Raw genomic sequence first — 57137 nt, 5'->3', positions numbered from 1 at the left:
GAAGCGTGAGCGTCATCACGTTCATGGAGGAGCCGGAAGGGGTGCCTATGCCGCCTATGAGGCTTGCCAGAGGCAGACCGAGCATGAGCGTACGGCCGAAATTGCTTTCACCGGGAACGCATCCGTTCTTCTCAAGCAGCATCAGTCCTACGGGATACATCATGGCGATGGCCGGAATATCGGCAAGCACCATGGATATGATGGTTGTAACAAGCATAAGATAAAAGGAAAGCTTGCGGGGATTGCCCTTCGACTTCATCGTGGTCCAGAGTACGATGCGCTGGCACAGACCGGAGTTCTGAAAAGCAATGGCATTGCAGAACATGGCAAACACGAAGAAAATCGACGGATCGGCGAAGTTGGCCATGACCTTGGGCAGTTTGACCAGTCCAAGAGGAACGGTGAGTACCGTGAAGAGCACGGAAGCCAAGGCCAGCGGAAGCAGATCCAGACTCCACGTGAGCACGGCGCACACCATGAGGGCCATGGCCTTCTGCGCCGTGGGTTTGAGTTCATCCCCCACGGGAATGTTGGACAGCACCAGATAAAGGCAGATAATCCCCAGGATGCACAACCATTTTTTCGTATTCTGCGACATGACGTATCTCCTCGGAAGAACTACAGATTGAACAGCGCTCTGGCGTTGTCGCGGCCTATCTTCACACGAACGTCCTCGGGAATTTCCGCGTTGTCGAACCATGTGGAGGCATCTTCCACGGTTTCAAAAGGATAGTCGGTGGAAAACATGACGCGCTCCACACCCATTTCGGCAATGGTATTGATGAGCGCGGGCGTGCTGCAGAAACCGCTGGTGGTTACGTACACGTTTCTTTTCAGATATTCCTGAATCGTGAGCTTGAAGGGGCGCGGCCGCGGGTCGCGGTTCAGCCTGTTCTGGGTGCGCCAGGAATGGAAGGGAACGCATTCGCCAAGATGTCCCACGATGAGCTTGAGCTTCGGATACTCGTCGAAAATGCCCGAACAGAGCAGACGCAGCATGTGCGTGGCCGTTTCCACGGTAAAGGCCCAGGCGGCAGCCATGAGCCAGGGATGCCCGTCATAGATTTTCCGTTGATCATTCATGGGATTTCTCGGATGCAGATAAAAGGGCACGTCCAGTTCCTGCATTTTGGCCCAGAAGGGCCGGTAACGCTTGTCATCAAGATACACGGCCGTATCCGGAGAACCGATCTGGGAGTAGCCGTTGACGAGAGTACCCTTGAATCCGTAATCCTTGACGCAGCGTTCCATCTCATCAATGGCAGCGTCGGGATCCTGCATGGGCAGGGCCGCAAAGCCGCGGAAACGGTCGGGGCGCCGGGCTATGCATTCCGCCAGATGATCGTTGCAGCGCCGGGCCAGATCCACGGCTTCCCGGGCGTTGTAGGTTTCCTGTATGGCCGGAGAATTCAGGGACAGAATCATGAGATCCATCCCGTACTTGTCCATTTCGGCCACGCGCATGTTTAAAATATCGAGCAGCTTCTTCTTTCTCTCTTCGGCGTTCTTCAGACCCGCGGGAATGTGTCCCACCGTTTCCTCAACGGCAAAGTGTTCTTCCAGACCTATCTTGCCCAGCATGGCAGTCCTCCCCATGAAATGTTCAGTTGGAAAAAGCGTTCATCCTGGCGGCGGAAGGCTCACAGCCCCCAGCGCTCGCGCCAGTTCGTATGCACGGTGCCGTTTTCCTGCCAGACCTGCAGGAACTTGTTGCTCAGAAGCGGATTGGTGAACGTGTAGTCCGAGCGCAGATGCATTCCGCGGCTTTCCTTGCGTTCCCGCGCCGCGTGCATGATGATCTCGCCGTTGTCCATGAGGTCGAGCGCCTCTACGGCGCGTATGAGCTCATGCGCGTTGCGGACGCTTACGGAGGCTATGGATTCCTTGCGCAGATCGCCCAGATACTTCAGACCGGCCTTGAGCAGATTTTCCGAACGCACGTTGTAGGGACCGGCAGCGGCATAGGAGGCCATGATCTGCTGAAGACCGAGATTGGCTTCCTTCCAGGTGCCGCCGTTCTTTCTTTCCATAAGGCTGCTGTAAAGCTCCGCCCGTTCCTGCACCCAGGCCGAGTGCTCCACTTCCCGGAAACTGCCCTGCTGCACCGTGGAGGCGGCGTGATTGCCGCAGATCCAGCCGTAAACGGCGGCGCCGGAAATATCCGAACGGAAGTTGCCCACCATGTCGCCCGTGCCGTAGAGACCGGGAATGGAAGTTTCACCGTTGATGTCCACCTCGAGTCCGCGGCCGATGAGATGCGGTTCGTACTGCATGAATTCAAACGCGTGCTTCGTCACGTCGAGGCCGGAACGCTTCATGTAGTCCACAACGGTGGTCAGGCCTTCGCTGATCATGCCCTGCTTCATGAAGTCCAGATCGTCCTGGCTTATGCCCGTGCAGTCGATGTAGGCGGGGCCGGTGCCGTTGCGCAACACGTCGGTATAGGCCGTGTTCCACACGTCGCAGGTAATGTCGCCTATGTAGCGGGTGGCCTGTTCCACAAAGGGGCCGAGCAGTCTGCCGTCGGGATAGCGGTACACGCCTATCCAGGTGGACTTGCCTGCGCGGGCAAAAAACTTGGGTCCGGCATGCCTGTTGGGCATTTCCATGTTGACCATCTTTGCGCCCACGCGCCACGCCTGCGCCTGAGCCGCCCCCGTGCAGGCCGGACAGAACGCCGTGTTGAACGGACTGCCCGGAGTGCCGGCTGCGGGATACAGTCTGTTTGCCGTGCCCGTGGCCAGAATGACCTTTTTGGCGCGGATCAGGCGGAATGCGGGTTCCTCACTGCTGACATCGAGCGCCAGCGCGCCGGCTATTTCTCCGTCTGCGGTAATGAGTTCCACCACGGGAGTGTGATTGAGAATCTTCGCGCCCGCCTTTTTGGCCTGCGCCGTAAGAATCTGCTTCTGATTGTGACCGTCGTATTTCAACCATATCCTAGGGCGGCCCGGGAAGGCGTGTCCCATGAATTCATAATCCGGCCCGAAGGGACGCATGTTTATGCCCCACTCCAGCCACCTGTCGGCCATGGCTATGGATTCCTGCAGAAAACGAAGCGTCAGCTTGGGATCGTGAAAACCACCTATCTGACTCTGAAAGGTTTCCTGCAGAATGGGCATGATGTCGTTGCCGTGAGCCTTGGGATAATAGCAGAGGAAGTGATCGTTGCCCGTGGCGCCAGAGCCGGAACGTCTGGAGTCGGACTTTTCCGCCACCAGCGTATCCGCTCCGAAGCGGGCCGAAGCTATGGCCGCGCAAAGACCGCCTATGCCGCCGCCAACGATGAGCACATCCGTCGTTATCGTATCTTTAAAACCTATCATAACTTTCTCCTGAGTCCTAACTTTATGAAAGTATGGTCTCTGCAAAAAGCGTCACCACATGAATGTCGATCAATATTTCCACATATCATGACGCCATGTTATTCTTCATAATGCAGATTATCTGTGAAGACTGTCTGCATCGATATGAAGCATCATGTAATTGATGGGAAGCCTCAGCTCTATGGCTTTTTGAGGACAGTCAAGAACACAAGCATTGCAGTGCCAGCACTCCTCAGGATAGGCCACGATGGGAGTTTGTCCTTTGGAATAGGTAAAAATATTCAAGGGACATATGCTTGCGCACATGCCACAGTGAGAACACTGTTCCGCGTTGATGATGGGAGGCATACGTTTCTCCTGATGCTGCTTGTTGAATGCGTGCCTTGTGGCCGCGTTACTTGCGCTTTAAAGAGCAAAAAGTATGCCAAATTTTTTTTATTTGCAATTTCAATATATTATTGTTTTTTATCCGTTTGACTAATCTTGTCGCGTTAAAAATATTCAAGTATTGTCATTAAAAATTAATAGTAAAAATTGACATTTTCCGCACAGCCGAACAAAAAAAACAACGACGGAACGAATGAAGCGCATCGTCGGCATACGAGCGGAACGACTTTCAAAAACATGCGGGACATCATGGACAAAAAGCATCTGTTCGAATCAACCGTTGCCGCAGAATCGTGCGTAGCCATGTACAGAACCAGCGGTCTGCGCAACCTGCTGCTGTTTCTTCTGGACCTGCTGCAGCAGTATCTGCCCGTGGCGCGCATAAACGCACTTTACTGCACCATAAATGCCGACGTCATAGTCACCATGTCGGATACGAACAAAATCAACGTCTCCAATAAATTTGCTGTGGCCGGTCATCTACCGCCACTCATTCTGCGGGAACGCATCACCGAAGATATTCTTCTGGGCGACATCAAGTCCGTCATATCGAAAGATGAAAAAATAGACCCGACATTCGAGTACGACATGCCTTATCTTTTCCATAACTCCATGTTGCGCATTCCCATTTTTCAGTCGACCTCGTCCGTGTTTCTCATGTGTCTGTGGTCCAAGGAAAACAATGCGTTCGGGCCGGACGATCTTGAAGGCATTCGCCAGCTTCTCTCTCCTCTTGCCGAAGAGCTGAAAATAAACCTCTCCGGCATAGATCTCGACGACCGGAAGGCGCAGAAACGTGTGGAAGAAAGCGGCAGGGAAAAAGTAACGCAGTGTCCGGGACTGCATAACGTCAAGCTGCGGGTAGAAGCCGTGGCTGATGTGGATACCACCGTGCTCATTCTCGGCGAGACGGGTGTCGGCAAAGAAGCCGTGGCCGACATGATTCATGAACTGTCGCAGAGAAAAGACGGCCCCTTCATTAAGGTGAACTGTGGAGCTATTCCTCCGAGCCTTGTGGACAGCGAGCTTTTCGGCCATGAAAAAGGCTCCTTCACCGGAGCTCTGACCTCTCGTGCGGGGTACTTTGAAATGGCCGGGGGCGGCACGCTTTTTCTCGACGAAATAGGCGAGATGCCGAAGTCTGCTCAGGTACGCCTGCTCAGAGTGCTGACGGACGGAACCATACGCCGCGTGGGCGGTACGCGCGCTTTTCCGGTAAACGTGCGCATCATTGCGGCTACGCAGGAAAATCTCATGGACAAGCTGGATACAGGGCGTTTCCGGCGCGATCTGTGGTATCGACTTTCCGCCTATCCCATCATCGTGCCGCCGCTGCGCAGGAGACTCAGCGACATTCCCGTGCTTTTAAACTACATTCTCATGAAAAAAAGCAAGAAACTCGGTCTGGCTTTCGTGCCCGAGGCGGACGAGGGGGAATTGAACGCCCTGTGTCGCTACGACTGGCCCGGCAACGTGAGGGAACTGGAAAACGTTGTGGAGAGAGCCCTGCTCATAAGCAGGGCGCAGCGAAAGAAAACGCTTCACTTCGACCTTGCCCCGTGGACGGCTCGTACGTTGTCTCCGAAAATGCAGACCGCAGGACAGTCGTCGCAGGTCGAAAAAGCGGACTGGCCTTCACTTCGGGAACATGAAGACGACTATATCGCCGATGTGATACGGCACTGCAATGGCAAGCTTTCCGGCGCGGGCGGCGCAACGGATATTTTGAAAATTCAGTACAACACCTTGAAATCACGTATGAGAAAAATGAACTTTTCTTTGTCCGACACCAAGGACTGACTTTTCCGGCAACATTGCGGCAAGGCGGAACGCCAGGATAGTCCCGCACATTTCTTTATTATATTGATTATAAATCACTTTTATCCTGCACATCGTGAATTTATGCGACACTTACATAGTCATTTCGTATAGGCTAGATGTCGTTCTTTGGCCATAAAAAACACCTTTTCGAAGTAGACGAGAGCTTGAAACGCTCTGTCTTATCGAAAAGGTGTTTTTCAGGTAACTTTTTTGTGGTTCAGCCACCAAGCGGGAGAGTTTCTGCTTCGGTAGCCATTACTCCATCAGCCGCCTGAAGGCATTAAAACGACATGAGCGCGAAAGCGTCCAAGACGTTTTTCTGGGCTATTAAAAAGACACGGTTACGGGCTTTACTTTTGCGAGATCCTTTTCATACGTGAAGCTTGACAGGAAGAACGCCAGAGCAGAAATCATGTAGCTTCCAGTGATAAACAGCATGCTGGTCTCAAGAGAGAACATGTCGGAAAGCACTCCGGTGAGAAGAGCACCGAAACCATTACCAAGTGCATTCTGAACCAGCACAATCAGGCTGGTAGCAGTTGCCCTCTGCTGAGGCTGCGACAGGTTAAGAACCAGAGCATAGCCGAGGGTGATGACAGAGGCAGTGAACAATGTATGGAATGCAAGCAGGGCAATCTGACCGGCACTTCCGGGGACGATCATACCGAACGCCAGAGCCGTCATGCCGAAGCCGAGGAGCAGAGTAAGTGCCTGCACCCGAAGAGCATAAGGGGTACCTTTCTTGAACAGGTAGTCAAGAATGGGACCGCCGATCAGAGTGGAAAAAGCTGGGTGTGTCTGCAAACCATCTTCGTGAAAATAGGGAATCCAGGTTAGGTAAGGTTTTCATCGTGTTACGACAGGGAAATGTGCTACTATGACATCCCTGAAGACCTCTGGCTCAGACTTGAGCCTATACTGCCGACAGAAGGTTCTCCTCGTGGAGGACGACCGACTGGTGACGTCAGAAACTTTCTCAATGCTGTACATTGGATGCTGTGAACCGGATCTCCATGGCGAGCTTTGTCAAAGAAATATGGTTCATGGAAAAAAGAGGATATCTGACTGCTATCCTTGAGCTTCTTACCTTACAGGCTGATATGAACTACATCATGATTGATGGGACATACGTTCATGCTCATAGACATAGTGCCGGAGCTCGACATACCGCTGGACACAATCATGCTCTCGGCCGAAGTCGTGGCGGTTTTACCTCCAAAATTCATGCGGTGGTGGATGCTCTCGGTAAGTCTATTGCAGCCTCCCGAAAACTCTACCTATCGTCTCAGCCTGACGGACGAAATCTGTCTGAAGACAGGCTATGCTTTCAACTTGCCAATCCTTGATGGTCAGGCTATAAAAAGATGGTCTGAGTAGCCTGAGGCTGTTCATGTTTTGTCGTTATCTTTCTATTTACATTGTGCGGACAAAGGTGCGGACATGAAAGAAAAAGAATTCTTACTATTAAAAATAACATCTTGATATAATTACATAAAATATTATCCTTAGAATAATAAATTTTCCTTTTTCATGAAAATGTCCCGAAGCGTTTTGCCCCGGCTCTGCTTTTTGGGGCAGGGCCGGGAAAGAGTGGGAAACACTGCGGCAACCCTTGCGCCGGGCGGCCGTTCTGTCAACAGCTTTGTCCCGCCGGGGAAATATCTCCGGTGCCGTGCGTCAGCGGAGCACTTCCTCTTCCTTCAGTCCGCCCCGGGCGAAAAGGTCTCCGGCAAGCTGATAGTCGGCCACGGTCCGTTCGAGCCGGGCGCGTTTTTCCTCCTCGTCGAGAGGTCCGCCCAGACCTTCGGCGCTGCTCCATGCCAGGACGGAACTTTCGCGCACGGGTTCAAGGGTGACGAGTCCGCCTTCCTCAAGTCTGCCGAGTATCTGATAGGTGCTTATCCAGGCGCGGCCTTCTCCGGGACGCAGGGAAAGAATGCTTCTGCCGAAAAAGCCCGAACGGTAGCTCCAGCCCAGCAGGTCGAACAGCGTGGGGGCAATATCCGCCTGGCTGCACAGGGTGTTCACCTTCCGGGGAGCGATGCGGCCGGGGGCGTAGATCATGGCCGGAATGAGGTAGCGCTCCGGCGGAAGGTCGGTATGTCCCGCTGCGCCGGAGGTGTGGTCGCCCGAGATGACGAACACCGTGTTGCTGAACCAGGGCCGTTTCGAGGCTTCCCGGAAAAAGGCCCCGATGGCGTAGTCGGTATAGGCCACGGCTCCCGCCCTGCCCGTGCCGGAAGGAATGGATACCCTGCCTTCCGGGTAGGTGAAGGGGCGGTGGTTGGAGGTGGTGAGCACGAACTGATGAAAGGGGCGCCCCGTGCGGAAGCTTTCGTCGGCCTCGCGCAGGCAGGCGCGGAAAAGGTCTTCGTCGCACACGCCCCAGGCGTTGGTGAAGGTGATGTCTTCATTTTTCATGGAGGCGCGGTCCACGATGCGGAAGCCGTTGCCCGAGAAGAAGGCGTTCATGTTGTCGAAGTAGCCGAAGCCTCCGTAGAGAAAGGCGGTGTCGTAGCCCTGCGCGCGAAAGACGGAACCTGTGGAAAAAAGCCCTTCGCAGCCCGGCCTCCGCACGATGGAGGAACCGGGCGTGGGCGGCAGGGAAAGGGTGAGCGCCTCGATGCCGCGCACCGTGCGCGTGCCCGTGGCCCGGAGGTTGGAGAAAAAGAGGCTTTCCTCCACCAGGCGGTTCAGGTTGGGCGTGTTTTCTCCCAGAAGGTCGCTGCCGAGGCTTTCCACCACTATCTGCACGACGTTGGGCTTCCATGCCGGGCGGGAAGAGGAAATGTCGCGCCGTACCGTACCGGCATCGTCAATGAAGCGCGCGCCGGGTTCTGCGGTTTCTTCGCGCACCAGCCGGGCGGCCCTGCCCTCATCCAGCACGGGGTAGAATTCGCGGTAATCGAGGCTGTTGTGCCGGTAGGCGGAAAAGAGCGACCACACGCCGTTGGCGGCAAGTTCCCGCTGCACTCTGTCGGGGGAGGAAGCGGGCGTGTGGAAGAAGGCCGCGCATACCAGGGCAAGGTATGCCGCGGCAAGCCATGCGGGCCGGGGGGCGGAGAGGTGCGCCTTCTTTGCCGTTCCGCGCATGGCCCATACGGCAAACATCGCGCCGCAGGCGGCCACGGCGGAGAGCAGAGGAATCACGGGGTAGGATTCTTTGATGTTCTTCAGCACCTCCGTGGTGTAGATGAGGTAATCCACGGCGATGAAGTTGAAGCGGCTGGAAAATTCCTCCCAGAACAGCGTTTCGGCCACCGCGCCGAAAAGAAAGGCGCAGGCGTACAGCCAGAAGACGAACGCGGCGGCAGCGCGGCCCGCCCTGCCGGTGAAGAGATTTTTCTTCAGCAGCACGAGCGCCATGAGGGGCATGGTGAGCAGCACATAGGGGAAGATGTCGTTGAAGGCGCCCTTCAGGTACAGCATGACCAGCGTCCCAAGGGGGAAGGATGCGTCGAGAGTGCGGTGCGCCATGAAAATAAGCGCGGTTCTCACCGCGGCGTTGACGAGCAGCCAGAGAAGCAGCAGCGAACCGAGATAGCGGCCCCGTACGCTCATGCCGAGGGGACGGAAAAATCGTATGCGGGAAAACATGAAAATCTCCTGCGGGTTGCAATATGGGAAAAGTATAGAATCGGTGCATGAAAAAGGGGATAACTGCCGGTGTAACAAAGCGTAACGGCAAAAAAACACACCTTCTCGTTCAGAAAATGGTACGAGTGAAGGGAATGGATATTCCGTTTTTCATGAAAATAAGGAAGAATATAAAGCAAAGGTAACGTAGTGTAACTGATTTTATGCGTTTTATGTGAGTTTTGTGATAAAAGTTATACAGGGAATTTTTGTATAATATGTAACGAAGCGTAACAGCGCCTCCGGCCGCGTTGCCGCCGCCGTTTCCGGGTGTTACAGGAAAGGGAAAGAGTATTTCGTGTTGAAGGAAGGCGTGTGCGCCGCCGTGCGCGTCTGCCGTTTTGCTGCGGAACCTTTTCCGGGGGAACGCCTCCTTCTCTTTATTTTATATAAGGATGCGTCATGTTTCAGATGCTGATTATCGACGACGACAAGGAGCTGTGCCAGCTTCTGGAGGATTATTTCCGGCCGGAGCACATCGCCTGCCGCTTCGCCCACGACGGGCAGAGCGGTCTTGCCGCCATTCTTGAGGAAAAACCGGACATGGTCATTCTCGACGTCATGCTGCCGGAAAAGAACGGCTTTGAAGTGCTCCGCGCCGTCCGCAGGGACGCCCGGCTCTCGCGGCTTCCCGTGATCATGCTTACGGCGCGCGGCGATTTTTCCGACAGAGTGCGCGGGCTGGACGCCGGGGCGGACGACTATCTGCCCAAGCCCTTCAATCCCCGGGAGCTGCTTTCCCGCGTGCGGGCGGTGATGCGGCGCGCCCAGCCTTCCGCCGGGGAGGCCGGGGGCGACATACGGCTGGATGAAGGCGCCATGAAGGCGTGGAAGGGCGAGGAGGAGATTTCCCTGAGCGGTCAGGAATACCGCGTGCTGCGCGCGCTGCTTTCCTCGCCGGGCAGGGTGATTTCCCGCGATGCGCTGAGCCTTGCGGTATTCGGCCGCGAAGCCGTGCCCATGGAGCGGGGGCTCGACATGCAGATAAGCCGCGTGCGCCGCAAGCTGGGGCCGTATCCCGACGGTTCGGAACGCATACGCAGCATACGCGGCGTGGGGTACATGTACGCCATCCGGGGGGAGGAACATTCATGAAAAAGGCGTGGGGAAGGCTGGCCGCATTCTGGGATTCTCTGCCGCTGTTCCGCAAGATATACATCTGCGGCATCCTGTTCATCGGTTCCTTCGCCATACTCGGCGAATTCGGGGAATACGCGGCAAGCGATCTGCTGCAAAGCGGCGGAAACTCCTTCTCCTCCGCGCAGGAAATCTGCCTCTGGGTCGTTTTTACCTTCATTGTGGCCGCGCTGGAAGCCTATGTGCTCATCAGCGTGCTCAAGAACATCATGGGGCACTTCACCTCGGTGATACACCGGCTTTCCGGGGGAGACCTTTCGGCGCGCGTTTCGCCGGACATGGCGAACAGAAAGGATGAACTCGGGCTTCTGGCCCGGGCCTTCAACAGCATGGCCGAACAGCGGGAAAAGGAAAGGGTGAGGGAGAAGGCGCTCATTGCCGATGTGTCCCACGAACTGCGTTCGCCGCTCACGCGCCTTTCCGTTACGGTGGAGCTTCTGCGGAGGGAGAACGTTTCCCCCCGTCTGCTGGACAGGCTCTGCCTGGAAACGGAGCGCATGGATGCGCTCATCGAAAGTATGCTCGCCTATTCGCGCATGGAGGCGAGGCTGTGCTTTTCCTCCTTTGATCTGGCCGCTCTGGTGCGCGACGTGGCGGAGGATGTGCGCTTTGAAGGGAGTGTGCGCGGTTGCGAGGTGGAGGAGTTTCTTCCCGAGCGACTGCCCTTTGCGGGCGATGCGGACATGCTCCGCCATGCCGTGGAAAACGTGCTGCGCAATGCGCTGCGCTACACCCCGGACGACGGGCGCATCGTCATACGCCTCACCTCGCGCAGGCAGCGCTGCCTGCTGGTGGTGGAAGACCGGGGACCGGGCGTGCCGGAAGAGGCGCTGGAGAGGATATTCCGGCCCTTTTTCCGGGTGGACGCCTCGCGCCGCAGAGAAAGCGGCGGCACCGGCATGGGGCTTTCCCTCGCGGAACGCGCCGCCCATGCCCACGGCGGCAGAATATGGGCGGAAAACAGGGAGGGCGGAGGCCTTGCCGTGAACATGGAACTGCCCCTGAAGGTAAGGCGGGAAGGGGAGTGACTTGGCCTGCGGGCCTGACCGCGCCGCCTGGAATTTTTCCGGGAAGGGTGACGGCTGCTCCGGCGGGAGAGTTTTTTCCGCACGGGGAACGCCTTTCGTTGCGCCGCGGTCCCGGCAGGGGAAAAGGCGGAAGGTTCCCGCCGTCTTCTTGAAAGGGAGCGGCGTGTCGGTTATTCTGAAAAATGCCGCGCGGGCGTTTTGCCGCGCCCTTTATCAGGAAAGTATGAGGAGGCTGTGCATGAGCAAGGTGACGCTTGTTTATTTTTCCCCCACGGGCAACACGGAAAAGAGTCTGAAGGCCATGGCCCGCGGCCTGAGAGCGGAGGCCGACGTCGTGGACGTCACGACCGACGCTTCGACCGACATCGTCCGTTTCCGCGAGAACGACAGGGTGATCTTCGGCGCTCCCGTGTACGTCGGCCGCATTCCCACGGTGGCGCGGGAGAGGCTTGCCCGTTTCCGCGGGGTGCAGACCCCGTGCATCGTCACGGTAACCTACGGCAACCGTCATTATGACGACGCCCTTCTGGAACTTGCCGACATGGCGAGGGAACAGGGCTTCGTGGTGGTGGGAGCCGCGGCGCTGGTGGGCCGCCATACCTTCGGCGAAATTCAGGCAGACCGGCCTGACGGGGACGACCTTGCCGCCGACGGCGAGTTTGCGGCGCGCGCCTTTTCTCTGACAAGGGAAGTGAAGGATATCCCCGGCAACCGGCCCTACCGCGAAGGCGGGGGCGGGGGCAAGTTCCGTCCGCTCACCTCGGAAGAGTGCGTGCACTGCGGGCTGTGCGTGAAGCTCTGCCCCGTACATGCCATTGCGGACGACTACGAAACCGTGGCCGACACCTGTCTTTCCTGCTTCCGCTGCATACGCCGCTGCCCCAAGGGCGCGAAAAACATGGATACGGAAGCCTACCGCGGCTTTGCCTCCGCTTTCAGCGAAAAGCTGAAGGCACGGCGTGAAAACGAATATTACTGCTGACCGACTCCGTGCCTTCCGGCACAGGCAGAAAAAGGCCCCGAAAGGGGCTTTTTTCATGGCGGCCTGGCCGTTGCCTGCGTTTGCGTTTTTGCCTTCGTTCAGACAAGGTCCTCCCGGCGGGCCTGTGCTTTTTTTGCGTATTCCGTGGGCGTTTCGCCCTTTTCCAGTTCCTTTTCTAGCTCTTCGAGAATGCAGCGCAACAGTTTCGTCACGCTGAAGGGCGTTTTCGTTTCCGCATACAGCGAGGAGGCTATGCCCTCCAGCTCCGGGGGAATGGCGGAAGAGGGCACGTTGACGTTGACGCCTATGCCCACCACGGACCACTGAAGTTCCGTATTGTGAAACATGCTTTCCGCCAGTATGCCCACCACCTTGCGGTCATGGAGAAAAAGGTCGTTGGGCGCGCGCTGTTCCAGGCGTATGCCGCAGCCCTTCTCCACCGCGCGGGCGCAGGCCTCCATGGCGAGAAGGGGCAGAAGCGCCAGCTTTTCCGGCGGCAGATGCGGCTTCGTCAGCACGGAGAAGGAAAGGCTCCCCGGCAGGCAGAACCAGCGGCTTCCCTTGCTGCCCCGGCCCTCGTTCTGGCGGCGTGCCACCACCACAAGGCCTTCCTCCGCTCCGGCAAGCGCCTGCTGCGCGGCCACCTGATTGGTGGACCCCGTTTCCTTGAGCCATATCCATTCCTTTTTGCCGAGTATGCGGGTGCGTAGCCCCTCGCGCACGTCGTCCCCGGCCCAGGGGTCGGCGCGGGAAATGAGCCGGTAGCCCCGGCGCGGTACGGATTCGATGATGTTGCCTTCCCCGCGCAGGGAGTTGACGTGCTTGCTCACCGCCGCCCGGCTGATGCGGAAATCGCGGGAAAGCGCCTCCCCCGATATCCATTCCTCCCCTCCGCCCCGGGCAAGACTGTCCAGAATGCGGTTCCGCATGGGCATTTCCTCTCGCATCATCGCTGCTCCGTCCTGTGACTCTTCTTAAATGTCAACCTCAAATGTCAATGTTTAAGGTTGACATATTCTTTGCATCCGGTACAGACTGTGTCATCCTTTTTCATTAAACATCAGGGGCATCATGGACAGTCTGCTTGAAACCATACTCCGTCGTCTTCCCGGCGCGGGCAAGGCTCCGCTGCTTTCCCGCAGCGAGGCCGAGGCCTTCGTTTCCCTTCCTTCTTCCTCCACGGCGGACATGCTGGCCGTGGCCGGGGCGGTGCGCGCCATGTGCGCGCCGGACTTCTTCAACTGCGGCATCGTCAACGCCAAGTCGGGCCGCTGCCCGGAGAACTGCGCCTTCTGCGCCCAGTCAGCACATCATGAAACCGGTTCCGCTGTCTATCCTTTTGTGGGACAGGAAACGCTGCTGCAAAGGGCGGCCGAAGCCGCATCCCACGGCACGAAGCGCTTCAGCATCGTGGTAAGCGGCACCATGCTGGGCGAAGCCGACGTGGAACCTCTGTGTCGGGCGGTGGAGAGCATCATCAGGGAAACGGGCATGGCGGTATGCGGTTCGCTGGGGCTGCTCACGCCGGAACGCGCCCGCATGTACCGCGAAGCGGGCATGACCCGCTACCATCACAATCTGGAAACGGCGCGGAGCTTTTTCCCCCATATCTGCACCACGCACGAGTACGACGAGGATGTATCGAGCCTTGCGGCCGCACGCGGAGCGGGTATGGAGGTATGTTCCGGCGGCATCATGGGCCTTGGAGAAAGCCGGGCGCAGCGCGTGGAACTGGCCTGCACTCTGGCGGAACTGGACGTGGATTCCATTCCCATCAACTTTCTGAACGCCATCAAAGGCACGCGGCTTGAAAACATGCCCCGTCTCTCGCCGGAAGAGGCCCTGCGGAGCATCGCGCTTTTCCGTATCATGCATCCTGCAAAGGATATTCTCATTGCGGGCGGCCGTGCCCATGTGCTCGGCGAATGGCAGAGCTGGCTGTACGCGGCCGGGGCCAACGGCATGATGACGGGCGACTACCTCACCACGCCGGGCGCGTCCTTTGAAGCCGATCTTGCCATGATGCGCACCCTGGGAGTGGCCTGATGCGCGCCTTTTTCCTTACCGGCACGGATACCGACGCCGGCAAGACGGCGGTGACGGCGGGCCTTCTGGCCGCCTTTGCCCGCCTGGGAGTGAAGGCCTTTGCCGTCAAGCCCGTACAGACGGGCTGCACGGAGGAAAACGGCGTTTCCGTCGCGCCGGACGTGGCCTCCTGGCGCAGCGCCGGAGGGGAGGGCGAGGCCCTGTTTTCCTTCCGCGTGCCCTGTTCTCCGCACCTTGCTGCGAGCCTTGAGAAGAAAAGGCTCGATGCCTCCGCCGTGGCGGAGGCCTGCCGCGCGCATATTCTGCCGGGCAGGGTGACGCTTTTCGAGGGAGCGGGCGGGCTTTACGTTCCCCTGAACGGGGAAGAGTACATGCTCGACCTCATGCGGAAGCTCCGCCTGCCCGTGCTGCTGGTGGTGGCCAACCGCCTGGGCTGCCTGAACCATGCGCTTCTTTCGCTGGACGCGCTGGATCATGCGGGGCTCGATGTGGCGGGCATGGTGCTCTGCCGCACCACGCCTCCCGCCCATGCGGATGCGGGCACGTCGCAGGATGCGGAGGAGCTTATTCTCGGCGACAACGCCGTACGCCTTGCCGAGGAGGGGAAAAAGCGCGGCGTGCCCCTTCTGGCCGATATTCCCTACATGGAATCCTTTTCCCTTGCCGATACCCGGGCCGTGGACACGCTTGCCGCCACGCTGGAAGACGCGGCGCGCCTTCTGGCGGAAGACAAGGAGGAGGCCGCAGCCCGTGCGGCGCTTCTGGATTTCGACAGGGGGCATCTCTGGCATCCCTATACCTCGGCCGTGCGTCCCCTGCCTGCGCTGGAGGTGAAGGGTGCTTCCGGCGCACGGCTTGTTCTTGCCGACGACAGGGAACTTGTGGACGGCATGTCCTCCTGGTGGTGCCGTGTGCACGGCTACGGCAACATGCGCCTCGTGCGGGCGATTCAGCGGCAGGCCGCGCGGCTTTCCCACGTCATGTTCGGGGGTCTTACCCATGAACTGGCGGTGGAGCTGGGCCGCCGCCTGCTCCGCCTTCTTCCGCCGGGCATGGAACACATCTTTCTGGCCGATTCCGGTTCCGTGGCCGTGGAAGTGGCCATGAAAATGGCCGTGCAGTTCCATAAGGCCGCAGGCAGCGAGGGAAGGTTCCGCTTTGCGGCCCTGCGCGGGGCCTATCACGGCGACACGCTGGGAGCCATGTCGCTCTGTGATCCGGTCACGGGTATGCATTCGCTCTTTTCCGGCATACTGCCGAAACAGCTTTTCGTGGAACGCCCCTCCTGCCGGTTCGACGCACCGTATGATCCCCGCGCCTTCGACCCCATGGAGCGCGCTCTCCGTTCCCATGCGGGAGAACTGGCCGCCGTGGTGGTGGAACCGGTGGTGCAGGGAGCCGGAGGCATGTGGTTCTACCACCCCTCCTATCTGCGCGACCTGCGCGCCCTGTGCAACGAGCTCGGCATCCTTCTCATTGCGGACGAAATAGCCACGGGTTTCGGCCGTACGGGAAAAATGTTCGCCTGCGAATGGGCGGGCATATCGCCCGACATCATCTGCGTGGGCAAGGCGCTCACCGGCGGCATGATGACCCTTTCGGCCGTGGCGGCCACGGCCCGCGTGGCGCAGGTGATTTCCGGGGCGGACCCGGTGCGCGGCGGGGGCGTGTTCATGCACGGGCCTACCTTCATGGGCAATCCTCTGGCCTGCGCCGTGGCCTGCGCGAGCCTCGACGAACTGTGCGCCTCGCCCTGGCAGGCGCGCGTTTCGACCCTGGAAAAGCGCCTTGCGCGCGGGCTTGAACCGTGCCGTTCCCTGCCCGGCGTTGCCGATGTGCGCGTACTCGGCGCCATCGGCGTGATGGAAAGGGAAGAGGCGGTGAACGTCGCCGTCTGGCAGGATTTCTTCACGGCAAGGGGCGTGTGGATACGGCCCTTCGGCCGCACCGTCTATGTCATGCCGCCCTTCAACGCCTCGGAAGACGATGTGGACGCGCTTACCCGCGCTCTGTGTGAGGCGGCGCAGTCCGCGGCGCTTCACGGCGTGCCCGTTGTGGAGAAACATTCATGCTGATCTTCTGCCTTTACGCCTTTCTGCTCCTTTGCCTCGGCGTGCTCGACGCCCGGCGCTCCAGGGGCGAGTCCGCCTTTTTCGTGAACGGCCGTTCCTCCGGCGCATGGCATACGGGCTTTTCCCTCATCGCCTCCTGCATAGGCGGTTCCGCCACCATGGGCATGGCCGGGCTGGCATGGCAGGTAGGCGCGCCCGCCTTCTGGTGGCTCGGTTCCGGCGCGTGCGGCCTTGCGCTGCTCACCCTTTTTCTCGCGAAAAAGGTACGCGCCACCGGGGCCTACACCATGCCGGAAATCGTGGCCGCATGGCTGGGGCCGGGGGCGCGCACGCTGGTTTCCCTCATCATCATGCCCGCATGGCTGGCCATACTTGCGGCGCAGTTCACGGCCATGGGCAAGCTGAGCGCGGCGCTCACCGGTCTGCCGCCGGAATGGGCGCTTCTTGCCGGGGCGGCGGTCATCACGGCCTATTCCTGCCTCGGCGGGCAGGCCTCCGTCATTCGCAGCGATCTTCCCCAGTGCCTGCTGCTTCTTGCGGGCATACTGGTCATTCTGGCCTGGCTTCTGGGGCGCGATGCCGCGCCGCTGGAGCATCTGCCGCTGGAAATCGTCAACGGGCAGTTCGGGCCGGAACGTTTTTCCTCCTTCATACTCATCATGGGCGGCAGCTACCTTGTCTGCCCCATGCTCTTCGGCCGTATTCTGAGCGCACGCGATACCCGGAGCGCGGTGCGCGGATGCTGGTTCGCCGTGGTCGGACTTTCCGTTTCCGCCGCCGCCATCGTGGCGGTGGGGGTGCTGTGCCGGGGGCTGGTGCCCGATACCGTCGCCCCGGACGACGTGCTTTCCACAGCCATGACGCTCATGCCGTCGTGGGCGGGGATGCTCCTTCTTGTGGCGCTTCTTTCCGCCGTGCTTTCCTCGGCCGATTCCTGCCTCGTCACCGCGTCCACCGTGCTCTGCAACGATCTTCTCGGCGCACGCAGCGTCAGGCTCTGCCGTGCGGTCACGTTGCTTTTCGGCGCAGGGGGCCTTGTGCTCTCCACCCGGGGGCACGGCATTCTCGACCTTCTGCTCATGGCCAACGACATCTATGTCTGCGGCGTGGCGGTGCCGGTGTTCGCGGCCATGCTCATGCGCCGGGGCGCGGTGCGCCGCTCTCCGCTCTTCCCCTCCACGACGCTCTCCGGATCTGGGGGCCTGCTCCCGCTTCTTCTCGGTTTCGGTGACGCGCGAGAACGCTCCGGTCTTTTATACACATATGGATGTGAATAAGAGACAGGGCCTTGCCTGCGCGCTTTGCGGGCAGGATGCCTTCGCCTATGCGGGCATGGCTGCTTCCGTGGCTCTCATGCTGGCCGGGCGCTTTGCAGGGGCGGGGCACGATTCCTGCCCCGCCGTACGCTGAAGAGTGTTTTCTCAAAAGAAAAGGCCGCTTTAGGGCGGCCTTTTTTGCTCTTATGATGCGCGGGCGGGGGCGTTACACGTCAAGTCCGGCGTGGTAGCCCTGATACACGGCGGTGGTGATGGTGGAGGGGCGTACCGCGTCGCCGATGACGCGCACGAAGGGCGCGGCGTCGATGAGCGCGTCATGGTTGCGGGAACGCTGGCCCACGGCGCAGATCACCGTGCCCGCGGCAAGAAGCGTTTCCCTGCCTTCCGCGTCGCGCACGAGAAGGCCTTCCTCCGTCACGGCAAGGCCCGTGCAGGAAGTGTGCACGGTGACAAGTTCCTTCAGCTTGCGCAGAAGGATGGGGCGGTGGCGTATGTTGGCGTCGGGCGCAACTTCGGGGCGCATTTCCACAAGCGTGACCTTTTTGCCGTCCTGGGCAAGGTGAATGGCGCATTCGCACCCGGCAAGGCCGCCGCCGAGAACCACCACGGTATCCGCACATTCCGCGCTTCTTTTGTAGTAGTCGTTCACGATGATGACGTTCTTGCCGTCCATGCCCGGAAGCGGCGGCACGATGGGTTCGGAACCGGTGGCGATGATGAGCGCGTCCGCGCCTTCCTTCTCCACATATTCGGCGGTGACGGGGGTGTTCAGGCGCACTTCCACGCCTTCGATTTCCATCTGACGGGCCAGCGTGAGGCCGAGCTGATACATTTCCCGCTTGAAGGGAATGGCCTGTTCGCTCCTGAGTATGCCGCCGAGCTCCCCGTCCTTTTCGCACAGAATCACATGGTGCCCGCGCTGCGCCGCCGTAATGGCGGCCTTCATGCCGCCGCAGCCGCCGCCTGCCACGATGACCTTTTTCGCGCGGCGGGCGGGAAGGGGAGGCAGGTCCTGTTCGCGGCCGATCTGCGGGTTCACCGTGCAGCGGCGCGTGCCCGTGGTGGGGCGTTCGGCCATGCACACGAAGCAGCGCAGGCAGCGCACGATTTCATCGTCGCGTCCTTCCATGACCTTGCCGGGCAGTTCCGGGTCGGCAATGAGGGCGCGGGCCATCTCCACCACGTCGGCCTTGCCGGAGGCGATGATTTCTTCCATCTGCGCCGGATCGTTGAGCGCACCCACCGTGGCCACGGGCGTGGAAACATGCTTCTTGATTTCGGCGGCAAGGTACACGTTGCAGCCGTGGTCGGAGAACATGGGCGGATGCGTGTCGAAGAAGCCGAACTGGTAGGAACCGGCAGAAACATGGATAAGGTCGACCCTGCCGTCCAGAAGCTTTGCTATTTCAATGCCTTCTTCCAGAGTATAGCCGCCTTCGAAAAGTTCGGAACCGCTCATGCGCACTTCAATGGGGAATCCCGGGCCCACGGCGGTACGCACGGCGTCGACCACTTCCAGAAGCAGGCGGGCGCGTCCTTCGAGGCTGCCGCCGTATTCGTCCCCGCGCTTGTTGAAATAGGGCGAAAGGAACTGATTGATGAGCCAGCCGTGCCCGGCGTGAATCATGACCATTTCAAAGCCCGCGCGTTTGGCAAGCGCGGCCTTTTCGCCGTAGGAAGCCACGATGGCGGCAATCTGCTCCCTGGTGAGCGCCTTCACCGGCCTTCCGTCGGGGCGCACGCCGTCGCACGGGCCGTACTGGGAAAGGGCGTTCTTCTTCTCCTTGTCCACCAGATAGGTGCCCGCGTACTGGCCGGAATGGGAAAGTTCCACGCTGGGAATGGACCCGTGGCGGCGTATGGCGTCGGCAATCATGGTGAAGCTCGCCAGAGAACCCGGCGTCTGAAGCTCCAGATGCAGCATGTGGGAGGCGTCGGTTTCCGGGTGCACCACAAGCTCGCTCACGGTGACGTTGGCGCTGCCGCCCTTCGCCCTGTTTTCGTAGAAGGCGCGGCTGCCCGGGCCCGCGCAGCAGTCCCAGGTGATGTCCGTAGCGCCGGTGGGCGCGGCGAACATGCGGTTGCGGAAGGTGACGCGGCCGAGGCGTATGGGGGAGCAGAGGTGCGGGTATTTTCTCGTCATGGTTTTCTCCGGCATTTTTTCTGAAGGCGTTTCCGGCTTCCCGGATGTTTTCCGCAAATGGAAGCCCTGACTTTTTATCATAAAAGACGGATGTGCTGTAAAGTCGAAAACATTGCGCCTTCGTTCGACGGGATTGAACATCTTCCGGCACGGCCGATCGGGTACGCTCCGGCGTTTTCCCGGCGTCGTATGCTTCGACGTGGTTTTTTTCCACGCAGAAAAGGGGCGGCTCCATGCACGAAAAGCCGACGCTGCGACCAGCATCGCAGGCTCGCTGCACGGGAGAAACATGATTTGTATTGCGCAGAAAGGCGCCGGGGAAGGCTTTTCCCGGAAGCGCTCCTTCCGTGCCGCAAAGCCTCCGGGCGCAGGCGATGATGCCGGGCTGCATGGCGCGCTTTTCGTTGAGAGCATGTGTTGTTTGAAATGTTTCGCCCTTCCAGCCATACGGCCTGTCGTTTCACGGAAAAAGCGTATTTTTTTCCGCTCGCTTTGGGCCGGGCGGCGCGGCGCCGCCGCCTCGCATGTTACCCTTTGAAAGGGAAAACGCTCTCTGCCGTGCGCCGTACCTGCGCCGGAGAAGAGGAGGGGGGAGAAAAAGGTCTGTTCTGATATTGACAATGAAATTCATTTTCAATATAGAAACAAAAAAGCGCCCGCCCGACATTTCCGCAGCCGGGGAGGGGCGCGCCTCTTTTCTGCCGGAAAGCCGTATCCTGCACGGCGCGGCGCTTTCCTGCCTCACCCGGAGCGAAAGCGCATGTTCACTGTTTTTCGGGCAAAACATCATGCATCGAGGAGCCATTCCGCACCATGAAACCTTCGCATATCGTCTCTTCCTTAAAAACGCTTCTTTCCATACGCAGGCCCGTATTCCTCTGGGGCGCTCCCGGGGTGGGCAAAAGCGAGGTGGTGGCGGAAGTGGCCCGTTCTCTAGGCTATGAGCTGCGCGACATACGCGCCGTACTGCTCGACCCTGTGGATTTGCGGGGCATTCCCCGCATCACGGCCGCCGGCGGAACCGAGTGGTGTCCGCCTTCCTTTCTGCCCGATGCGCGAAGCTCCCGGAAGGGCATACTTTTTCTTGATGAACTGAACGCCGCTCCGCCCCTGGTGCAGGCCGCCTGCTATCAGCTCATTCTCGACCGGCGCATAGGCGAATACGTTCTGCCCGAAGGCTGGGTGGTGGTGGCCGCAGGCAACCGCGAAAAGGACAGGGCCGTCACGCACCGTATGCCGAGCGCGCTTGCCAACCGCATGGTACATCTGGAATTCGACGTGAGCCTGGACGACTGGCTGGTCTGGGCCGAACGCGCGGGCATACGGCCGGAAGTGACGGCATTTCTGCGCTTCCGTCCCGCGCTGCTGCACGACTTTGATCCGCAGCTTTCCTCGCGGGCCTTTGCCTCGCCGCGTTCGTGGTCCTTTGTCTCCGATATTCTGAAGGCCGGGCCCGACAGCGCCGTGGAATACGGCCTGATACGCGGGGCCGTGGGCGACGGTGCGGCGGCGGAATTCATGGGCTTTCTTTCCGTATGGCGCGATCTGCCTTCGGTGGACGAGGTGCTTGCCGTGCCGCAAGAAGCGAAGGTGCCCACGGAACCTGCGGCGCTCTACGCCGTGAGCGAAGCTCTTGCACGGCGTCTTACCCCTGCCGGCATGGAAAAGGCCGCAGTCTACCTGGAGCGCCTGCCCGTGGAATTCGGCGTTCTGTGCCTGCGTCAGGCCGTATGCCGGGAACCTGCGCTGGTGGAAACGCCGTCCTTCGCCCGCTGGGCGCAAAACCATGCGGATGTTTTGCTGTGAACGGGGAAAAGGATGTTTTTTCTTCCGGGCAGCGGGAAAAGCGTGCGCTGAAGGCTCTGGAAAAGGCCCGCTCCGCACTGGTGCTGGAACACCCGTTTTTCGGTTCCATAGCGCTGCGTATGCGCCTCTGCTGCGATGAGACGTGCGCGGACCTCTGGACCGACGGACGCACCCTGGCCTGCAATCCCGTCTATGCCGTTTCGGCTTCGGAAAAGGTGCTGCTTTCCGCACTGGCCCATGAAACGCTGCACATCGCCCTCGGTCATCATGTGCGGCGCAGGGGGCGGGACGAACGGCTCTGGAACCGGGCCTGCGACTATGCGGTGAACGTCATCCTTCAGGAAGCGGGATTCACGCTGCCGGAAGGCGCGCTTTTCCGCCCGGAATACGCGGACAGAAGCGCGGATGAAATTTACGAATGGCTCTCCCGCCTTCAGGACGGTCCTTCCCACAGGGCGAAGGCCGGTTCGGAGGAAGGGGACGAGGTATCTCTTGCCGCAGAGGGGAGTCAGGGCCTCGGCGGCGAAAAGGGGCGGCAGAACAGCGCCTCTTCCGCATCTCCCCGTGCGGGGGAAAGGGGGCGCGGAGCCCCGGCGGAGAAGGGCGGCACGGCCTCGAAAAAGTCCGGGGGCCGCGAGCGCGAGGCGGAAGGCTCCTTTTCCGGCGAGGTGCGCGATCACCCGCTCGTGAAGGAGGGCATGGGCGATGAAGCGCGGGAAAAGGCCGAGCAGGAGGCCGACACGGTTCTGGTGCAGGCCTCGCGCGAGGCTTTGCGCATGGGCGATATGCCCGCCTCCCTCACCCGTTTCATCAGGGCGCGTCTCCGTCCCGCGCTTTCCTGGCGCGACATGCTTTCGCGTTTTCTGGAACAGTGTTCGGACAACGACTATGCCTGGACGCAGCCCGACAGGCGGCATGTGCACGAAGGGCTGTACCTGCCCTCGCGCAGAGAGGCGCGCCTTGCGCCCGTGGTGCTTGCCGTGGATGCCTCCGGTTCCGTGGATGCGCCCCTTCTTTCGCGCTTCTGCACGGAACTTTCCGGTCTGCTTTCCGACTTCGATACCACGCTTTTCGTGCTGTATCACGATGTAAGGGTAAGCTCCCGTGCCGAGTACACCAGGGCGGACATGCCCTTTACCCCCGTGCCCGCAGGCGGAGGCGGCACCGATTACCGTCCCGTGACGGAAGATGTGGAGACCAGGGGGCTGGTTCCTTCCTGCCTTCTGTGGTTCACCGATCTGGAGTGCGATCGCTTCCCCGAGGAACCTCCGTACCCGGTGCTCTGGATAGTACCGGCAAGGCCGAAGGTGCTCCCGCCCTTCGGCGAGCTGGTGGTCATGCCTTCTGCAGAGCCTCCGGCATGACCGGAGAGTTTCGCAGGAGCGGGAAGGTGCGGTACGGAGAAGACATTTTTTTCATGGCCCGGATTCTGAGGCTCCGGCAACTCATCATCCTCTTCGGGAGAGAATATGCATATAGAATGGAACATCACCAAGCAACGAGGCAATATCCGTCCCCTGCTTACCTACAGCGTCACGCTGGAAGAGCATGAAAAGGCGCTGGCCCTGCCGCCCCTTCGCGTGCGTTCCTCCATTCCCGAACCGGAACAGGCGTGGCGGGAATACTGCTATCCCGGCGAACTGGAAAGAGCGGAAGGGGCGCAAACAGCCGCGTTTTACGATCTGGAAACCCCTTCGCACCGGGGCAGAAGCTGGCCGCAGTCGCTGCGCCTGCCCTGGCGGGCCGACAACGCCTACCCTGAGGTGGAAGCCTCCTTTGCCGCCCTGCGCGAAGCTTTTGAAAACCTTCTGGCCGAGGCCTGCGCAAGTGAACCCATGAAGGAGGAGGGCAGCCTTTCTTCCAGCAGCGCATCCCGCACGCTGGTGGCTCCCGGCATACTGGCCGATCGTTTTCTGCGCATGGCCCGCCGGGGAAGTGAAGGCCCGATGCTGTGAGTGCGGGGAAAATGCAGTATTATAATTGACAATGAAATTCTGTTTCAATATATTGCTTTTCCGATGCCGCAAGGCATCGGAAAAAAGCCGTCCACACAAGGGGCGGCCTGCAACCGATAGAGGGGCATGACCCCGAAGAGGAGATAGAGGATGAACGAGAATCTCAAGTACGGCCTGTTCTTTCTTGGCGGCGTCGCTCTCGGCGCGGTGGGCGCTGTGGCGGTGAGCCGCGGCAAGCTCGATATCAAGCCCTTTGCCACCGAGCTCATGAGCCGCGGGCTGGACGTGAAGGATGCGCTTCTCGCCCGGGCCGAAGCCGTGCGCGAAGACATGGAAGACATGGTGGCCGAAGCCCACGCCGTTTCCGAACAGCGCAGGGCGAAGGCCGAGGAAGCGTAGTTTCCCGGAACACGGAGCGTTGCCCGGCCCGGGCCCGCAGAGGGGCACTTTTCCGGGCCGGGCATGTTTTTGCGGTCCCGGCGGCGGGGCCGGTTTTTCTGGTGAAAAAACGCCTTTTCCGTCTCCGCCGTTTTCGGGCGTGCGGGGCCTGCGGCCGGAGGGCATGTCCGGCCTGTCCGGGAGATATGCATGAAGTTTGTGTTGGTCCATCGTATTCCGGGCCGCGCCCGCCTGCGCGGAGAAAAACGCTTCGGGGTACGCACGGCCGAGGCTCTGGCCGACGGGCTGGATGCCGTTGCCGGTATGGAGGGTGTGCGCGTCAATCCGCGTACCGGGAGCGTGCTGCTTCTTTACAGCGAAGAAGACGCGCTGGCGCGTGCCTGTCTTTTTTTGAACGGCGCGGAGTGCACGGAACAAAAGCCCGTGCCTGCGCGTGTGCCGGCCGCTGCTGCGGAAGGGCGGCCGAGTCTCTTTCCTTTTTTCCGCTATCTTTTTCTGCGCCCGCTGCTGCCTCTGGCGGTGAACATGGTGACCGCGTTTTCCGGCGCGCTGCCGTATCTTCGCCGCTGCGTCTCCTCTCTTATGCACGGGAGGCTGGATGTGGACGCGCTGGACGGCACGGCCATAGCCATTTCCCTGCTCCGGCGCGATTTCGGCACCGTGGGGCTGCTCACGCTTCTTCTCGGTTTCGGTGACGCGCTGGAACGCTACACGCAGAAGAAGTCGCTGGAAAATCTGGCCTCCCATCTGGCGCTTCAGGTGGACAGGGTGTGGGTGCTGCGCCACGGGGAAGAAATGCTCATTCCCTTTTCCGCGCTGGAGGAAAGCGACCTTGTCATCGTGCGCGCCGGTTCCGCCATTCCGGTGGACGGCGTGGTCGCACGGGGTACGGCCTCGGTGAACGAATCCTCCATGACCGGGGAACCCATGGGCGTCATGCGCGCTGCGGGGGCTTCGGTATATGCGGGCACCGTGGTGGAGGACGGGGAAATCCATGTACGCCCCACCAGCATAGGCAGGGATACGCGCATGCAGCAGATCGTGCGCTTCATCGAAAACACCGAACAGATGAAGGCGGGCATACAGGGCCGTTTTGAAAAGCTGGCCGACAGGGCCGTGCCCTTCACCTTCGGTCTGGCAGGGCTGGTCTGGCTGTTCACGCGCAACCTTACCCGTGCGGCTTCCGTGCTGCTGGTGGACTATTCCTGCGCGCTGCGCCTTGCCACCCCGCTGGCCATTCTTGCCGCCATGAACGAAGGCGTGAAGCACAAGGTCATGGTCAAGGGCGGGCGTTTTCTGGAAGCGCTCGCCTCCGTGGATACCGTGGTCTTCGACAAAACGGGCACGCTCACCCAGTCGCGGCCGGAAGTGGCCCGCGTCGTGCCTGCCGCGGGTTTTGATGAAAACGAGGTGCTCCGTCTTTCCGCCTGTCTGGAGGAACACTTCCCCCATCCCGTGGCGCGCGCCGTGGTGCACGGTGCGGAAGAGCGCAACCTGCGCCATGCCGAGGAACATACCGAAGTGGAATATGTGGTGGCCCACGGCATAGCCTCCCACTGGAAGGGCAAGCGCGTGCTTCTGGGCAGCCGCCACTATCTTTCGCAGGATGAGCATGTGGATCTTTCCCCCATGGAAGAGCATATCGCCGCCCTTTCCCGCGAGGGGTATTCGCTGCTTTATCTCGCCGTGGACGGCAGCATCGCGGGCATCATCGCCATGGAAGATCCGCTCCGGCCGGAAAGCCCGGCGCTCATCCGTCGTCTGCGTGAGATGGGCGTTTCCCATGTGCTCATGCTCACCGGCGACGATGTGCGCACCGCCTCCGTCGTGGCGGAAAAACTCGGCATCACGGAGTTCCGCGCTCAGGTTCTGCCGGAAGACAAGGCCCGCGTGGTGCGCGAACTCAGGGAAGAGGGGCGTACGGTGCTCATGCTCGGCGACGGCATCAACGATTCTCCGGCGCTTTCCTCCGCGGATGTGGGCGTGACGTTGCGCGACGGGGCCGACCTGGCCCGCGAAGTGGCCGATGTGGTGCTCATGGGCGGTTCCCTGAAGGAACTCGTCACGGCGCTGGAACTCGGCCGCGGAGCCATGCGGCGCATTCATTTCAATTTTGCCGCCACCATGGCTCTGAATTCCGCCTTCCTGTTCGGCGGCCTTACCGGTCTGCTCCAGCCCGGAATTTCGGCGGTACTTCACAATCTCACCACGCTGGGCGTGTCGCTCAACGCCATGCGCCCGGCCCTGCCCAGGGGGGAATGATATGGCTTCCATCACCGACTGCATCACAAGTTTCATCGACGGCCGCGTACGTCTTCGCCACTTTGCGCTGAAGGATGCTTCCGTGGCCGAAACGGTCTGTGCCGTGGTGGGCGGCGTGGAAGGCGTGGAAAGCGTGCAGGCCAACCCCGTCACCGGTTCCCTGCTTATTTTCTACGATACGGAAAAGCTGAGCCGGCAGCAGCTTCTGGAACTGGCAGAGCAGGGCGCGGCTCTGTTGCCGGAGGAGGAAAAGGGGCGGAGCAGGAGGGCGGATGTCTGTACCGGCCTGCTCGATACGATTCTTTCCCGCAGCGCCACGCGCCTTGCCAACCGTGCCATGCTTGTTTCCCTGTTGCTTTCCCTTGCCGGAGCCTTTGCCGGCATGGGGAACCTGCATCGCGTCACCGGCGCGGCCTTTACGCTGGCAAGCCTTCAGCACATGGCCGCGCACAGAAAAACGCTCTGGTAAAATATGGAAAGCCTGCGTGCATTTTCGGCCCGTCTCGGCCGGCCTCTGGGGCTTGTTCTCTGCGCCGCTCTTGCGCTTGCGCTTTTGTGCATGGCTTTTGCCGTGCTCGTACAGGCCCTTGCGGTGCTTGCGCTCGGCGTGCTCTGCGCCGTGTTTCTGCTCCCGAAGCCGCTGAAATGGTACGCCGTACAGGCGGCGGAAGCGCTGCGGGCCTTTGCCGATACGCTCCTTGCCCCGCCCTCGGGCGGAAGAAAAGGCGACGAGGAAAATTCCTCCCCTTCCGGGGAGGATAAGGCGTGAAGAGGCGCGTTGCCTGCTGTTCACCATAAGAAGAAAGGCCCTTCCGCACGGCGGGAGGGCCTTTGCCGTTTTCACTGAGAGAGCGTGTCTTTGGCATCAAATGCGGGAGCCGTCAGGTCCGGAAGGTTCCGCGCTTTTCCGGGAACAGGCTTTTCAGGCGGCTCTTCATGCAGGGCCGGAGCGTTCAGCTCGAAGGGCTGCGTTTTTCTCTGCCCCGGGGCGCAGTCTGCGCGGGATGCCTCGAAGGCTTTTTGCCGCAAAGGCATGGCCTGCGCCCGGCCTGGGCTGCGCCGCAGCTTCTGGAGCTTTGTCTGTATTTTTCTGCGGCTGAAAAGGGGAGTGCTCCACGGCGCATTTTCCGGCGCGCCTGCTCCCCATCTTTTCCTGAAAAAGGCGCAAAAAAAGCCCCGGAACGGGATGTTCCGGGGCGGAAATGCGTCAGGCGCGCTTAGTCGATGACGGCCTTTTTGATGATGACGGGTTCCACCGGCACATCCTGATGGGGGTAGTGGCTGGTGGTGGGTACGCCTGCAATGGCATCCACCACGTCCTGACCCTTCACCACCTTGCCGAACACGGCATAACCCCAGCCCTGCATGGTGGGAGCGGTGAAGTTGAGGAAGTTGTTGTCGGCCACGTTGATGAAGAACTGCGCCGTGGCGGAGTGGGGAGCCTGGGTGCGGGCCATGGCGATGGTGTAGGTGTTGTTCTTCAGGCCGTTGTTGGCTTCGTTTTCAATGGGGTCGCGGGTGCTCTTCTGCACCATGTTCTTGTCGAAGCCGCCGCCCTGAATCATGAAGCCGGGAATGACGCGGTGGAAGATGGTGCCGTCGTAGAAGCCGGACTTCACATATTCCAGAAAGTTCTTCGTGGTGTTGGGAGCCTTTTCGGCATCGAGTTCCAGAACGATGTCGCCCTTGGTGGTCTGAAGCGTGACCATGGTTTTTCCTCCAGCTTGGGCCTGGCAGGCGGGACCGAGTACGAGAGCGGCCGCGAGCACCAGGCAGGATATGAGAAGTTTGCGCATAGCGTGTCTCCTGTTTCCGAACGCCGCATCCTCCGGCCCGGCGCAGGACGCCGGAAAAGGCGCGACGGAAAAGAATTTCATCGCCTCCGTCTTCTGTCAACGTCTTTTTCCCGGAAAAAAGAATCGGGGACGATGCGCTTTCCTTGTATAGGAAGCTTCGAGCCTTGGCAATGCCGTCTTCCGCGCCGCACAGGAGGGGAGGACTTACGTCCCGGCATGTTTTATGCTATGCAGAACGAACCCGAGGGGAGGAAGCATGACAGGTACCATAGTCAACACTGCGGCCATACTTTGCGGAAGCGTGCTCGGAAGCGTGCTCCGCAAGGGCATCAAGGAAAAATATCAGACCGCGCTTTTCGATGCCATGGGCTTTTCCGCCGTGGCCATAGGCGTGAATGCCGTGGTAGCCAACATGCCCAACAGCGAGTACCCCGTCCTTTTCATTCTGAGCATGGCTCTGGGGAGCTTCCTCGGCGCCGTGTGGGACTGGGACGGCAAGTTTCAGAATTTTGCCCGCCGCATGGGCAGTTCCGATCTGGGGCGCGGGCTTGCCACGGCCATACTGCTTTTCTGCATAGGCACGCTCTCCATTCTCGGCCCCATCGAAAGCGCGGTGCACAACAACCACACCTTCCTCTTCACCAACGCCACGCTGGATTTCGTCACCTCCATGGTGCTGGCATCCACCTACGGGCTGGGCATAGCCTTTGCCGCGCCCGTGCTCTTCTGCTGGCAGGGGGGGCTGTACCTTCTCGGGCTGTGGCTCGGTTCCTTCGTTCCCCGCGCGCTTCTTACGGAAGTGTCCATCGTGGGGGGCATACTCATACTTGTTTCCGGCGTCTCCATGCTCCGCATCAAGGACTGCAAGACGCTGAACATGCTGCCCTCGCTGTTCGTCAGCGTGGTTTTCTACGGCCTTGCGGTCACCTTCCTGTAGGCCGCGTTCTTTTACCCTAAGGGAGCACTTGCCATGAATATCGCCGTGTTTGAAGTCAGTAACGACGAAAGGGCGGAACTCGACCGTCTTGCCCGCACGCTCGACGTGAACCTCCGTCTGGTGGAAGGCAACCTTTCCATGGATACCCTTTCTTCTGCCGAAGGCTGCGAGGCCGTGTCCACGCTGGGCCGCAGCCGCCTCAACCGCGAGGTTCTCGGCGCGCTCAAGGGCATGGGCATACGCTATGCCTCCACCCGCACCATAGGCGTGGACCATATCGATCTTGCCGCCGCGAAGGAAAACGGCATTCGCGTAAGCCATGCCTCCTATCCGCCCGATGCCGTGGCCGACTTCACCCTCATGCTCATTCTCATGGTGCTGCGCCGTTACAAGCCCGCCATGTGGCGTCAGCAGGTGAACGACTATTCCCTTTTCGGACTCATGGGCCGCAGCCTGCGCCGTCAGACCGTGGGCGTGGTGGGCACGGGCAGCATCGGCGCCGCCGTGATACGTTCCCTTGCCGGATTCGGCTGCCGCATTCTGGCCTACAATCTTGTGGAATGCGAGGAACTGCGCCCCTATGCCACCTTCGTGGACCTCGATACCCTGTACCGGGAAAGCGACATCATTACCTTCCATGTGCCCGCCACGCCTGAAACGCGGCGCATGGTGAACCGCGAAAGCCTTTCCCGCATGAAGGACGGCGTCATTCTCATCAACACCGCCCGGGGCGAGCTTATGGATATCGACGCCGTGACCGAGGGCATCGAAACGGAGAAGATCGGTTCCCTTGCCATGGACGTGTTCGAGAACGAGCAGGGCATCTATCATGCCGACAGAAAGACCGACATCCTGAGAAACAAGGACATGGTCTACCTGCGCCAGTTCCCCAACGTGGTGCTCACCCAGCACATGGCCTTCTATACGGAGGAATCCATCATCAGCATGGTGGACTGCGGCATAGAAAGCCTGCTGGACATGAAGGCGGGCAGGCCCACGAAGCTGGAAGTTTCCGCATAAACGGCGAAGCGCGCTTCGCCCCGGGATAGAGGAATGCCCCGGAAAGGGGCGGGTATGGAACAACCTTTACCACAAGGAACGCAGATGGAGACGCAAGGAAAGAAACCATCGCTTTTGTGGGCGACACTTTCGCTGGTGCTGCCTGTAGCCATGATTCTGTACGGCACGCTGGTAGTGGGCGTGAGGCCCCCCGTGCTGCCTTTGCTCGGCGCGGTGGCTCTGGCCTCCGTCATGGCCCTGAAAACGGGCTACAGCTGGGAGGATCTGCAGGACGGCATGTTCGAGGCTCTGGGGCGCATCCAGATAGCCATCGCCATTCTTGCCATGGTGGGCATGATCATTGCCGCATGGCTTGCTTCGGGCACCATTCCGGCCATCATTTACTGGGGGCTCAAACTCATCGCTCCCGAACACTTCCTGCTCTCGGCCATGGTGCTCTGCTCCGTGGCGTCCGTGGCCACGGGCACGTCGTTCGGTACCATGGGCACCATAGGTGTGGCGCTTCTCGGCGTGGGCCAGGCTCTCGGATACCCCGCATACATGACCGTGGGCGCCATTGTTTCCGGCGCGTACCTGGGCGACAAGATGTCCCCCGTGTCGGACTCCACCAACATCACCGCTTCGGTGTGTGAAGTGCCGCTCTTCTCCCACGTCATGTCCATGCTCTGGACCACCATCCCGGCCTTCATCGTGGCGGGCGTGGTCTATACCGTGCTCGGCAGCTCCGTGGCGGCCCAGCAGGGAGCTTCCCTCGAAAGCCTGAGCGCCATTCTCTCCGGTCTTGAGGCCAACTTCAGCCTCGGCCCCGTGGCCTTCATTCCTCCGGTGCTCATGATAGTGCTGGCCTATCGCCGTTATCCCGTGCTTCCGGTCATGCTCATCTGCCTGCTCTCGGCCATGATCATCGCCGTGATCGAGGGCGTGCCCTTCAACAGGCTCGCCACCATGCTCACCTCGGGCTACGTTTCCAAGACGGGCATCACCCAGCTCGATCCGCTGCTTTCCCGCGGCGGGCTCATGAGCATCATGCCCACCGTGCTGCTGCTCTGCTCCGGCATGGCCTTCGGCGGTATTCTGGAACGCTCCCGCGTGCTCGAAGTGCTGCTCGAAGCCATCCTGAAGGGCGCAAAGTCCGCCCTGCGCCTCGTGGCTTCCGCCCTGGCCGCCGCCTACCTCATCAACTTCGGCACCGGCAGCCAGATGCTGGCCGTCATCGTGCCCGGCCGCGCCTTCCTCGAATCCTTCAAGAAGGCCGACATCAGTCCCCTGGTGCTTTCCCGTACCTGCGAAGACGCAGGCACCATCGGCTGCCCGCTCGTACCGTGGAGCGTGCACGCCTTCTACATTGCGGGCGTGCTCGGCGTGAGCGCCTATGAATTCGTGCCCTACGCCCTGCTCAACTGGTTCGTGCCCATCTTCTCCCTGCTCTGCGCCGCCACCGGCTTCGGCATCTGGAAGCTGGACGGCACGCCCGTGCGCCAGGCCCCGAAGAAGACCTCGTAAGCTCCGAACTTGCCCATGAAAACAAAAAACGCGCCGAAGAGATTCGGCGCGTTTTTTGTTAAGGCCTTCAGGCAGTTGAGGGAGCGGAAGCGACCGAAACAGAAAACCACCCGCTTAGCGGGTGGACCACAAAATGGTTATACCTAAAAAAACACCTTTTCGATAAGACGGAGTTGTTCAGGCTCCCGTCCACATCGAAAAGGTGTTTTTTTATGGCGAAAGAACAAAATCTGGCACATACGAAATGGCTGTGTAGGTACCATATTGTCTTCACTCCGAAGTATAGGAGAAAAGTGATTTACGGGCAATACCGTGAAGAAATAGGAAAAATAATACGACAGCTTTGTAATTACAAGGGAATCGAAATTATTGAGGGACATATGATGATAGACCATGTGCATATGCTTGTCATGATACCGCCAAAGTATGCGATATCGTCGGTTATGGGGTATATAAAGGGTAAAAGTTCACTGATGATTTTTGATAAATTTTCCCAGCTGAAATACCGGTATGGCAATCGGAGATTCTGGAGCGTGGGATATTACGTCAGCACAGTAGGTTTGAACGAAGCAACGATCAGGAAATATATACNAAGAACCGCCGCAAAACGGAAATCGACAAGATCAACGGCGCCGTGGTGGAACAGGCCAAGCTTTACGGCGTGCCCACCCCCTACAATTCCCTCGTCGTGGACCTCATCCACGCCGTGGAAGGCACCTACGACGACAAACCGGAATAAAAAAGAAGCTCCTTCTCCTCTGGCAGGAAAAGGGGCTTCTTTTCTGCTAGCGCGCGTTCTGCACCTTTTCCCTGCATGACCAGTCCGGCCTTTGCCTCATGCAGGTCCACAGAGAAAAGCGTACGGAACACGGCGCGAGCCTGTTTCTGAAAAGCGCGCAGAGCCCGTCCCCGCTTCAGGGAAAAGGCGGGAGGACCTTCCGCCCTGAACCGATTGACAAGCTTCACATCTGTGCTAGGCTCAGGACTCATTAATTGCCAAAAGGGTAAAAAGTTCTTATTGTCGGCATAGGGAGGATGCCATGAAGGAACTTTTTTATCTTTCTCATGAACAGATTGCTCGTATCAAACGCTACTTTCCTCGTTCCCATGGCATTCCGAGAGTCGATGACAGGCGTGTCGTCAGCGGCATTATCTATGTCATCAAGCACGGCCTGCAATGGAAAGATGCTCCGCGCGAGTATGGACCATACAAAACTCTCTACAATCGTTTTATCCGCTGGAGCCGATTGGGTGTCTTTAACAGGATTTTTGCGGAGCTTGTTGAGCAAAACGGCTCCACAACACGCTTGATGATTGATGCCACACATCTCAAGGCACACAGGACAGCAGCAAGTTTGCTGAAAAAAGGGGCCTTTCCCGATGTATCGGACGCACAAAAGGCGGCCTGAATTCAAAACTCCACGCTGTCTGCAATGCCTTCGGTCAACCGTTGGCCTTCCATCTGTCCGGCGGTCAGGTGAGCGATTACAAAGGCGCTGCTGTCCTGCTTGATACTCTGCCGCAGGCCGGGGAGCTTCTGGCGGATAGAGGCTATGATGCCGACTGGTTTCGTCATGCCTTGTCCCGTAAAGGAATCACGCCGTGCATTCCCGGCAGACACAGCCGAAAAACTCCGGTGGTCTATGACAAGGAGGTTTATAAGCAGCGGCACAAGATAGAAATCATGTTTGGCCGACTCAAGGATTGGCGCAGAATAGCCATGCGTTATGACCGTTGTGCACACACGTTCTTTTCGGCCATTTGTCTCGCTGCCATTGTCATCTTTTATATTTAATGAGTCCTGAACCTAGAGAAGTTCAAGCCGGCGCCCTTAAGGCGCGAGTAAGTAACAAGCCCTTACAGGGCTGGTCAAGCCACCCGTTTTACGGGTGGTCCTGACTTGTCCGCCCGGAAAAAACGGCGGAAGAGGCGCATTCGCAGAGGCGGACGCGCTGTATCAGGCTTTTTCCTGCCGTTTCGGCAGGCGCAGGGCAGCCATGGCGCCGGGCAGGCCGAGAAAAGCTGCGGTGAAGATGGCAGCCTGATAGGCTCCGCTTGCACTTTGTATCCAGCCTCCGGCATAGGGTCCGGCAAAACCGGCGATGATGAACACCGTCGCCGTCATGCCGATATTGGTTTCCAGGTGAGCGGGGCCGAAATGACGGGCGATGAAGGCCGAGAACTGGGGAATGGTGCCTCCTGCGGCAAGAGCGATGACGACGATGGAGAAGAGAAGACCCGCATACCCCGTGCCGGGCAGAATTGCCAGCATGACGAGCCCCGTCGCCATGAACAGACTGTTGACGAGCATGGCGAATCGCGCCCCCTTCATGTCGAAGAGCTGACCGAAGATAAGACGCCCTGCGCCGTTGACTACGGCGTATACGCCCATGGCCAGCTCCGCCCCCGCCTGGGAGCAGCCCTGTTCCAGAGCGTAGGGCACGATGTGGCCGATGATCATGAGCCCTCCGGCCTGAATGGAGAATGCCCATATCCAGACGAGACGGAAGGAAGCGGTGCGGAGCATGTCGCGTGTGGTCAGGCCTGTGGCGTCGCCCTTGGCGGAGGTTTCGGGGAGCTTTTCCGGTGCCTTGAGAAAGAAGCTCGCCGGTATCGAGAGCGTCAGAACGAGAATCGCCATGATGAAGAGCGTACGGGAAACGCCGAAGACGGGGATGAGCCTTCCCGCAAGACCCGCGCCGAATATGAGGGTGCCTGAGGCCAGGGAAAAGGCCATGATGCCGCAGACAAGTCCGCGCCTGTGCGGAAACCAGCGAAGGCCTACAGCCGAGGGAACGATGTTGGCCATGCCTATACCGTAGCCTGCAACAACGCCGTAGAACAGAATAAGCTGCCACTGGGCCGTGGCCATGGCCGCTCCGGCGAGTCCGAGCGCCAGCATGACGCCGCCCATGGCCGCCGTCACGCGCGAACCTGCGCGCTTGAGCACATAGCCTCCCGTCATCATGCCCAGTCCGAAGAAGACCAGGATGAAGGTGAACACCAGCGAGGTCTGCGGCCTGGTGAGGCCCGTGGCGTTTTCGATGGGCAGAATGAAGACCGACCAGGAATAGAGAATGCCGTTGACCAGGGAAAGCAGAATTCCGGCCAGAAGGGCCGCGTAACCCTGCGCGTGCCTGCTGATGAGCATGAGGTATCCTTTTGCACCTCGGGCGCGGAGCATGTTGCTCCGCGCCGTCCGTCGTAAAGCGTTTTCATGCCGGGCGCCGTTTTCGGATAAGCGGGCCCGCATGGACTCCGTGTTCCTCTGCCGGTACGGTTTTCTTGAGGCGGGGGGGGCCGCCTCAGGCGGGGACTCAGTGCGCGCTTCCTTCCGCCGGGGGAAGAGAGGCGAACTGCGGGCAGTAGTCTTTTGCATAGCGGAAGGCGCGGAACACCGTCCACGGTGTGGCCGAAGGATCGGCCTCGGGCTTCCAGTATTCCCATACCACGTCCCTTTCCGGCGTGACTTCGTAAAAGCGTCCGTTGCAGCCTTCGCAGCAGAGGGTATTGCCGTTGGGCAGACGGCGTGCGCTGGAAATGAAGCAGGAGAAGGGCACTCTGCCGTGCTGGAAGCCCACGTCGGTGGACTGCCAGACGACTTCGCCCGTCTGCACGTCTACTTCAACCGCACGGGAAATGTAGCTGTACATGCCGTTGTCGTAGCAGAGCATGTGTCCTGCTCCCGGCAGACCGGCGGGAATGATGTGCGCATCGTGCGGTCCTCCCAGGGTGGAGGGAGTCACGGCCAGGTCGAGACGTCCGCTTTCCCTGTCGAGGCTGGAGGCTGCTCCCCAGCGCCAGATGATGTCGCCCGTGTTTCTGTCGATGCGGAACACGCAGTCGAGGAAGCGGGACGAGCAGAGAAAATCGCCGTTCTCGCATTCCCACAGGTCGTTCATGTGAGTCCATTCCACACGGGCGTAGAGCGGGCCGATGATATGCTCTTCAACATCGAGGTGATCCTGGGCATGCCATTCACGTACGATGCTTCCCCCGGGGGTGATTTCCCTGATGACGTCGCACCACATGATGGAGCGGTCCGTGCCCCTGCGACCGCCGAGCACTCGGGCGGCCTTTTCCGGGGCGAGAGCTTCCCAGGCAAGATAGGCGTAGTTGCCGTTGGCCAGCTTCTTGAAGTCGTGATGCATGGCGGGGTCTTCGTGCCGGAAGAGAACGTGTCCTTCCCAGTCCAGTTCCATGAGCATGCCCATGGTGCCGCCCATGGCGAATTCCCTTACGCCCGGTCTTCCTTCTCCGCCTCTGGTGGTGCGCAGTCCGGCCAGCAGATGACCGTCGGGCAGAAGACATGCGTACATGGTGGGGTAGGGCAGCTTCCAGGAGTGCACAACCTTGCCGGTCATGTCCATGAGGAAGGTTTCCCCTTCCCATTGTCCGGGTTCTTCCGCTCCGGTCTGCATGGTGGAGAGCGCCGACCAGAGAGTATAACCGTTGAAAGCCTTTTGCGCATCGTAGATCGTCGTGCCTGCCCAGTACTTCATGGGATATCCTTTTCCTTTGGGATGGTGGAAGGGGGAAGGATGGGCATGGAGCCTGCAAGGGATGCCGTTTGCGGCGTCCCGGGCCATGCCTGAAACAAAGCCATTATGGCAATATATCGTTTTTCAGGCATGAGGCAACTGTTGCATGAAACGCAAGACGACGTGCAAAAAAAGCACGACACGGCTTCTTGTGCAAAAAGTTCGTTATGCTATTTTATTATGCAGCATTCGCTTCGGGCTTTGTCCGATACGGAGAACTTCAGACGGATACGGGAACATGTTCTTTGCTGTGGCTGAGTATGAGGTTCATGATGGCGCGAACATGAGGCGGCTGGAAGGCGTTGTGCCTCTGGATGAGCCCGAAAACTCGCGGAGGGAATGCAGGCATGGGCAGAATGTCTATGCCGCTTTCTCCTGTGGCGGCGAGATGATCTCTGTCCACGAGAGCCACGCCGAACCCCGCTCTGACCATGGCCACCTGAAAGCGAAGCGCCGGGGCAAGGTGGATGACGTTGAGGCGTATGCCCAGCGCGTCGCAGTGCTTTTTGACGAAGCGGCTCAGAGCCATGCTTTCGGGCATGCCTACCATGGGCAGGGATTCAAGAAGGCGTGGTTCCTCCGCCAGATTTTCGGGAAGGGGATAGCCTGGCGGACTGATGAGGCAGGTCGTGGTGGTGAGTACGGGCTGAAAATCCATGGGGACGACGAAATCGTCCTGAGCGGAAAGGGTGAAATGATAGTCGTGGGCCGAAATAGCTTTCATGGCGAGCCGGATACCCGAAGATGCGGTGACTTCGAGCCGTATTTCGGGATACAGCCTGGCGGCCTGGTGCAGAATGCAGGGAAGCAGGCAGTCCACGGCCACGGGAGCGGCAATGATTCTGACGACGCCGGAGAGCCTTTCTTCTTTTTTCGAGGCGCTTACGGATGTGAGCAGCGCTTCGAGATCGTGGAAGAGCTCCAGAGTATGAGTGTAGAGCTGACGGCCTTCCTGCGTGGGCACGGCTCCGCCCGTACTTCGCAGAAGCAGCGTGATGCCGAGTTCCTCCTCAAGCTGCTGGATCTGACGGCTGACGGAAGAGGGACTGCGGTGTATGACGGCCGCCGCCTTGCCGATGCTTCCGTATTGAAGAATGTAATGAAATACCTTGAGCTTCTGGAACAGGTCGCCGCTGAGTGTGTCGAGCATGGGCAGGCTCCGGGCAGGCTTTGGGCCGGCGCAAGACAAAGTGGAGGAAAGGGATGAAAAAGATGCTGATGACGGCGTACGCGCTTCTGGCTCTGTTCGGGCTCGCGCTGCTGGTATGGATTATTCCCGCAAATACGGAAGATGCGGGCTACGGACTTTCGCCCGCGCTTTTACCCAATGTGCTGGCCACCCTCATTCTTTTGTTCTCCCTTGTGCTTTTATGGCAAACGTGGCGCTCATGCAATATTGAGGAACCCACCATTCTTCCACGTCATCTCATCCGCCTCGCGGCGTTTTCCGTCATTCTTTTCGGTGCGTTCCCCCTTATGGAGTTCATAGGTTTTCTGCCCGGAGCAGCGGTGACCCTGCTTCTGCTCCAGCTCATGTGCGGCCAGCGGAGCATTCCCTGGCTCCTGGGCGTTTCTCTCGGTCTTTCCACCGCCGTATGGGCGGCCATGGTCTATGTCATGCAGGTGCCGCTGCCGTGATGCGGAGTGCGCGGCCTTCGGATAAGTTCCGGGGTTTGCGCAGGTATATCAAGCTTCAGGAGTCAGATTATGGATATCTTGCTTGCCAGTTTTCTGGGAGCCTTCACTCCCTCCGTCATGATCTATGTCGCGGCCGGTGTGTTTCTCGGTCTTGCGGTGGGGGCCATTCCGGGGCTTTCCGCAGCCATGGCCATAGCGCTTGCCGTGCCGCTTACCTATACGCTCTCCCCTGTGGCTTCCATCGGTTTTCTTGTGGGCGTGTACAAGGGGGGCAGCTACGGCGGCAGTCTTTCCGCCATTCTGCTCAATACTCCCGGCGCGCCGGAAGCTGCGGCAACCACCTTCGACGGCTATCCCCTGGCCCGGAAGGGCAAGGGAATGAAAGCCATTAAAATGTCGCTCGTGGCCTCGGTGTTCGGTGATGTGTTCTCCACGCTGCTGCTGATCGCCGTAGCTGCGCCCATTGCCAGTCTGGCCCTGAAAATGGGGCCCTCGGAAATGTGCGCCCTCATCATTTTTTCCCTCACCCTCATTTCCGTGCTGGAATCGGGGTCTCTGTTCAAGGGGATTCTGGCAACCAGCCTCGGCATGTTGCTCAGCACCGTGGGGATGGACCCCGTGGCGGGTATGCCGCGCATGACCCTCGGTATCTTCCAGCTGGAATCCGGCCTGCGCCTCGTGGCCATCGCCATAGGCACGCTGGCGCTTGCGGAGCTCATCATCCAGAGCGAGGATCCCGAACTCGGCAAGGATTCCTCTGCCTCCATGCTGAACTTTTCCAGAAATCCTGAAGACAATTCTCTGTCTTTCAGGGAAGTATGCTCGCATTGGCGCACGCTTCTGCGTTCCGTGTTCATCGGTTCCGGCGTGGGCGCTCTTCCGGGGCTCGGTGCGGCCGTGGCGGGCTTCCTGGCTTACGGTGCGGCGCGCAGTGCTGCAAAGAATCCCGAAAATTTCGGACAGGGGGATCTGGACGGCGTGGCTGCTCCCGAAAGCGCCAACAACGCCGTAGTGGGCGCTTCCCTCATTCCTCTGTTCACCCTGGGGATTCCCGGCAGCGTGACGGCCGCGCTGCTCATCGGAGCCTTCATGCTTCAGGGCGTAACGCCCGGCCCGCTGATGTTCGAACAGCATCCCGAAATGATCTACGGTATCTATGGTTCCCTGGTGGTGGGCAACATCATGCTGCTTGTCATAGGTTATCTGGGCATACGTCTTTTCACGCGCATTCTCGGCGTGCCGCGGGTCATTCTCATGCCCTGCATCATGTTCATCTGCCTCGTGGGGGCCTATCTGGAATCTCCCACCGTGTTTTCCGTGGGCAGCATGGTGGCGCTGGCGCTGCTCGGCTACTTCATGAAGAAGCTGAAGTTTTCCTTTGTCTGTTTCATCGTGGGCTTCATTCTCGGCCCCATGTTTGAGCTTTATGTGCAGCAGGTCGTCATCGGCGCTTCCGGCGACTACCTTTCCGTGCTCTGCCGTCCCGCTACGGCGGTGATACTGCTCTGCACCGCAGGATTCGTGGCCATGGTGATATACCGCCGCATGAACAGAAACGCCTGCTGACATCAAGGATTGCAACCGTTCCCGCACCGGGAATGAAGAGAAGGAGAAAGTCATGTTGAACGTAAGAAAAGTGGTGCTGTCCCTCGGTATGCTCGGTCTTCTGGTTTCAGGCGGAACTGCGGAAGCCGCCTGGCCGGAACGCCCCGTGACCATCATCAGTCATTCCGCGCCCGGAGCCGTCAACGACCTGCTCACGAGGCAGGTGGCGGCCATGCTCACGGAAGAACTGGGACAGCCCTTCCTCGTCGTCAACCAGCCCGGTGGCGGCGGCAATCTTGCCGTGAACGCAGTACTGCAGGCCAGGAAGGACGGCTATACTCTCGGTTCGTCGGGCAATCATCCCTTCGGTTACAACATGTTCACCATGAAGGTGCGCTATAAGCTGGAAGATCTTGTCCCCATCAGCCTCATCAACACAAGCTGCATGGCCATCATCGCCCATCCCGACAGCGGCTGGAAGAGCATGAAGGATGCCTGCGATGCGGCCAGGGCCGAGAAGCGCCCCCTCAAGGTGGGCATCATGGACAACCTTTCCCGCGATATTCTGCTCAAGGTTGCGAAGCAGGAAGGCGTGCAGCTTGCCCCCGTACCGCAGAACGGCGGTATGCCCTGCCTGAGCGCAGTACTCGGCAAGCATGTGGACGTGTCTCTTCTCGGCAGCATTGCCGTGGACAACGCCAAGGCGGGCAAGGTGACCATTCTCGCCAGCGCGAGCAGCCGCCGCTTTGCCGAAGTGCCGGACGTGCCCACCCTGAGGGAACAGGGCTACGACGCGGCCTTTGATTCCTTTACGCTGCTGTTCGGCGCAGCGGGTATTCCCGATGAAGTGGTTGAGAAGCTCGGCAGAGCCATGGAAAAGATAGGCGCCACGCAGCCCTATGCCAAGATGCTGGAAACCCTCGCCGTGGAAGCCGCCCCCATGGGCAGCGAGGCCGCCCGCAAAGTGGTGACCACGGAAAATGAGAACATGCGCAAACTGGTAGGCAAATAGTTTTTCAGAAAAAGATGACCGGGGTCCGTGCCGTGAGGCATGGACCCCGTGTGTACGGAGTATCCTTGTCTGGGGCGTATGCGGTTGAAGGATGGATACGGTTCCGTTCCGGGCAGGGAAAAGACGCGTTGAAGAGATTCGGCGCGTTTTTTTTGTCTGCCCGGGAGGGGCCCGGAAAAGGTTTGACCGACTCGTGGCAGAAGAAAAGGGGAAGGGACGGCCCGGTATCCGGCCGGATCGTGCAGGGAAGAAGATGGGGACGGCAATCAGCGCTGTGCAAGCTCCATGAGCTTTTTGATATCGAATATTTCCAGTTTTCTGCGGGAAAATTCTCCGAGAATGCCCTGTTCTCTGAGCCTGCGCAGCGCCCGGTTCAGCGTGGTGCGGTGAATGCCCAGCGCATCGGCAAGAGCGGTCTGGGAAATGTCGGGGCAGAGTTCCGTCTGATCGCCCTTGGCCAGAAAGATGTTCAGAATGAAGGTGCAGAGCATTTTTTCCGCGCTGTCCTGGTTGCGCATGGTGAAGTTGCTGTGCATGATGAGCGTTTTGATGCACTGCTGACGCAGTACATAGGCGATGACCTGCGGATAGCGGCGTATCATCTCTTCGTCGACGAGAAAGGATTTCGGAAACGTCCATACTTCCGTTTCCGTAGTGAAGAGATAGTGCAGGTCGAGCGTGCGGAAGCTGGTTTTGTCGGCTACGACGGATACGGACGTGGCAAAGGTGTTGCCTTCAAAAAATTGAATGATCTGGATACTTTTTCCACACGGCATGTCGTGAAACATGGAAACGCTGCCGCGGTTTATATAAAAGAAGATATCGTCGAAATGCTTGTCTACGTAAAGAGTGTGTCCTTTGGGGAACACATACCTTTTTCCCTGGTCAAGAATGGCGTTGAAGGGTGAGTTCTGCCGTAGAATACGTCCCGTGTATATGGATGAAGCGTCTATTTCCATGGGTACACCTTATGTTGCACGGAGGCGCAAAAGTTTGCCGCCGAGACGCCGCCCGAAAGCGGTATCCTTTTTCCTGCACCTTCTGCATGAAGTCGGTTTTCATCGGTGCCGCAATGAAAAAATATCAGCGGCAACATAACGGCTTTTTTCTCTTTATACGTCAGGCGGGCCATACATGGCAACTGCGCTTTTCCTTTGCTGATCATAAAATAGATAAAAAAATCAATAAAATATACGAAAAAATTCAGGTGTGGTGTTCTGTGTCTGTCCACGACATGCTCATAAGGCCGATGGGGGAGAGGAGGAAAAAGGAGGGGGACGCCGAGAATTTTCTGCCAGAGAAAACGACAAGCTGTAGCAAATGCTACGAAGGATTTTTTTCTTCCGGCTTATAACAGGCATAAGGGCTGAAGTTCCTGAAGAGAAAGGCGGCCCACTCGCAACGACCGGGAGGAATGATGATAAATTCTCTTGACATTGAAAAATGTACGGGATGCGGCACATGTTTCAAAACCTGCGGGCTTGACGTGTTTCGCCTGGATACCGATCAGCCGGTTCTGTCTCCCTGCATGGCCAAGTGCCCTGCGGGAACCGACATCCGTGGCTACAACGCGCTGCTCCAGATGGGAAAAATCGACGAAGCAGCGGAACGGTTGAAGAAGTATAATCCTTTTCCGGCCGTTACCGGACGAGTATGCCCCCATCTGTGCGAGGGGGAATGCAGCCGCAGCAGAGTCGACGGAGCGGTGAACATCAATGCGATTGAACAGTATCTGGGAGACCGCACGCTGCATGATGCGCCCGTAGTCTCTGCCGTCCGCCATGTACATCGCATCGCGGTGGTAGGTTCCGGTCCTGCCGGGCTTTCCTGTGCATGGTATCTGGCACGGGCCGGGTATCCGGTACGGGTGTTCGAGACCATGCCCGAACCGGGCGGGATGCTCCGGTACGGTATTCCCGCCTACAGACTGCCGGAAGAGGTGCTCGATGCGCAGATCGGGCAGCTCCGTGCGCTGGGAGTGGAGTTTCAGTGCGGCTGTCGTGTGGGCGAAGGATGCGATGTAACGGTACAGGATCTGTATGATCTCGGTTACAAGGCCGTGTTCCTTGCTCCGGGAGCCACGAAGAGCCGCAAAGCGGGCGTGCCCGGGGAAGAGCTTCCCGGCGTGCTGTTCGGCGTGGAGTTTCTTTCCGATGTCCGCAGGAGTCGGCAGAGCCGTCTTTCCGGTACTGTGGTCGTGATCGGCGGCGGCGCCGTGGCCATGGATGCTGCCATTACCGCACGCAAGCTCGGCGCGGAGAAGGTGGAACTGTTCTGCCTTGAAAGCGAGCAGCAGATGCCGGCCTTCAAGCACGATGTCGACGACGCTCTTCATGCAGGCGTGATCATGCATCACGGCTGGGGCCCCGTGGCAGTGGAGGGGGAAGGCAGAACCGAACGCATCGTCTTGCGCCGCTGCCTTTCGGTATTCGACGAGGAGCATCGCTTCGCCCCCGTGTTCGACGATGCGCAGAAACATGTTTGCGAGGCTTCCACCGTCATTTTCGCCATCGGCCAGAGCAGCGACCTTGAACCTTTCAAGGGGGTTGTGGAGATGGAGCGCGGGCGCATCAAGGCGGACCCGGAAACCTTCGGTACATCGTTCTGGAAAATCTTTGCTGCAGGCGATGCCGTGACCGGACCTTCCACGGTGATCAGTGCCATCACCGGAGGCAGGGAGGCGGCCGTTTCCATCGACAGGCTCATGACCGGCGGACACCTGCACAGCGACCGCGGAGAAAAGCGCCCTGTGGCCGAGAATCTGCCCGGTGAAGGCGTCATGCTCTCTCCCCGTGTGGAACGCAGGGAAGTGGAGACGGAAGGCTTTGAAGAAAAGCGCCTCGGCTTCGACGACGTGGATGCGCTTCATGAATCCCTGCGTTGTCTGACCTGCGGAGCCAGGGCCGAGATCCGTTACCGCGACGACTGTATGACGTGCTTCTTCTGCGAACTTCGCTGTCCTTCCCATGCCATAGACGTGCATCCTTTCAAGGAAAGGCTGCCGTTTACGCTGGAACGCAATTTCGGAGGGTTTTAATATGTCTTCTCCCATTGTCTACAAGACGGATGTTCTGGTCGTCGGCGGCGGTTTTTCCGGATCTTGGGCGGCCCTTACGGCTGCGGCGACGGCCAGGGATGTGCTCATCGTCGACAAGGCTGCGCGCGACTGGCGGGGACTCGGCATGATGAGCGGCGGCGACATGATCGTCATGCAGCCGGAATTTCATGTGGAAGATCTGCTGGACGAAATGGTGTATTACTACGACGGCCTGTGCGATCAGCCTCTTGTCCGCAAAATACTGGAACACTCCTATGAGCGTTTCTGCGATCTGGAACGCTGGGGGCATATCTTCGCCAGGGATGAAAACGGAAAGCTCCGTTTTGTGGTGCAGCGCGGTCTCAAATACATGCGCTATTACCTTTATCATCCTTACGGCAAGGGCGGACCGCATACCTGCAATACGCTGTACGATCAGCTCAGCGCCCGCGGCGTGCGCCGCATGTCCAATATCCAGCTTGTAAAGCTCATCAAGCGCGACGGTCGCGTGGTAGGCGCGGCTGGCTTCCATACCCGCAGCGGGCTGCCCTGCGTGATCAAGGCCGGCGCGGTGGTTCTGTGCACCAACACCGGCGGATTCAAGATGTCCTACCTCAGCAATACTTCCTGCGGGGAAGGCGCGCTGCTGGGCTATGAAGCCGGAGCCGAATTCCAGAACATGGAATTTCTCCAGAACTGGACCTGTCCCGTAGCCTTCGCCTGGGAAGGGCAGACCGGTATGCTGCCGCACGGTGCGCGTTTTGTGAACAACAAGGGCGAGGACTTCATGAAAAAGTATTCGCCCCTTCGGGGAGCCAAGGCCGATCCGCATTACAATATCCGCGGCATGGTACTGGAAACCCGAGCCGGAAACGGCCCCACCAGCTTCGATACGAGCACCATGACGGAAGAGGGCGTGAGAGTCATGACGCCTACCGGAGGCTGGATGCTCCTCAACTCCGACAAGCTGAAGGCTCTCGGCATAGACTTCTTCCATCAGAAGACGGAATGGATGCCGCAGTTCCACTATGTGTTCGGCGGCATGAAGACGAGTCTCGACGGCAATACCGGTGTTCCCGGTCTGTACGCCGCCGGCCGCGCGAGCAGCCTGCATACGGGCGTGTACATGGGCGGCTGGGATACCTGCATGACGAGCACGACGGGCTGCTTCGCCGGAGAGGCTGCCGCCCGTGAGGCAATGGATACGGAGTCCGGAGATTTTTCCGTCGACGATGCGCTGGAGGAAATCAGACCGGTGACTTCGAAGCTCGGCAAGTCCGGCATTCTGCCCAAGGACGTGGTGCGCTCCATTCAGGAACTGATGGTGCCCGAGGAAGTTTCCGTACTCAAGACGGGGCATGGTCTCAACAGAGCTCTGCATACGCTCGAAAAGATACGGGACGAATATGTCCCCGAGATGGCGGCGCAGGATCCGCACTATCTGATGAAACTTATGGAAGCCCGGGGTATGACTCTTGTGGCGGAAATGTACCTGCGCGCCTCGCTGGCCCGCAAGGAATCGCGCTGCGGGCACTTCCGGGAGGATTATCCCCTTCGCGGAGGAAGTCCGGAATGGATACGCGTACGCCGGGGAGAAGGCGGCATGCATCTTTCTTATGTGGCCGTTCCCATCGGTTCCGAGGGTTATCCTGTAAGACCGTACCGGTATTACATGGATGACTTTGATTACCCTGATCAGCCGAAGAGTCTGTAACTTTTGAACAACGGGAGGTTGTTATGCGATTTGTGAAGAAGGCCGCCTTGTCGCTGATGTTGTCTCTGCTGTGGGCCGGCGCTGCGTCGGCGGAGCCCGTCACGCTGAAGTTCGCCACGCAGAACGCGGAAAACGCCTTTACCACGGAAAATGCCGTCAAACCGTGGATAAAGCAGATCGAAGAGGACTCTCAGGGAACGCTGAAAATAGATCTCTACGCCAATCAGACTCTGGCCAAGGGGCCGCAGGTGTGGAATGCCATACGCAACGGCATCGCGGATATGGGCTGGATCACCATGGGCATGTATGCCGGCATGAACCCTGAGCTGGAGATCACGGGACTGGACCTTACGGGATACCGTGGCGCCATGGACGGCACGCCGCTTCTGTGGAAGGTGTACGACAGCTTTGATTCCGTGCGCAAGCCCTTTGCCGCCAACAGAATCATCGCTCTGTGGATGCTGGAGAAAAGCGCCAATCTTCTGATTTCAAAGAAGCCCGTGCGTACGCTGGAAGACATCAAGGGCATGAAGATACGCTGCACGGTTCCCTATGTGCCGTGGGTCAAGGCTCTGGGCGGCATTCCCGTGGTCATGGCCATGCCCGACGTCTACACCAGCCTGCAGAAGGGGATCATCGACGGTCTTCTCGGTGACTGGGAAGTGCAGGAAGGTTTCCGCTTCTATGATGTGGCGGGATACGCGACGGCCAATATTCCCATCGGCGCTCCCGTGTTCTGCATTGCCATGAACAAGTCCTCCTACGAACGCCTGCCCGATGCGGCAAAGGCCGCCATCGACAAGCATTCCGGCCTTGCCGGGAGCATGTTCATGGCCGAACACTTCTCCTACGATACCCTGCAGCTCAAGGACAAGTGTCTGCCTCACATGAAGGAACTCATTGTCCTTTCCGATGAGGAACGGCTGCGCTGGTCCGAAAGGACGGGACGTCCTCTCTGGGAGGAATGGCTGAAGGATATGGAAAAGAAGGGCAAGAAGAACGCTCCCGCCATTCTTGAAATGATGCTGAAGTAATTTCAACCGGCCGCCGCTTTCCTGAAGCGGCGGCCTTCGGAGCATGTATGATGAGAAAGGCCCTAGACTGTCTGGTGGCGGTGCTGACGGCTTTCGGCGGAGCGGTGCTGCTCATGCAGGTTCTGCTTACCGCACTGGATGTGTCCCTCCGCTTCTTCTTCGACTCGCCCATTGCCGCCTCCTATGAGCTTTCCGAAATAGGCATGGGCATCATCGCGCCCGTGGCGTGCCTGTACTGTGCCTTTAAAAATGAACATGTCAGTGTGGACATCATTTACGACCGGCTTCCGTCGGCGGGCCAGGCTTTTTCCCGCATTCTGTCCAACATCATCGTTCTGGTCTTTGCCGTGCTTCTGACATGGCAGTCCTGGTATCAGATTCTGGAAGTGAAGGAGATGGGGGTGACAAGCCCCATGCTCGGAATTCCCATGTGGCCCGTCGCCTGTGTTTTTCTTATTTCATTTCTGCTTCTCATTCCGATCTCGTTTCGACATATGATAAAGGATGGGGAATGATATGAGTCCTGTCTTGGCCGGTTGTCTCGGTATTGTCGCCCTTATCGTCATCATTTTTCTCCGCGTGCCCATCGGTATGGCCATGCTTGCCGTGGGAAGCGCCGGATTCGCCGCCATAGCCGGACTGGAACCGGCACTCGGTATTCTGCGGGGCGTGCCCTATGAAACTTTCGTGAATCCTACCTATGCCGTGGTCATCCTTTTCGTGCTCATGGGCAACTTTGCCTTCAAGTCGGGTATCAGTGACGAGCTTTTCGCGGCCGTGAATACCTGGATCGGGCGGCTCAAGGGCGGGCTTGCGCTCGCCACCATCGCGGCCTGCGGCGGTTTTGCCGCCATTTCCGGTTCCAGTGTCGCCTGCGCCGTGACCATGGGTGTCGTCGCGCTTCCCGAAATGCGCAAGTTCAAATACTCCAACGCGCTGGCTACGGGGTGCATCGCCGCAGGCGGTACGCTCGGCATTCTCATTCCCCCGAGTACCATCATGATCCTTTACGGGATCATCACCGGGGAATCCATCAGCAAGATGTTTATGGCGGGTGTCATACCAGGACTCATTCAGATACTGCTGTATGGTCTTGTCATACGGGTGTGGGTACGCCTGCGTCCTCAGGACGGTCCTGCGGGCGAAGCCTGCACCATGAAGGAAAAAGTGACGGCTCTCGGCAAGGTATGGCCCATCATACTGCTTTTCGTGCTGGTCATCGGCGGGCTGTATATCGGTGCATTCTCTCCCAACGAAGCGGCGGGTATCGGAGCCTTCGGCGCTCTGGTGCTGGGCCTTCTCAAGAAGAAGGGGCAGCGTTGCGCTTTTGTCACCGAGTGTCTGAAGTCTTCCATAGCCACGTCGGGCATGTGCTATCTCGTGGTTCTGGGCGCCATGGTCTTCGGCTACTTCCTTACCGTCAGCCGTATTCCCATGGAACTTTCCACCATCATTTCGGGCATGGTGGACAGCCCCATGCTTGTGGTGGTCGGCGTGCTTCTCGTCATGATCCTGCTGGGCTGCTTCATGGATTCCATGGCCATCGTTCTTCTGACCATGCCGATCTTTTTCCCGTTGATTCAGCAGTACGGCATTGATCCCATCTGGTTCGGCATCCTTGTGGTCCGAGTGACGGAAATCGGGCTTATTTCTCCCCCCGTCGGGCTGAATCTCTTTGTGATCAAGGGTGTGGCCAACGTACCCATGGCCTCGGTGTTCAGAGGTGTGGCCCCGTTCATCGTCGCAGACTTTCTGCATGTGGCCATCCTCATGGCCTTCCCCATTCTTTCTCTGTGGCTTCCTTCCATGATGCACTGATGTCCGTCCCCGGCCCGAGCCGCAGGCAAGGGCCGGGAAACGGATACTCTCAGGCGAACATGCTGCCGGCGGCAATACGGTGCATGTTCACAGGGGCATATGCCCGTTGCCGCGAAGAGCACCTTTTCGATGAGACGGAGGTTTTCGGACTCATGGAGAAGGTGTTTTTTGCGTCGGCAGTCCGGCGGCATGAGTATGTTCCGTTCATGCTGCGTCATCCAGTACGGGAGAAGCCCTGACTGGAGAGGGGAAGCCTGCTTCGGCAACAGCGCGGCATCATGGAAAATCTGCGAAGAGCTTTCCCATGGGGAGAACGCAGAAGAGAAAGGCCCCCTCATGCCGGCATGAGGGAGCGGAGAAAGGCGGCAGATTATGCCGGAGGAGAGCTTTTTCGGAGCTACGATTTGTCCAGAATTTTTACATGGCGTTTCCCCAGCTGAACGCCGCGTTTTTTCCATGCCTTGATCTTCCGAAACAGCGTGCTTCTGTCCATGTCCAGATGGCGCGCGGCGTCGCTTACGGAAGAAAAGGCGCACAGCACATCATCGAGCAGTTTTTTTTCATATTCCTCCATGGCTTCCTTGTAGGTGCGGGAAAGCAGTATTCTGCCGGGTTCGTTTTCCCTGTCCTTCTCCGCACTGGCGACGAAGGGCAGATCTTCCGCCTCGATGGTTCTGCCGTCCGTGCAGACGGACAGACCGTGTATCATGTTTCGAAGTTCCCTGACATTGCCCGGCCATGAGTAACAGAGCAGGGCCTTGTCGGCATTTCGTGTGAATTTCAGTTCGCGGCGGTATTTTCTGCCGTAGTAGTTCAAAAAGGCATGAGCCATGGGAATGATCTCGCTTTTTCTGTCCCTCAGAGGCGGCAGTTCTATGGCGATGAACTTCAGGCGATAGTACAGATCCCGTCGGAATTCTCCCTTCTGTACGGCTTCCTCAAGATTTCTGTTCGTCGCGGCCACGATGCGCACGTCGACCTTTTTGGGGGAGATGGAGCCTATGCGGAGAATTTCCCCGTCCTGAAGCACGCGCAGAAGTTTTGTCTGCATGGACAGGGGAAGTTCGCCTATTTCGTCCAGAAAGAGCGTACCATGGGAGGCGGCTTCGATAAGCCCCATTTTGCCCCTGTGCAGCGCGCCGGAAAAGGCGCCGCCCTCATAGCCGAAAAGCTCCGATTCAATGAGCGAAGGCGTGATGCTTCCGCAGTCCACCTTGATGAAGGGGCCGCTTTGCCGGCTGCTCAGATGATGAATGTGCCTTGCAACGACGTCCTTGCCCGTTCCCGTTTCTCCCAGAATGAGTACCGGGATGTCCGACAGCGCGATGCGCGAGATCTTTTTGTAGATGTTCCGCATGGCCGTACTCTGGACGATTTCCATGGGTTCATTGTCTGCGCCGACTTTTTCCACATCGAGCTTGGAGAAGGTCTCTATGATTTCCTTCTGTCTGAGCAGTGTGGCCTGAAGATTCGCCATGCATGATTCATCACGCACGAAGGTAAGGCACATGACGGCCCGGCCCGTTTCGTCGAAAACGGGATGTCCTTCAAGAAGCAGGCGTCTTCCCGTGTCCGTATTCTGGACACGGGTCACTTTTTCCTGCGTCTGAATGACTTCAGGATTGACGATGATGTTGAGAACCCCCTGATGAACGAAGTCCTGAGCGTTTTTTCCGAGCATGACATCCCGGGAAATGGATGAGATTTCCTCGTAACGCCTGTTGAGATAGATGATGACGCCCCGAACGTCGGTAATGCAGATGCCCTCGTCAAGAAGGTCGAGGATCTGATCCAGATAATCATAGAGCAGAGATTTGAACTCAGCCATGTCACGCTCCTTCCTGTTGAATGCAGGGGTGAATGATGAAGACGGCATGATACTGTCATGACGGCAGGCAGCATGACGGCCGGGGAACGTTGCCATGATTCATGGCCGGGCATGGTGCTTTTGATGAGAAACGACATGTCATGATCATGCTGCAGGCAAAGAGTACGTTTCGGGGCGTGAGGCGGCAGGCACGCCATGGGTGAAGAAAAAAGGTTGCCGCGTTCGCCGGCGTGAAGGCCGGGCATGGAGCAGGGAGAGAACGGGGAAAGGACGATGTTCCGCCGTGTTCTGCCGCATCGTGAAAAGAGGGTGCCCTTCTCCTTCCGGCGGAGGAGGAAGGCGTTTTGATATCGTAAGCCGTCATGCTCCAGCGTGCGGAGGAAACGTTGCGCTTTTTTGCACCGGGGAGTTTCATCTGGCACGTTCGGGAAGGCACGGAGAGGGGCATGGCGCTTCATGCGGCGGGATATTCCTTTATTCCTCTATTCAAATGGACACGATTCCGACCCGGAGTTTCACAAAAGCATGAAAATCCTCCTGCGTTTCCGCAAGGCAGAAGTCCTGTTCAAAGCAACGCGATGCCGTTCTCTGACGCTGATAAAGAGAGTTTTCCTCCAGACTTGTCGTGCAAGTGCCGGGGCGCTCCGTTAAGGACGGAGACGGCCTTCAGCATACATGAGGGAAAATGTCATGACAATGTGTTGCAAAATGGATACGCATTCTTGCGTCGTTTCCTCCAAAAAGCCTGGTACTGGGAAGAAAAGCGGAGCGATGCAATATGGTCACATCTTCTCGTTGTGTTGCATATACGCATCGCATAGCTTTCATCTATGGGAAATTATTGATGAAATATGATGCAAACACATTTTTTCTCCGCATGGTTTCTTTGTATTTGGATAAATATTTCACATGGTTGAATCGGCCCTTTTCGTCCCCCGAAATTCCGCCTTCCCGGAAGAAAAAATAAAAAATTCAATAATGAAAGTGTATTATTGCTATTTTTTTTGTCTGGCACGCTTTTTGCTAGAGAGCAGGTAATGTTTTAGCCTCAAGGAGGGAACCATGAAACTGAATCTGGCAGGAAAAGTCGTTGTGATTACCGGGGGAACCGCAGGGATAGGAAAGGCCTGCGTGAATGCTTTTCTTGAAGAAGGATGCAAAGTTGCCATCTGTGCCAGGTCCGAGGAGAAGCTGGAAGCGTTCCGCAAGGAGTATGAGGGGCAAAGCGTCCTGACTCTGCGCGCGGATGTTTCCTGTCCTTCCGATATGGAACAGTTTGCGGCGAAAGTGGCGGAGCAGTTCGGCGGCATTGATGTGTGGGTCAATAATGCAGGCATTTACCCCAAGGGATATCTGACCGAAATGCCGCTTGATCTGTGGCAGAAGACCTTCGATATCAATGTGAGCGGCGTATTGTACGGGGCGCGTGCGGCCGTACCGTGGATGAAAAAAAGAGGGGGCGGCGTCATCATCAACGCTGCGTCGTTCGCCACCATGATACCCACGGCCGGACGCGGTGCCTACGGCATCACCAAGGCGGCCGTAGGCCACCTGACCAAGGTGCTCGGTGCGGAACTGGCTCCCGACAATATCCGGGTTACGGCGTATATGCCGGGATTTGTGGCAACGGAACTGACGGCGCCTGTGGTAGGCGAGTACGAAGGCGACGCCATAAAAAGGCAGGTTGCCCAGCATCGGTACGGTACGCCGGAAGAAATCGCGCCTCTGGTGGTGTTTCTCGCTTCCGATGCCGCCAGCTTCATCACGGGCAGCGGAGTGGAAATCAGCGGTGGAAAGTATTGTGTTCAGAATCCGTATGCCGCGTGGGAACGCGCCTGATACTTCAAGGAGTAAGCCATGCTTTACGGACTGTCCCGTTTTTTCACCATGCTGGTGAAGCGTTTTCTTCCGGACGCCTATATTCTGGTTATCCTCCTGACGCTTGTGAGTTTTATCACCGCGTTCATCTTTACGGAGTCCTCCTGCATTGACCTCATCAATGCATGGGGCAAGGGCTTTTCCAGCCTGCTGATGTTCACCATACAGTCGGCTCTTATTTATACCACCGGGCATGCACTGGCGAGCACGCACGCCGTCCGCCGTCTGCTTGATTCCGTTGCAGGTATCCCCCGCACGCCGTTTCAGGCCGCGCTCATGACCTTTTACGTCACGGCCTTCGGTTCATTGTTCAACTGGGGCTTCGGACTCGTGGTGGGGGGACTCATTGCCCGTGAAATGGCGCGAAGAGTGCCGAACATCGACTACGGCTTTACCGTGGCCGCAGGCTATTCCGGCTTTGTAGTGTGGCACGGCGGTTTTTCGAGCGCCGTCGCGGCCGATCTCGCCACCTCTGGAGGCGTATTGTCCAAAGCTCTGGCGGCCCGCGGCCTGCCGGATATGGTTATTCCCTTCAGCGATTCCATCCTGTCCGCATCAAACATCACCATCACGGCGGTCATGCTCATCGTGCTGCCGTTCATGCTGAAGGCCATCCATCCTCATCCCGATGAAGTGGTTCCCGTTGACCCTGCGCTGTTCGGAGAGGAGAAGGATCTTGCCGTTCCTCCGCTGGAAGATTCCCCTGCGTCCCGGCTGGAGCACAGTCGTGCCCTGAGTCTCCTGTTCAGTGCGCTGGGTTTTGCATACCTGGGATATCATTTCTGGACCAGGGGCATGGACATCAACCTGAACATTCTCATCATCATTTTCATGTGGCTGGGAATTTTCCTGCACGGCACTCCCATCCGCTATGTGGTGGCGCTGAAGGAAGCCGTGGCCGGGGCAAGCGGCATCATCACCCAGTTCCCTCTGTACGGCGGCATACAGGGCATCATGGTGGCTTCCGGTCTCGCCTCCATGATAGCAAGCGGCGTCATGTCCATTGCGACTGCAAAAACGCTGCCTCTGCTGACCTTCATTTCCGCCGGCATCATCAACATCTTCATTCCTTCCGGCGGCGGGCAATGGATTGTGCAGGCTCCCATTTCCATTCCTCCGGCCATTGATATGGGCGCCAATGTGGGTTTGACCGGCATGGCCGTGGCCTACGGCGATCAGTGGACGAACATGATCCAGCCTTTCTGGGCTCTGCCCATGCTGGCCATCGCCGGACTCGGTATCCGGGACATCATGGGGCCGTGCGTGATGACGCTTATTTTCAGCGGCATCATCATGGGCGCCGGCCTGTACTTCTTCGCCTGAGAAAACGTCTGCTTCCGCCCCAATCTCCGGGCGGAAGCAGATTTTGAGATACGGGCTGGTCAACCCCGGCAAACCTGTTCTTGAGTTCTTTACACGCGCCTTTTCCCGTCCTTCGCCTTCTTGTCATAAGCTCCAGAGCAGGGCAGCCTTTCCGGGCATGAGGCCGGCAGGACTCTGCAGGATCGGCGGACGCTTGCCCTGAAAGTTCAACCATGGCGGGCAGGGTTTTCCGCCTCGTCCCTCCTTCCGCCGGGGACAAAGAACCGGTCTTCGGAGAAGGCCTCTGCCGCAGGGAATGGGCGGAACTGAGCCTTTTCCGGCAGCCTCCCGGCGCGTGCCGCCCGCGGCGTAACGTGTTTGTCTTTTGCGTGTCTCGCCCGTTTTTCTGAAGGTCGCCTTCCCCGGTTTTTCTGCAGAAACGCCGTCTTTTTGCCGGACGTTCCCCTTCCGGGGGGGAAGAGCTTTCTTCCGTGCCGTTTTCCGTGTCGTTCAAGATGTGCAGGAGACGGCACGGTCGGCAGCTGTCACATAGTTACGACTTTTGTCGTTCGTGCGGTCCGCGGTGGGGAAAATCCGGACATGGGGCATGAAAAAGCGGAGCCTCCCTTCAGGGAGACTCCGCTTTTTCATGCTTTGCCGAAGGTTACAGGCAGCGCAGCTGCGTTTCCGGGTCGAAGACATGGCCGTGGCCCGGGCGGGCCGTCAGGCGGATGACGTCGCCGGAGGCGGGGCGCTGGGCGCCCTGGAGGCGCACGATGATGGTTTCGTCGCTCTTCACCTGAGCATCCCTGCCCATGGGGTGGCAGTAGGCCAGGGTATCGGAACCCAGCGCTTCCACGATGTCCACGGTGACGCGGATGTCGCCGTCCGGGTCGAAGAGCAGGTCTTCGCTGCGTATGCCGAGAAGGACGTCGCCGTTTCTGCCGGACATGTTGATGTCGGCGGCCTGTACGCCGGAAAGGCGCGTGCCGTCGGGCAGAATGAGCTTTCCGTCCTCGGCGGTGGCATGCACGATGTTCATGGAGGGAGAACCCATGAACTGGGCCACGAACACGGAGGCGGGGCGCAGGTACACGTCGTCGGGCGTACCGTACTGCTCAATATGGCCCGCGCGAAGCACGAGAATCTTTTCCGCCAGCGTCATGGCTTCCACCTGGTCGTGAGTGACGTAGATGCTGGTGGTGGCAAGGCGCTGATGCAGCCTGCGCAGTTCTATGCGCATCTGGTTGCGGAGATTGGCGTCGAGGTTGGAGAGCGGTTCGTCGAAGAGGAACACGCTGGGTTCGCGCACGATGGCGCGGCCCATGGCCACTCGCTGGCGCTGGCCGCCGGAAAGCTGGCGGGGCATACGGGTGAGCAGTCCGTCCAGTCCGAGGAGCTTGGCGGCTTCCTCGGCGCGGCGTCTGCGTTCCTCGGCGGGAATGCCGCGTACCTTCAGGCCGTAGGTGATGTTGTCGTACACGTTCATGTGCGGGTAGAGCGCGTAGTTCTGGAACACCATGGCGATGTTGCGGTCCTTGGGTTCCATGTGCGTCACATCCCTGTCGCCGATGTAGATGGAGCCGGAGGTCACTTCCTCCAGACCGGCGATGCAGCGCAGAGCCGTGGACTTGCCGCAGCCCGAGGGGCCCACCATGACCATGAAGGAACCGTCGGGCACTTCGAGGTTGAGGCCGGAAAGTACCTTGTTCTTGTTGAAGGTCTTGTCTATGTCGCAAAGACGAACGTTTGCCATTGTCTCTTCCTTGTACGGGTTACTTCTCGGTTTCCACAAGTCCGCGGACGAAGAGCTTCTGCATGCCGAGCACCACGAGAAGCGGGGGCAGCATGCCCAGAAGCGCCACGGCCATGATCAGGTTCCATTCCGGCACGGCGTCGGGGATGTTCACCATGCGCTGTATGCCCATGACCACGGTGTACATGCCTTCCTGGTTGGTGACGAGCAGCGGCCACAGGTACTGGTTCCAGCCGTAGATGAACAGCACCACGAAGAGAGCCGCAGTGTTGGTGCGGGAAAGGGGAAGCACCACGTCCACGAAGAAGCGCCAGGGGCCCGCGCCGTCGATGCGCGCGGCTTCCAGAAGTTCCTGCGGAATGGTCATGAACATCTGCCGGTACAGGAACGTGGCCGTCGCCGAGGCGATGAGCGGCAGGATGAGGCCTGCGTAGCTGTCGATGAAGTTCAGGTTTGCCGCCACCTGGAAGGTGGGCACGATACGCACTTCCACGGGCATCATGAGCGTGATGAAGATGAGCACGAAGCAGAGTTCGCGCCCCGGGAAGCGGAAGTACACGATGGCGTAGGCCGCGGTGATGGAAATGGCGATTTTGCCGAGGGCTATGCCGAGCGCCATGATGAGGCTGTTGCCCATCATGACCCATACGGGTATGCCGCCTGCGGCCTTGAGGCCTTCCGTGAGCACGGTGGTGAAGTTTTTGATGAGCTCCTCGCCGAACCACAGGGGCGTGGAACCGATGAGCACGTCGTAACTGTGCGAGGTGGCCACGAGAGCCACATACAGGGGAAAGAGCACGATGGCTGCGCCGAAAAGCAGTACGGCGTGGCTCAGCGCTCTTCCCAGTCCTTTCTTTTCTACCATAACGAATCCCTTTTCCTGTTGCGGCTAGTAGTTGACCTTGCGCTCGACGTAGCGGAACTGGAGGAACGTCAGGATCATGACGATGAACATGAGCACGACGGACTGGGCGGAGGAACCGCCGAAGTCAAGCCCGATGAAGCCGTCGTTGAAGACCTTGTAGATAAGCGTTTCCGTGGCGCGGGAAGGGCCGCCCTGGGTAACGGCATGCACGATGCCGAAGGTCTCGAACAGGGTGTAGATGGTGTTCACCACCAGCAGGAAGAAGGTTGTGGGCGAAAGCAGGGGGAAGATGATGTTGCGGAATCTCTGCCAGGGGCTTGCGCCGTCGATGGCGGCCGCTTCTATGAGGGAACGGGGAATGGCCTGCAGCCCGGCGAGGAAGAACAGGAAGTTGTAGGATATCTGTTTCCACGAGGCGGAGATGATGAGCAGAAGCAGGGCCTGATTGCCGTTGAGTTTGTGGTTCCAGGTGTAGCCCAGGCCGTCGAGGAAGGTGGAAAGCACGCCGACGGAGGGGTTGAAGAGGAAGAGCCACAGCACACCCGCGAGAGGCGGAGCCACGGCGTAGGGAATGATGAGCATCGACTTGTAGAGCGTGCCGCCGGTATGCACCTGGTCGGCCACGACGGCCATGAGCAGGGAAACGCCCATGGTGAGGGTGATGGTGGCGATGCTGAAGATGAAGGTGAGGTAGAGGGTTTCCAGATAGCCCGGGTCGGAGAAAAGAACGGCGAAGTTGTCCAGCCCGACGAATTCCCTGGAAAGCCCGAAGGAATCTTCCATATATACCGAGCCCAGCAGCGCCTCGCCGGCGGGGTAGAAGAAAAACACCACCGTGATGACAAGCTGGGGCAGCAGGAAGAGGATGGGCAGTATCAGATGCCTCTTGCCCCGGAACGCGTAACGCTCATCCTGCATTGAGAGCTCCTTTAATTGCGGGTGAGGGGAGGGGCGATGCCCCTCCCGGATGAGCGTGCCTAGCGGTTGGCCCTTTCAAAGCGGCGCAGTTCGCCGTTGCCGCGCTTCACGGCGGAGTCGAGGGCTTCCTTGGCGGTCTTCTTGCCGGCCCAGACGGCTTCGAGTTCTTCGTCGATGATGTTGCGGATCTGGACGAAGTTGCCGAGACGCAGGCCGAGGGTGTTGATGGTGGGCTTCTTGTCGGAGAGAGCCTTCACGGCCACGTCGGTACCGGGGTTCTTGTCGTAGAAGCCCTGCTGCTTGGTGAGTTCGTAACCTTCGAGAGTAACGGGCACATAGCCGGTGGCCTGATGGAAGGCGGCCTGGACTTCGGGCTTGAGCACATAGTTCAGGAAGGCGGCCACGCCGTTTTCAGAATCCTTGGAGTGTCCGGCCATGGCCCACACGGCCGCGCCGCCGATGACGGTGTTCTGGGGAGCGCCTTCCACGTCGGGCCAGTAGGGCAGAACCATCACGCCCCAGTTGAACTTGGCGCCGGCCTTGACGGCGGCGTAGGAACCGGAGGAGTTCATGAGAATGCCCGCTTCACCGGCGGTGAAGGTGTTGATGGCTTCGGACTTGCGGCCCACATACACGGAAACGCCTTCCTTGTTCAGCTGGGAAAGGAAGTCGATGTGCTTGACCTGCAGGGGGCCGTTGAAGAGCAGTTCGGTGTTGA

At 59.0% G+C, this 57137-nt stretch carries 50 protein-coding genes and 2 pseudogenes (2 of these 52 running past the window's edge); 33 read left to right on the top strand and 19 right to left on the bottom strand.

Annotated features, from left to right (window positions below; genetic code table 11):
• From CZ345_RS12695 to CZ345_RS12680, 4 genes and pseudogenes are all read right to left on the bottom strand, one after another.
• Positions 1-598 carry the start of an SLC13 family permease gene (locus tag CZ345_RS12695; RefSeq protein ID WP_077073475.1) on the bottom strand. The gene continues 797 nt to the left of window position 1, outside the view, so only the first 598 of its 1395 coding nucleotides appear in the window; its start codon is at positions 596-598; the stop codon falls past the left edge of the window.
• Positions 599-618: 20 nt separating this feature from the next.
• A complete protein-coding gene (locus CZ345_RS12690; RefSeq protein WP_077073474.1) occupies positions 619-1581 on the bottom strand; it encodes an amidohydrolase family protein in 963 nt (320 codons plus the stop codon).
• Between the two features lie 59 nt (positions 1582-1640).
• Positions 1641-3326, bottom strand: a complete 1686-nt coding sequence (locus CZ345_RS12685) for an FAD-dependent oxidoreductase (protein WP_077073473.1) — start codon at positions 3324-3326, stop codon at positions 1641-1643.
• Positions 3327-3443: 117 nt separating this feature from the next.
• Positions 3444-3689 (bottom strand): annotated as a pseudogene (locus tag CZ345_RS12680) (4Fe-4S dicluster domain-containing protein); the annotation flags it as partial.
• 273 nt (positions 3690-3962) lie between these two features.
• Here CZ345_RS12680 and CZ345_RS12675 point away from each other — a divergent pair.
• A complete protein-coding gene (locus CZ345_RS12675) occupies positions 3963-5513 on the top strand; it encodes a sigma-54 interaction domain-containing protein (protein WP_077074099.1) in 1551 nt (516 codons plus the stop codon).
• 348 nt (positions 5514-5861) lie between these two features.
• Here CZ345_RS12675 and CZ345_RS12670 read toward each other — a convergent pair whose 3' ends face one another.
• Positions 5862-6338 carry an MFS transporter gene (locus CZ345_RS12670; protein WP_077073471.1) on the bottom strand — a complete coding sequence of 159 codons (477 nt, stop codon included), beginning with the start codon at positions 6336-6338 and terminating at the stop codon, positions 5862-5864.
• Between the two features lie 209 nt (positions 6339-6547).
• Between CZ345_RS12670 and CZ345_RS12660 the strand changes: the two genes are divergently transcribed.
• Positions 6548-6880 carry a hypothetical protein gene (locus CZ345_RS12660; RefSeq protein ID WP_144277352.1) on the top strand — a complete coding sequence of 111 codons (333 nt, stop codon included), beginning with the start codon at positions 6548-6550 and terminating at the stop codon, positions 6878-6880.
• 331 nt (positions 6881-7211) lie between these two features.
• Here the strand turns inward: CZ345_RS12660 and CZ345_RS12655 are convergent, their stop codons facing one another.
• Positions 7212-9131, bottom strand: a complete 1920-nt coding sequence (locus CZ345_RS12655) for an LTA synthase family protein (RefSeq protein ID WP_239446688.1) — start codon at positions 9129-9131, stop codon at positions 7212-7214.
• A 441-nt stretch (positions 9132-9572) separates the two neighbouring features.
• On the opposite strand from CZ345_RS12655, the gene CZ345_RS12650 reads away from it, so the two are divergent.
• The 3 genes from CZ345_RS12650 (at position 9573) to CZ345_RS12640 (ending at position 12317) form a co-directional block, all read left to right on the top strand.
• Positions 9573-10265 carry a response regulator transcription factor gene (locus CZ345_RS12650; RefSeq protein WP_077073469.1) on the top strand — a complete coding sequence of 231 codons (693 nt, stop codon included), beginning with the start codon at positions 9573-9575 and terminating at the stop codon, positions 10263-10265.
• Positions 10262-11335: a sensor histidine kinase gene (locus tag CZ345_RS12645; protein ID WP_077073468.1), complete on the top strand. Its 1074-nt coding sequence runs from the start codon at positions 10262-10264 to the stop codon at positions 11333-11335. The genes CZ345_RS12650 and CZ345_RS12645 overlap by 4 nt, the downstream gene beginning before the upstream one ends.
• A gap of 238 nt (positions 11336-11573) precedes the next feature.
• Positions 11574-12317 carry a flavodoxin domain-containing protein gene (locus CZ345_RS12640; protein ID WP_077074096.1) on the top strand — a complete coding sequence of 248 codons (744 nt, stop codon included), beginning with the start codon at positions 11574-11576 and terminating at the stop codon, positions 12315-12317.
• A 98-nt stretch (positions 12318-12415) separates the two neighbouring features.
• Here the strand turns inward: CZ345_RS12640 and CZ345_RS12635 are convergent, their stop codons facing one another.
• Positions 12416-13267, bottom strand: coding sequence for a biotin--[acetyl-CoA-carboxylase] ligase (locus tag CZ345_RS12635; protein ID WP_077073467.1), 852 nt, complete (start codon positions 13265-13267; stop codon positions 12416-12418).
• A 121-nt stretch (positions 13268-13388) separates the two neighbouring features.
• On the opposite strand from CZ345_RS12635, the gene bioB reads away from it, so the two are divergent.
• Genes bioB through CZ345_RS16915 form a run of 4 tightly spaced genes read left to right on the top strand, consistent with a single transcriptional unit; the run spans position 13389 to position 17845 of the window.
• Positions 13389-14363 (top strand): biotin synthase BioB, encoded by a 975-nt coding sequence (gene bioB / locus CZ345_RS12630; RefSeq protein ID WP_077073466.1) that lies wholly within the window; start codon positions 13389-13391, stop codon positions 14361-14363.
• Positions 14363-16438 (top strand): adenosylmethionine--8-amino-7-oxononanoate transaminase, encoded by a 2076-nt coding sequence (gene bioA / locus CZ345_RS12625; RefSeq protein ID WP_077073465.1) that lies wholly within the window; start codon positions 14363-14365, stop codon positions 16436-16438. Before bioB ends, bioA begins: the two co-directional genes overlap by 1 nt.
• Positions 16432-17712: a sodium:solute symporter family protein gene (locus tag CZ345_RS12620; RefSeq protein WP_077073464.1), complete on the top strand. Its 1281-nt coding sequence runs from the start codon at positions 16432-16434 to the stop codon at positions 17710-17712. The genes bioA and CZ345_RS12620 overlap by 7 nt, the downstream gene beginning before the upstream one ends.
• A complete protein-coding gene (locus CZ345_RS16915; protein WP_154674814.1) occupies positions 17705-17845 on the top strand; it encodes a hypothetical protein in 141 nt (46 codons plus the stop codon). Before CZ345_RS12620 ends, CZ345_RS16915 begins: the two co-directional genes overlap by 8 nt.
• A 72-nt stretch (positions 17846-17917) precedes the next feature.
• On the opposite strand, the gene CZ345_RS12615 is transcribed toward CZ345_RS16915, so the two are convergent.
• On the bottom strand, positions 17918-19855 hold the full coding sequence (locus CZ345_RS12615) for an NAD(P)/FAD-dependent oxidoreductase (protein ID WP_077073463.1): 1938 nt from the start codon (positions 19853-19855) through the stop codon (positions 17918-17920).
• Positions 19856-20668: 813 nt separating this feature from the next.
• Between CZ345_RS12615 and CZ345_RS12605 the strand changes: the two genes are divergently transcribed.
• The 7 genes from CZ345_RS12605 to CZ345_RS12575 all read left to right on the top strand — a co-directional run bounded on the left by CZ345_RS12605 (position 20669) and on the right by CZ345_RS12575 (position 27046).
• Positions 20669-21661, top strand: coding sequence for an AAA family ATPase (locus CZ345_RS12605; RefSeq protein ID WP_077073461.1), 993 nt, complete (start codon positions 20669-20671; stop codon positions 21659-21661).
• The gene (locus CZ345_RS12600; protein ID WP_077073460.1) at positions 21658-23025 is read left to right on the top strand and encodes a vWA domain-containing protein; all 1368 of its coding nucleotides are present in this window, start codon (positions 21658-21660) and stop codon (positions 23023-23025) included. Before CZ345_RS12605 ends, CZ345_RS12600 begins: the two co-directional genes overlap by 4 nt.
• Before the next feature lie 105 nt (positions 23026-23130).
• Positions 23131-23616, top strand: a complete 486-nt coding sequence (locus CZ345_RS12595) for a hypothetical protein (protein WP_077073459.1) — start codon at positions 23131-23133, stop codon at positions 23614-23616.
• Between the two features lie 150 nt (positions 23617-23766).
• Positions 23767-24015 (top strand): DUF6110 family protein, encoded by a 249-nt coding sequence (locus CZ345_RS12590; protein WP_077073458.1) that lies wholly within the window; start codon positions 23767-23769, stop codon positions 24013-24015.
• A gap of 189 nt (positions 24016-24204) precedes the next feature.
• Positions 24205-26277, top strand: a complete 2073-nt coding sequence (locus CZ345_RS12585) for a heavy metal translocating P-type ATPase (RefSeq protein WP_077073457.1) — start codon at positions 24205-24207, stop codon at positions 26275-26277.
• Between the two features lies 1 nt (position 26278).
• A complete protein-coding gene (locus CZ345_RS12580) occupies positions 26279-26746 on the top strand; it encodes an HMA2 domain-containing protein (RefSeq protein WP_077073456.1) in 468 nt (155 codons plus the stop codon).
• Between the two features lie 3 nt (positions 26747-26749).
• Entirely contained in the window at positions 26750-27046 is a 297-nt protein-coding gene (locus CZ345_RS12575; RefSeq protein WP_077073455.1) for a hypothetical protein, read from the top strand.
• Between the two features lie 448 nt (positions 27047-27494).
• On the opposite strand, the gene CZ345_RS12565 is transcribed toward CZ345_RS12575, so the two are convergent.
• The gene (locus tag CZ345_RS12565) at positions 27495-28073 is read right to left on the bottom strand and encodes a peptidylprolyl isomerase (RefSeq protein WP_077074095.1); all 579 of its coding nucleotides are present in this window, start codon (positions 28071-28073) and stop codon (positions 27495-27497) included.
• Positions 28074-28329: 256 nt separating this feature from the next.
• Here CZ345_RS12565 and CZ345_RS12560 point away from each other — a divergent pair, with 256 nt between their 5' ends.
• The 6 genes and pseudogenes from CZ345_RS12560 to CZ345_RS16330 all read left to right on the top strand — a co-directional run bounded on the left by CZ345_RS12560 (position 28330) and on the right by CZ345_RS16330 (position 33328).
• The gene (locus tag CZ345_RS12560) at positions 28330-29010 is read left to right on the top strand and encodes a DUF554 domain-containing protein (protein WP_077073453.1); all 681 of its coding nucleotides are present in this window, start codon (positions 28330-28332) and stop codon (positions 29008-29010) included.
• Between the two features lie 33 nt (positions 29011-29043).
• Positions 29044-30030 carry a D-isomer specific 2-hydroxyacid dehydrogenase family protein gene (locus CZ345_RS12555; RefSeq protein WP_077073452.1) on the top strand — a complete coding sequence of 329 codons (987 nt, stop codon included), beginning with the start codon at positions 29044-29046 and terminating at the stop codon, positions 30028-30030.
• Between the two features lie 84 nt (positions 30031-30114).
• On the top strand, positions 30115-31533 hold the full coding sequence (nhaC, locus tag CZ345_RS12550; protein WP_077073451.1) for a Na+/H+ antiporter NhaC: 1419 nt from the start codon (positions 30115-30117) through the stop codon (positions 31531-31533).
• Positions 31534-31745: 212 nt separating this feature from the next.
• Positions 31746-32123 (top strand): annotated as a pseudogene (gene tnpA / locus CZ345_RS12545) (IS200/IS605 family transposase); the annotation flags it as partial.
• 47 nt (positions 32124-32170) lie between these two features.
• A complete protein-coding gene (locus tag CZ345_RS17465; protein ID WP_239446687.1) occupies positions 32171-32272 on the top strand; it encodes a hypothetical protein in 102 nt (33 codons plus the stop codon).
• Between the two features lie 301 nt (positions 32273-32573).
• Positions 32574-33328, top strand: a protein-coding gene (locus CZ345_RS16330) for an IS5 family transposase (RefSeq protein WP_239446686.1) whose coding sequence is annotated in 2 segments (ribosomal slippage) — positions 32574-32907 and positions 32907-33328 — 756 coding nt in all. Because the reading frame shifts where the segments join, the coding sequence is not laid out codon by codon here.
• 162 nt (positions 33329-33490) lie between these two features.
• Here CZ345_RS16330 and CZ345_RS12520 read toward each other — a convergent pair.
• The 3 genes from CZ345_RS12520 to CZ345_RS12510 all read right to left on the bottom strand — a co-directional run bounded on the left by CZ345_RS12520 (position 33491) and on the right by CZ345_RS12510 (position 37224).
• Positions 33491-34684 (bottom strand): MFS transporter, encoded by a 1194-nt coding sequence (locus tag CZ345_RS12520; RefSeq protein ID WP_077073450.1) that lies wholly within the window; start codon positions 34682-34684, stop codon positions 33491-33493.
• Positions 34685-34850: 166 nt separating this feature from the next.
• A complete protein-coding gene (locus CZ345_RS12515) occupies positions 34851-36035 on the bottom strand; it encodes an aryl-sulfate sulfotransferase (protein WP_077073449.1) in 1185 nt (394 codons plus the stop codon).
• Between the two features lie 259 nt (positions 36036-36294).
• Positions 36295-37224: a LysR family transcriptional regulator gene (locus CZ345_RS12510; protein ID WP_077073448.1), complete on the bottom strand. Its 930-nt coding sequence runs from the start codon at positions 37222-37224 to the stop codon at positions 36295-36297.
• A 53-nt stretch (positions 37225-37277) separates the two neighbouring features.
• On the opposite strand from CZ345_RS12510, the gene CZ345_RS12505 reads away from it, so the two are divergent.
• The 3 genes from CZ345_RS12505 to CZ345_RS12495 all read left to right on the top strand — a co-directional run bounded on the left by CZ345_RS12505 (position 37278) and on the right by CZ345_RS12495 (position 40269).
• Positions 37278-37712: a tripartite tricarboxylate transporter TctB family protein gene (locus tag CZ345_RS12505; protein ID WP_077073447.1), complete on the top strand. Its 435-nt coding sequence runs from the start codon at positions 37278-37280 to the stop codon at positions 37710-37712.
• A 69-nt stretch (positions 37713-37781) separates the two neighbouring features.
• A complete protein-coding gene (locus CZ345_RS12500) occupies positions 37782-39278 on the top strand; it encodes a tripartite tricarboxylate transporter permease (RefSeq protein WP_077073446.1) in 1497 nt (498 codons plus the stop codon).
• A gap of 52 nt (positions 39279-39330) precedes the next feature.
• The gene (locus CZ345_RS12495; protein WP_077073445.1) at positions 39331-40269 is read left to right on the top strand and encodes a tripartite tricarboxylate transporter substrate binding protein; all 939 of its coding nucleotides are present in this window, start codon (positions 39331-39333) and stop codon (positions 40267-40269) included.
• Positions 40270-40535: 266 nt separating this feature from the next.
• Here the strand turns inward: CZ345_RS12495 and CZ345_RS12490 are convergent, their stop codons facing one another.
• Both CZ345_RS12490 and CZ345_RS16730 read right to left on the bottom strand, forming a co-directional pair.
• Complete coding sequence (locus CZ345_RS12490; RefSeq protein ID WP_077073444.1) at positions 40536-41228, bottom strand: Crp/Fnr family transcriptional regulator; 693 nt, start codon at positions 41226-41228, stop codon at positions 40536-40538.
• Positions 41219-41500: a hypothetical protein gene (locus tag CZ345_RS16730; RefSeq protein WP_144277351.1), complete on the bottom strand. Its 282-nt coding sequence runs from the start codon at positions 41498-41500 to the stop codon at positions 41219-41221. Before CZ345_RS16730 ends, CZ345_RS12490 begins: the two co-directional genes overlap by 10 nt.
• A gap of 186 nt (positions 41501-41686) precedes the next feature.
• Between CZ345_RS16730 and CZ345_RS12480 the strand changes: the two genes are divergently transcribed.
• Genes CZ345_RS12480 through CZ345_RS12460 form a run of 5 tightly spaced genes read left to right on the top strand, consistent with a single transcriptional unit; the run spans position 41687 to position 47872 of the window.
• A complete protein-coding gene (locus CZ345_RS12480) occupies positions 41687-43306 on the top strand; it encodes an FAD-dependent oxidoreductase (protein ID WP_077073442.1) in 1620 nt (539 codons plus the stop codon).
• A gap of 1 nt (position 43307) precedes the next feature.
• Entirely contained in the window at positions 43308-45020 is a 1713-nt protein-coding gene (locus tag CZ345_RS12475) for an FAD-dependent oxidoreductase (protein ID WP_077073441.1), read from the top strand.
• A 23-nt stretch (positions 45021-45043) separates the two neighbouring features.
• A complete protein-coding gene (locus tag CZ345_RS12470; RefSeq protein ID WP_077073440.1) occupies positions 45044-46054 on the top strand; it encodes a TRAP transporter substrate-binding protein in 1011 nt (336 codons plus the stop codon).
• Positions 46055-46101: 47 nt separating this feature from the next.
• Positions 46102-46569: a TRAP transporter small permease gene (locus CZ345_RS12465; protein WP_077073439.1), complete on the top strand. Its 468-nt coding sequence runs from the start codon at positions 46102-46104 to the stop codon at positions 46567-46569.
• Between the two features lies 1 nt (position 46570).
• On the top strand, positions 46571-47872 hold the full coding sequence (locus CZ345_RS12460; RefSeq protein ID WP_077073438.1) for a TRAP transporter large permease: 1302 nt from the start codon (positions 46571-46573) through the stop codon (positions 47870-47872).
• A 397-nt stretch (positions 47873-48269) separates the two neighbouring features.
• Here CZ345_RS12460 and CZ345_RS12450 read toward each other — a convergent pair whose 3' ends face one another.
• A complete protein-coding gene (locus tag CZ345_RS12450) occupies positions 48270-49700 on the bottom strand; it encodes a sigma-54 interaction domain-containing protein (RefSeq protein WP_077073436.1) in 1431 nt (476 codons plus the stop codon).
• Positions 49701-50146: 446 nt separating this feature from the next.
• Between CZ345_RS12450 and CZ345_RS16725 the strand changes: the two genes are divergently transcribed.
• The 3 genes from CZ345_RS16725 to CZ345_RS12440 all read left to right on the top strand — a co-directional run bounded on the left by CZ345_RS16725 (position 50147) and on the right by CZ345_RS12440 (position 52901).
• On the top strand, positions 50147-50521 hold the full coding sequence (locus tag CZ345_RS16725; protein ID WP_144277350.1) for a hypothetical protein: 375 nt from the start codon (positions 50147-50149) through the stop codon (positions 50519-50521).
• A gap of 241 nt (positions 50522-50762) precedes the next feature.
• Positions 50763-51539 carry an SDR family NAD(P)-dependent oxidoreductase gene (locus CZ345_RS12445; RefSeq protein WP_077073435.1) on the top strand — a complete coding sequence of 259 codons (777 nt, stop codon included), beginning with the start codon at positions 50763-50765 and terminating at the stop codon, positions 51537-51539.
• Between the two features lie 18 nt (positions 51540-51557).
• Positions 51558-52901, top strand: coding sequence for a short-chain fatty acid transporter (locus CZ345_RS12440; RefSeq protein WP_077073434.1), 1344 nt, complete (start codon positions 51558-51560; stop codon positions 52899-52901).
• A 643-nt stretch (positions 52902-53544) separates the two neighbouring features.
• Here the strand turns inward: CZ345_RS12440 and CZ345_RS12435 are convergent.
• The 4 genes in view from CZ345_RS12435 to ugpB are tightly spaced (at most 59 nt apart) and all read right to left on the bottom strand, a layout consistent with a single transcriptional unit that may run on beyond the window.
• Positions 53545-54636, bottom strand: coding sequence for an ABC transporter ATP-binding protein (locus CZ345_RS12435; RefSeq protein WP_077073433.1), 1092 nt, complete (start codon positions 54634-54636; stop codon positions 53545-53547).
• Between the two features lie 19 nt (positions 54637-54655).
• A complete protein-coding gene (gene ugpE, locus CZ345_RS12430; protein WP_077073432.1) occupies positions 54656-55501 on the bottom strand; it encodes a sn-glycerol-3-phosphate ABC transporter permease UgpE in 846 nt (281 codons plus the stop codon).
• A 24-nt stretch (positions 55502-55525) separates the two neighbouring features.
• Positions 55526-56419, bottom strand: a complete 894-nt coding sequence (gene ugpA, locus CZ345_RS12425) for a sn-glycerol-3-phosphate ABC transporter permease UgpA (RefSeq protein ID WP_077073431.1) — start codon at positions 56417-56419, stop codon at positions 55526-55528.
• Between the two features lie 59 nt (positions 56420-56478).
• On the bottom strand, positions 56479-57137 hold the 3' portion of the coding sequence (gene ugpB, locus CZ345_RS12420) for a sn-glycerol-3-phosphate ABC transporter substrate-binding protein UgpB (protein WP_077073430.1). Its footprint extends 658 nt past the window's final position; only the last 659 of its 1317 coding nucleotides appear in the window; its start codon lies beyond the right edge, outside the window; its stop codon occupies positions 56479-56481.

It is taken from the genome of Mailhella massiliensis (assembly GCF_900155525.1).
Lineage (GTDB): Bacteria > Desulfobacterota > Desulfovibrionia > Desulfovibrionales > Desulfovibrionaceae > Mailhella > Mailhella massiliensis.
Note: the sequence above shows the minus strand (reverse complement) of the source record. Positions and strands in the feature narration are given on the sequence as shown.

Excerpts from the sequence above, each read along its gene's own strand:
- bioA (WP_077073465.1), top strand. The coding sequence starts at position 14,363 with ATGCGCGCCTTTTTCCTTACCGGCACGGATACCGACGCCGGCAAGACG.
- CZ345_RS12480 (WP_077073442.1), top strand. The coding sequence starts at position 41,687 with ATGATAAATTCTCTTGACATTGAAAAATGTACGGGATGCGGCACATGT.
- CZ345_RS12475 (WP_077073441.1), top strand. The coding sequence starts at position 43,308 with ATGTCTTCTCCCATTGTCTACAAGACGGATGTTCTGGTCGTCGGCGGC.
- CZ345_RS12590 (WP_077073458.1), top strand. The coding sequence starts at position 23,767 with ATGAACGAGAATCTCAAGTACGGCCTGTTCTTTCTTGGCGGCGTCGCT.
- CZ345_RS12450 (WP_077073436.1), bottom strand. The coding sequence starts at position 49,700 with ATGGCTGAGTTCAAATCTCTGCTCTATGATTATCTGGATCAGATCCTC.
- CZ345_RS12515 (WP_077073449.1), bottom strand. The coding sequence starts at position 36,035 with ATGAAGTACTGGGCAGGCACGACGATCTACGATGCGCAAAAGGCTTTC.
- CZ345_RS12520 (WP_077073450.1), bottom strand. The coding sequence starts at position 34,684 with ATGCTCATCAGCAGGCACGCGCAGGGTTACGCGGCCCTTCTGGCCGGA.
- CZ345_RS12620 (WP_077073464.1), top strand. The coding sequence starts at position 16,432 with ATGCTGATCTTCTGCCTTTACGCCTTTCTGCTCCTTTGCCTCGGCGTG.
- CZ345_RS12435 (WP_077073433.1), bottom strand. The coding sequence starts at position 54,636 with ATGGCAAACGTTCGTCTTTGCGACATAGACAAGACCTTCAACAAGAAC.
- CZ345_RS12655 (WP_239446688.1), bottom strand. The coding sequence starts at position 9,131 with ATGTTTTCCCGCATACGATTTTTCCGTCCCCTCGGCATGAGCGTACGG.
- CZ345_RS12605 (WP_077073461.1), top strand. The coding sequence starts at position 20,669 with ATGAAACCTTCGCATATCGTCTCTTCCTTAAAAACGCTTCTTTCCATA.
- CZ345_RS12510 (WP_077073448.1), bottom strand. The coding sequence starts at position 37,224 with ATGCTCGACACACTCAGCGGCGACCTGTTCCAGAAGCTCAAGGTATTT.
- CZ345_RS12465 (WP_077073439.1), top strand. The coding sequence starts at position 46,102 with ATGATGAGAAAGGCCCTAGACTGTCTGGTGGCGGTGCTGACGGCTTTC.
- CZ345_RS16725 (WP_144277350.1), top strand. The coding sequence starts at position 50,147 with ATGGCGCTTCATGCGGCGGGATATTCCTTTATTCCTCTATTCAAATGG.
- ugpE (WP_077073432.1), bottom strand. The coding sequence starts at position 55,501 with ATGGTAGAAAAGAAAGGACTGGGAAGAGCGCTGAGCCACGCCGTACTG.
- CZ345_RS12575 (WP_077073455.1), top strand. The coding sequence starts at position 26,750 with ATGGAAAGCCTGCGTGCATTTTCGGCCCGTCTCGGCCGGCCTCTGGGG.
- nhaC (WP_077073451.1), top strand. The coding sequence starts at position 30,115 with ATGGAGACGCAAGGAAAGAAACCATCGCTTTTGTGGGCGACACTTTCG.
- CZ345_RS12645 (WP_077073468.1), top strand. The coding sequence starts at position 10,262 with ATGAAAAAGGCGTGGGGAAGGCTGGCCGCATTCTGGGATTCTCTGCCG.
- CZ345_RS12615 (WP_077073463.1), bottom strand. The coding sequence starts at position 19,855 with ATGACGAGAAAATACCCGCACCTCTGCTCCCCCATACGCCTCGGCCGC.
- CZ345_RS12685 (WP_077073473.1), bottom strand. The coding sequence starts at position 3,326 with ATGATAGGTTTTAAAGATACGATAACGACGGATGTGCTCATCGTTGGC.
- CZ345_RS12560 (WP_077073453.1), top strand. The coding sequence starts at position 28,330 with ATGACAGGTACCATAGTCAACACTGCGGCCATACTTTGCGGAAGCGTG.
- CZ345_RS12595 (WP_077073459.1), top strand. The coding sequence starts at position 23,131 with ATGCATATAGAATGGAACATCACCAAGCAACGAGGCAATATCCGTCCC.
- ugpA (WP_077073431.1), bottom strand. The coding sequence starts at position 56,419 with ATGCAGGATGAGCGTTACGCGTTCCGGGGCAAGAGGCATCTGATACTG.
- bioB (WP_077073466.1), top strand. The coding sequence starts at position 13,389 with ATGGACAGTCTGCTTGAAACCATACTCCGTCGTCTTCCCGGCGCGGGC.
- CZ345_RS12490 (WP_077073444.1), bottom strand. The coding sequence starts at position 41,228 with ATGGAAATAGACGCTTCATCCATATACACGGGACGTATTCTACGGCAG.
- CZ345_RS12650 (WP_077073469.1), top strand. The coding sequence starts at position 9,573 with ATGTTTCAGATGCTGATTATCGACGACGACAAGGAGCTGTGCCAGCTT.
- CZ345_RS12690 (WP_077073474.1), bottom strand. The coding sequence starts at position 1,581 with ATGCTGGGCAAGATAGGTCTGGAAGAACACTTTGCCGTTGAGGAAACG.
- CZ345_RS12440 (WP_077073434.1), top strand. The coding sequence starts at position 51,558 with ATGCTTTACGGACTGTCCCGTTTTTTCACCATGCTGGTGAAGCGTTTT.
- CZ345_RS12585 (WP_077073457.1), top strand. The coding sequence starts at position 24,205 with ATGAAGTTTGTGTTGGTCCATCGTATTCCGGGCCGCGCCCGCCTGCGC.
- CZ345_RS12505 (WP_077073447.1), top strand. The coding sequence starts at position 37,278 with ATGAAAAAGATGCTGATGACGGCGTACGCGCTTCTGGCTCTGTTCGGG.
- CZ345_RS12580 (WP_077073456.1), top strand. The coding sequence starts at position 26,279 with ATGGCTTCCATCACCGACTGCATCACAAGTTTCATCGACGGCCGCGTA.
- CZ345_RS12640 (WP_077074096.1), top strand. The coding sequence starts at position 11,574 with ATGAGCAAGGTGACGCTTGTTTATTTTTCCCCCACGGGCAACACGGAA.
- CZ345_RS12635 (WP_077073467.1), bottom strand. The coding sequence starts at position 13,267 with ATGATGCGAGAGGAAATGCCCATGCGGAACCGCATTCTGGACAGTCTT.
- CZ345_RS12445 (WP_077073435.1), top strand. The coding sequence starts at position 50,763 with ATGAAACTGAATCTGGCAGGAAAAGTCGTTGTGATTACCGGGGGAACC.
- CZ345_RS12555 (WP_077073452.1), top strand. The coding sequence starts at position 29,044 with ATGAATATCGCCGTGTTTGAAGTCAGTAACGACGAAAGGGCGGAACTC.
- CZ345_RS12500 (WP_077073446.1), top strand. The coding sequence starts at position 37,782 with ATGGATATCTTGCTTGCCAGTTTTCTGGGAGCCTTCACTCCCTCCGTC.
- CZ345_RS12660 (WP_144277352.1), top strand. The coding sequence starts at position 6,548 with ATGGCGAGCTTTGTCAAAGAAATATGGTTCATGGAAAAAAGAGGATAT.
- CZ345_RS12495 (WP_077073445.1), top strand. The coding sequence starts at position 39,331 with ATGTTGAACGTAAGAAAAGTGGTGCTGTCCCTCGGTATGCTCGGTCTT.
- CZ345_RS12675 (WP_077074099.1), top strand. The coding sequence starts at position 3,963 with ATGGACAAAAAGCATCTGTTCGAATCAACCGTTGCCGCAGAATCGTGC.
- CZ345_RS12565 (WP_077074095.1), bottom strand. The coding sequence starts at position 28,073 with ATGCGCAAACTTCTCATATCCTGCCTGGTGCTCGCGGCCGCTCTCGTA.
- CZ345_RS12470 (WP_077073440.1), top strand. The coding sequence starts at position 45,044 with ATGCGATTTGTGAAGAAGGCCGCCTTGTCGCTGATGTTGTCTCTGCTG.
- CZ345_RS12460 (WP_077073438.1), top strand. The coding sequence starts at position 46,571 with ATGAGTCCTGTCTTGGCCGGTTGTCTCGGTATTGTCGCCCTTATCGTC.